Source organism: Mycobacteriales bacterium (assembly GCA_035533475.1).
GTDB lineage: Bacteria > Actinomycetota > Actinomycetes > DATLTS01 > DATLTS01 > DATLTS01.
Genome location: DATLTS010000045.1, coordinates 1 through 57,040, shown reverse-complemented (window position 1 = coordinate 57,040; position 57,040 = coordinate 1). Strand labels below are relative to the sequence as shown.

Below are 57,040 nucleotides of genomic sequence, written 5' to 3'. Positions count from 1 at the left end.
GATGCCGAGCCGCTGATCCTCGTCGTCACCGACGGCGAACCGACCGCCCATCTGCTCCCGGACGGCTCGGTGTTCTTCGACTGGCCGCCCGATCCGCGGACCATCGAGGCGACGATGGCGGAGGTGGACAAGGCGACCCGGCGCCGGGCGATGATCAACGTGTTCATGCTCGACGACGAGCCCGGGCTGGTCCGCTTCGTCGACGCCGTCGCCCGGCGCAACGGTGGCCGGGTGTTCGCCCCCGACCCGACTCGGCTCGGCGAGTACGTGGTTTCGGACTACCTGCGGGCCCGGCGCGGCCGCCGGGCCCGCGCGGGTTGATCGAATTCCCGGTCGGGCCGGCAGGATTTCGCCCTCGGCCGGCGAACTCGACGACTAGCGAGGAAACCCGGGGACCTAAATCGGAGGGCTGCATGGCCGCCAGCGCGTACGACTCGACCGGGGCCGAGGCCATCGACGCGGCGCCGGCCGGCGACCGGAGCCGGAGGGTCTCACTCGGCCCGTTCGGCGGTGCGCTCGCGCTCGGGGTCATCGGCCTCGGCCTGGTGGCCATCGGCCTCGGCTGGAACGGGGCGGCCGGCTCCGGCGGCGAGATCAACCACCTGCCGAACCTGAACGCCCAGCTGCCCTGGCTCCTCTCCGGTGGCTTTCTCGGTCTCGCGCTGGTGCTGCTCGGCGTCGGGCTGATGATCACCCAGTCGCACCGCACCGACCGGGCCCAGCTCGAAGCCCGGCTGGTCGAGCTCATCGACGCGACCCGCGCCGGCGGCGAGACCGGCCGGCCGGCGGCCCCGGCCGATCTGCGCGAGCTGGTCGTCGCCGGCTCGGCCTCCTACCACGCGCCACAGTGCCGCCTGGTCGACGGCCGGCAGGGCGCCGACTACCTCACCCCGGCCGAGGCCCAGTCCCGCGGGCTGAGCCCGTGCCGGATCTGCCGCCCGGCCGGATCGAACGTCAGCGTCCGCCGCTAACCCCGACCGGCTCCGCGGCCCGGCCTGATGCCCGGATCGCTCGCGCCCCAGATCGCCGCCTTCGCCGGCGGTGGCGTGGTGAGTCTTGGAGCCAGCGTCGTGCTGGTCACCCGGCTGGAGCGGGTCGCCGAGCGGCTGGGGATGTCGGAGGCGCTGCTCGGGCTGCTCGCCGCCCTGGCGGCGGACGCCCCCGAGATCACGACCGCCGCCGCGGCCCTCGGCCAGCACCGGCCCAGCGTCGGGATCGGGGTGGCGCTCGGTTCGAACGTGTTGAACCTGGCGGCCCTGGTGGGCCTCGGTGCGCTGGTGGCGGGCCGGATCCGGCTGCACCGGCGGGTCGCGCTGCTCGACGGGGCGGTGGCGCTCTGGATGGTCGTCGTCACCCTCCTCGCGGTCGGCCGGGTGGTCGCGGCGGGGGTCGCCCTGGGGCTCGCCCTCGCCGTCTTCGTGCCGTATGTCGTCGGCTGCGGCCTGGGGTCCAGGGTGCCCGCCCGGCGGCCGCTGCGCTGGCTGAGCCGGGCGTTCCGGGAAGAGACGGAGGACTTCGCGACCGCGCTGCGGCCGCGACCGGGGAGCTGGCCGGACGCCGGTCTCGCGGTGGTCGCGGTCCTCGTCGTCGTGGCGGCCAGCCTCACGATGGAGCACGCGGCGGTGCGGCTCGGGGACCGCTGGCAGATCGCCGGCATCGTCGTCGGGGGGATCGTTCTGGCTGCCGTTACCAGCCTGCCGAATATCGTCGCGGGGGTGTACCTGGCCACCCGGGGCAGGGGGGCCGCCTCGCTCAGCACGGCGCTGAACAGCAACGCGATCAACGTGGTCGCCGGCCTGCTGCTCCCGGCGACGATCACCGGACTCGGTGCCGGATCGCGCGGCGGGTGGATCGTCGCCGGGGGGTATGCCGGCCTCACCGTCGTGGTGGTCGGGGTGAGCCTGGCCGCGGGCGGCATCGGTCGTCGCGCCGGTGGCGCGATCATCGCCGGATATCTCGGGCTGGTCGCCCTCCTCGCCGGCTGAGCCCGCGGGATCAGCCCAGGTACGCCTTGCGCAGATTCCCGGTCCGCTCGAGCTCGGCGCCGGGACCGTCGAAGGTCAAGGTCCCCTTCTCCATGACCAGGGCCTGGTCGGCGTAGGGCAGCACCCCGACGTTCTGCTCGACGAGCACGACCGTCGTCCCGTCGGTGTTGATCGCCTTGACGATCCCGAACACGGTCTGCGCCAGCTTCGGGGACAGGCCGAGCGACGCCTCGTCGACGAGCAGCAGCCGCGGCTCGGCCATGAGGGCCCGGCCGATCGCCAGCATCTGCTGCTCCCCGCCGGACAGCGTCCCGGCGAGCTGGTCGGCGCGTTCCTCCAGCCGGGGGAAGTAGCCGAAGACCCGCGCCATCCGGGCCTTCATCCCGGCCCGGCGGGTCCACGCGCCGAGTTCGAGATTGGTGCGGACCGAGAGCCCGGCGAAGACCCGGCGGCCCTCCGGGGACAGCGCCACCCCGCGGGCGACCACCTCCGGCGCCGAAAGTCCGCTGATCTTCGTGCCGCCGAAGCGGATCTGGCCGGACCAGGTGGGCAGCAGGCCGGCGATGGTGTTGACGGTGGTGGTCTTCCCGGCGCCGTTGAGGCCGAAGACCACGGCCGTCTGGCCCTCCTCGACGGCGAACGAGATCCCCTGGAGCACCGGCAGCGCGCCGTAGCCGGTGCGCAGGTCCTCGACCTCGAGCAGGCTCACGAGGCCTTCTTCCGGGTCCGCTTCGGCTTGGCCGGTGCCACAGCCACCGTGCTCTCCCCGCCGAGTGCCGCCTGCTCGGCCGGCTCCTCGGTCTGCGCCAGCGCGTCCGGCGCCTCCCCGCCGAGGTAGGCCGCGACCACCTCGGGGTGTGTGCGGATCGTCTCCGGTGGCCCTTCGGCGAGCAGCCGGCCGAAGTTCAGCACGTAGACGTAGTCGCAGACGCTGGTCACCAGCGGAACGTGATGCTCGATGAGCAGCATGGTCAGGCCGAATTCCTTGCGCAGCGCCACCAGCCGCTCGCCGAGCTGATGCGCCTCCTCCGGGCCCATCCCGGAGGATGGCTCGTCGAGCATCAGCAGGTCGGGATCGGTGGCCAGGGCGCACCCGAGCTCGAGCAGCTTGAGCCGCCCGTAGGGCAGTCCGGCGATGACCGTGTCCCGGACGTCGGCGAGTCCGAGGATCTCGAGGATCACGTCGGCTCGCTCGGTGAGCTCGCGCTCCTCGGACAGCGACTGCGCGCTGCCGACGATGCCGCCGAGGGCGGAGTAACCGGCCTTCAGATGCTGGGCGGTTTTGAGGTTGGCCAGCGCGGTCTCGGTCTTCACCATCCCGACGTTCTGGAAGGTCCGGCCGAAGCCGAGCGCGGCCTTGCGGTGCGGCGGCATCCGGGTGACGTCCTGTCCCCGGTAGATCACCTGGCCCTTGTCAGGCTTGTAGAACCCGGTGATCGCGTTGAAGGCGGTGGTCTTCCCGGCCCCGTTCGGCCCGATCAGGCCGACGATCTCCCACTCGCCGATGTCCATGGTCAGGTCGGCGAGCGCCTGGAGGCCGCCGAACCTGATCGAGATCTCCCGGACCTCAAGCACCGGCATGTGACGCCCCCTGGTCGGGCTCCGCGACCTCCGAGCGGAACCGGCCGCCGCTCATCCAGCGCACGATCGGGGCCAGCTGCTGGGCGAGGCCGCCGGGATTGAACGCCAGCGTGAGCAGCAGCAGCAGGGCGCCGATCAATGCGGGCCCGAACTGCAGGACGTTGGACGCGAGCTGGCCCGGGAAAAGGTTGGCGAACGACTTGAACGGGCCGAGGTTCGAGATCACCGTGTTGATCACCGCGAACAGCACCGAGCCGACGACGACCCCGACCCGGGACCCGGCGCCACCGACGACCGTCATCACCACGAAGACCAGCGCCAGCGCGAAGTTGAAGTTGGATCCCACGAATTCCTGGGTGCCGAACGAGTAGAGCGCCCCGGCGATGCCGGCGATCGCCCCGGACAGGACGAACGCGAGCAGCTTGTACCCGACCACGTTGATGCCCATCGCGGCCGCCACCCGCTCGTCCTCCTTGATCGCCCGGAAGGCCCGGCCGGCCTTTGACCGGGTGACCCGGACATCGAGGTACAGGGCGACCGCGACGAAGGCCAGGCAGAACAGGTAGAAGTGGCCGTTGCCGAGCAGCCAGCCCGGCCGGTTGGCCTGCTCGCCGGCGCCACCGCCGGTCAGCGCCGGCAGCTCGAACAGCGAGTTGGCCAGGGTGATCCCGAAGACGAGGGTGATCAACGCGAGGTACAGGCCGCTGATCCGCAGCGCGACGAAGCCGATGACCAGCGCGAACAGCGCACCGGCCACCCCGCCGATCGCGATCGCGGCCGGGAACGGCAGGCCGTGCGAGGTGTAGGTGTAGGCGGTGAACAGCGCCCCCGCGCCGACCAGCCCCTGGTGGCCGAGGGAGAGCTGCCCGGTGTAGCCGAGGATGACGTTGAGCGAGAGCCCGACCAGGGTGTAGATCGCCGCGGTCGTCGCGTAGAAGCCCAGGTTCGCCCCGGTGGAACCCGGGATCAAGCCCAACACCACCAGGCCGCCGAGCAGCAGCGCCGCGACGGCGCCGCGGGCGACGACTCCGCCGACTCCGGCCCGGTGGGTAGGCCGCTCGACGGCGACCTCGTAGGTCGGCGCGCCGACCGCCATCAGGTCTCCTTGCCGAGCAGGCCGGTCGGGCGGAACAGCAGCACGAGCAGCAGCAGCGCGAACACGACGAGGAGCGACCCGCCGGGCACCGACGCGGGCATCAGGTTGTCGGCGAACTGCTGGACCACGCCGAGCAGCAGGCCGCCGAGGAAGGCACCCGGCAGGCTGGTCATCCCACCGACCACCGCGGCGATGAAGCTGAAGACGAGCGGCGCGGCGCCGTTGAAGAAGCCGCTGAGCTTGCCCGGGATGAACGCCCCGCCGGCCTGGTAGACGATCGCGGCGACCGCGCCGAGGAAGCCGGCGAGGGCCCAGGTCAGGGCCGAGATCCGACCCACCTTGATCCCCACCCCGCTGGCGGCGGTCGGCTCCTGGGAGACCGCGAGGATCGCCGCCCCGTAGCGCGTCCGGAAGAAGACCACGGCGGCGATCGCCACCACCACCAGCGCGAGCACGGTGACGATCTGCGTCCAGCCGTAGATGTAGGCGGTGTTCGACGAAAGCGAGCCGAACAGCGAGAACTGAGACGGGCCGCCGATCGAAGGCAGGATGTTCTTCACGTCGGTGCCGGTCATCACGGCCTGGAGGCTGACCAGGGCGAGCGCGACCCCGGCGGTGGCCACCAGCAGGGTCGCCCGGGGGGCATGGAACAGCGGACGGATCACCAGCCGCTCGACGATCAGGCCGGTCAGGACGCCGGCGGCCAGCCCGATGAGGATGGCCAGCCAGAGCGGCAGCTTGGGAAACGGCCCGAGCCCGTTGACCGCGGCGACGGTGACGAAGGCCCCCATCCCGCCGAGCTCGGTCTGGGCGAAGTTGAAGATCCGGTTGGACTTGTAGATGAGCACGATGCCGATCGCGAGCAGCCCGTAGACGCAGCCGTCGACGATCCCGGTGACGAACGGGGAGCCGACGCTGCCGGCGAAGGTGAAGGCGAGCTGATGCATCTAGGTGATCGGCCCGTTGCCCACCGTGACGTACTCGGCCTTCTGGCAGCTCAGCTGCTCGATCCAGGCTCCGGTCCCGCCGAAGTGTCCGCCGCCGAAGCTGATCGTCGGGAACACGTCGAACTGCCGGCCGTAGGTCCCGGTGAAGTGCGGCATCGCCGCGATGAAGTTGTCCCGGGTGAGGTTCTGGATGCTGCCCACGGACGAGAGCATGTAGTACAGGGCCTCGTTGGTCGCGTAGATGTCCATCTCCAGGTCCCGCTCCTGCGGGGCGGCGTCCGGTGCCGGGTTGTTCTCGTTGGAGAACCCCGGCGGCTGGCGGTCCAGGCCGAAGAACGGGGACAGGAAGGCCGCCTTGACGGTGGCCTGCTCGCCGCAGACCGGTCCGGCGACCAGGTTCTCACCGTTGGTGATCCCGGGGCCGACCCAGGCCGGGGTGTAGAGGTCCTTGGTCGCCGACTGGATCATGTCGATCCAGAAGTTCGGGTCGACGTCGAGGAACACCGTGCCGGAGTTGCCGGTGAATTTCTTGGCCGTAGCCACCGTGTTGTCGGCGTCGCTCTGCGAGAACGCCTTCGGCGGACGGATGATCGTGTAGGTGATCCCGTGCTGGCTGAGCACGCTGGCCATGGCGTCGGTGACGTCCTGGAAGTTCGGCGTGTTCTCGGTGACGATCGCCCACTTGTTGTGCGCGTTGGACGCGTAGAGCTGGTTCGCCATCGCCCAGACCTCGGGCGTCTGCTGTACGTAGGTCTGGCTGATCGAGAAGTAGTTGAACAGCCCGGTCAGCCCGTTGGTGGTCACCCCGGCCGACAGGTACGGGGTGTGCGTGGAGGCGAGCACCGGATCGGTGGCGCAGGCCTGGATCTGGTCGGTCCCGGCCCCGCCGACGACCAGGAAGTCCTGCTGGGACAGCTGCTCGCACACGTGCCGGGCGACTGTCGCGTTGTACTGATCGTCGAGGAAGTCGACGACGACCTTGCGGCCGAACAGGGTGTGGTTCTCCCAGAACAGCTTCGCACCGTTCGCGAAGGCCGCCACCGGCACCGGTGCGGCGCCGGTCTGCGGCGCGTGCAGCCCGAGGCGAATGGTGGTGGAGCTGATCCCGATCCGCTCGTAGGCGGGGGTGTTGCCGCCGCTCGACCCGGTCCCGGTCCCGGTCCCGGTGCCAGTGCCAGTGCCAGTCCCCGTGCCGGTGCCCGTACCGGTCCCGGTGCCCGTGCTGGTCCCGGTGCCCGTGCCACTGCCGGTGCCCGACCCGGTCCCCGTGACGGAGCCGCTGCCCGGGACCCCGCCGGACCCGGTCCCGGTAGAGGTCCCTGTCCCCGTCCCGGTGCCGGCGCCGGTGCCGTTCCCGGACCCGGTCCCGGTTGCCGCGGCCACCCCGGTGCCGTTCTGGCCCAACGAGGCCGTCCGGAGGGCCTGCGCCGCCCCGTTGCTCAGACCGCACGCGGTGGTCGCGGCGAGCATGACCGCGCACGTGGCGATCCAGCGTCGGGTGCGCAACGGGCTGGTCATGTTGGTCTCCCGGGTGGGCGGTTAGGAGGCGGAATGGGGCAGGCCGATCAGCGGGCGGCGGCCGCGCGCCGCGGAGTGCCGGCCACGAAGGGCCCGGCTGACCCCGCGGTCACGGTTGGTCCGGACCGGAACCCGGGCGTCGCCCAGGACGAGTGACACGGCGAGCAGCAGCAGGAACAGCAGCCCGGCGACCACCCAGAAGCCGGCCCCCGGCAGCGCGCTCGTCGCGGCGAGGGTGAGCGCCCGGGGTGCGGTCGTGGGCGCGACGACGGGCGCGGGCCCCGCTGCGGTGGTCGTCGCTGTGGTCGTCGACGCCGGCACGGTCGGTACCGGGCCGGGCAGTACGCCACCGCCGCTGCTCACCGTTCCGCCGCCCGCGGCGGACGGGATCGCCGGCGGGGCATTGGCCGGCGGGGCGGGGGCGGCCGCGGACGCGGTGGCCACGACGACCGGTGCCGGGGGCAGGTAGGTCACGCTCGCGGTGAGCTTCTCCAGCGCGGACTTCGGCCCGAACACCACCTGGTACGGCGCAGTGGTATTCGTCGGGCTGTCGGTGATGCCCACCCCGAGGTTGAGGGCGCCGGGCGCCACCCAGGCCTGGGCGATCGAGGCGATGTCGACCGCGAACGTCTTGCCCTTGTCGGGGGTGGTGACCTTCGGCGACGTCGCCGTGCACGAGTCGCTCGGCTTGCCGGAGAACGAGTCGGCGCCGGCGCCGCCGGACCAACCCGAGGTGCTGGCGCAGGCGAGGATGTCGGTCGAGGTCGGGTTCACCTGCTGGGCGCCGCTCGAGGGGTCCACCGGCAGGCTGATCCGGAACGCGGTGATGGTGGATCCCCGCGGGATCGAGGTCACGTCGAAGCCGAGGAAGGTCGCCTTGTCCGGGCCCGTCTCGCTGCCGTTTCCGGTGGGTCCCTCGGGTCCGGCCACCGCGAGGTCGCCGGCGGGCACGGTCTGGTCGGGAAGCGCCTGCGGCGGCGAGATGCCCTGGCCGGCCAGGTCGGTCTTCTGCTCCCGCCAATACCAGTCCGACTGGGCGAGCGCGACGTGCACGGTGACGGCAGAGCCGGCGCTCGCCGGCGGGATGCCGGCGGCGGCGGCCGGCAGCGCGGCCGCCGCGAGCAGTGCGACGGCGCCCGCCGAGCAGGTCACCAAGCGGGCAACGGTGCGCACACAGCCTCCCCAGTCCCGGCCGGGCATTCCGCCCGGTGACACAGCGGTTCGACATTGCCGCCGGATTTCCTGCCGGTTGCGCGGAGCGTACTGACACGATCACCCGGTGCCTCGAGGACCCTTCCGCGACCTGCCCCGCGAGGTCGGGGTGCTCGCGGCGGTGGGTTTCGCCGTCGCTGTCGGGTTCGGCATCGTCGCACCCGCGCTGCCGGTCTACGCCCGGCAGTTCGGGGTGGACCGCACCGCGGCGGGCGTGGTCATCAGCGTGTTCGCGGTCATGCGGATCGTGTCCGCCCCGTTCGTCGGCCGGCTCGTCGACCGGTTCGGGGAACGCCGGGTGCTCGCGACCGGGATCGGCATCGTCGCGGTGAGCAGCGCGCTGGCCGGGTTGGCCGGCTCCTACCCGGAGCTGGTCGTCCTGCGCGGATTCGGCGGCCTCGGCTCGGCGATGTTCTCCGTGAGCGGCATGACGCTGCTCCTGCGCAGCGTGTCGGCCGGTCAGCGCGGGCGGGCGACCGGCATGTACTCCGGAGCTTTCCTCGTCGGCGGCATCACCGGCCCCGCCCTCGGCGGCGTCGTCACCGGCGTGTCGATCCGGTTGCCGTTCTTCCTCTACGCCGGCACCCTCGTCGTCGCCGGCGGCATCGGGCTGCGCCAACTGCGCCCCCGAGTGGGGAGCGCAACCGGGGGCGGCGCGGCCCCCGGTCCGCGGACATCGTTCCGGAGCGCCCTGCGCCATCCCGCGTACCGGGCGGCCCTGGCGGCCAACCTCGCGGACAACTGGGCCTCGATCGGCGTGCGGAGCGCCCTCATCCCGCTGTTCGTCGTCGACGTGCTGCACCGCTCGTCGCTGGTCACCGGGGCGGCCTTCGTCACGGTCGCGGTCGTCAACGCGGCGGTGCTGTTGCCGGCGGGGCGGCTCGCGGACACGATCGGGCGCCGCCCGATCCTCGTCGTCGGGCTCTCGTTCTCGGCGATCGCGCTGGGGCTGCTCGCCGTCGTCCCGGGCGTGACCGGCCTGTTCGTCGCAATGGCCGTCCTCGGTTTCGGCTCCGGCCTGCTCGACGTCGCCCCGGCCGCGATCGTCGGGGACGTCGCCGGGAACCGCGGCGGCACGCTGGTCGCCGGCTACCAGATGAGCGGGGACCTCGGCACCGTCGCCGGACCGGTGGTGGCCGGGCATCTCGCCGACGTCGCCGGCTACGGGGTGGCCTTCGGCGCCTCCGCCGGGCTGGTCGGGCTGGTCGCGGTGCTCGCCGCGACCGCCCCGGAGACCCGGACCGCAACCGGCCCGGCGGCGCCACCGGTGGTCGCCGAGGTGGGCGGGTCCGCCCATCCGGTCAGCCCAACGCCGCCACCAGATCCTCGATGAGGTCGTCCGGGTGCTCGATCCCCACCGAGAGCCGGACCAGATCGCCCGGCACCTCCAGCGGGGACCCGGCGGCCGATGCGTGGGTCATCCGGGCCGGGTGCTCGATCAGCGACTCCACCCCGCCGAGCGACTCGCCGAGGGTCCAGAGCCGGGCGCGCTCGCAGACCGCCACCGCGGCCGCCTCGCCACCGCCCAACCGGAACGAGACGATCCCGCCGAAGTCGCTCATCTGCCGGGCCGCCAGGTCGTGGCCCGGATGCGTCGAAAGTCCCGGGTAGAGCACGGCGGAGACCGCCGGGTGGTCGGTGAGAACCGCGGCCAGCCGGGCGGCGTTGGCGCAGTGCGCCCGCATCCGCACCCCGAGGGTCCGCACGCCACGCAGGACGAGCCACGCATCGAACGGACCGGCGATCGAGCCCAACGCGTTCTGATGGAACGCCAGCTCCTCCCCCAGCTCCGCGCGAAGGCTCACCAGCGCCCCGCCCACGACATCCGAATGCCCGCCCAGGTATTTCGTCGTGGAATGGACGACGACGTCGGCCCCAGCGGCCAACGGTTGCTGGAGGCACGGCGAGGCGAAGGTGTTGTCGACCGCCAGCAGCGCCCCGGCGTCGCGCGACACGGTGGCCAGCCCGGCGATGTCGGCGATGCCGAGCAGCGGGTTGCTCGGCGTCTCGCACCACACGATCCGGGTCCTCGGGCGGATCGCCGCCGCCACCGCGGCCAGGTCGGAGAGGTCGACCGGGGTGTACTCGAGCCCCCATCGCTCCAGCACCCGGGCGAAGAGTCGGTAGGTACCGCCGTAGGCGTCGCCCGGGATGACCGCGTGGTCGCCGGGTCGGCAGACCGTGCGGAGCAGGCAGTCCTCGGCTGCGAGCCCGGACGCGAAAGCGAGCCCGCGCGCCCCTCCTTCGAGCGCGGCGAGGCAGGCTTCGAGTGCCGCCCGCGTCGGGTTGCCGGAGCGCGAGTACTCCCAGCCGCCTCGGGGCCGGGCGACGCCGTCCTGTCGGTAGGTCGAGACCTGGTAGATCGGTGGCACGACGGCGCCGGTCAGCGGGTCGGGCTCCTGACCTGCGTGGATCGCGAGGGTGTCGAATCGCATGTCGGCGAGCCTCGCACGGCGGGAACATTCCGGCCCGGGCGATCCGTTGCGCAGGTGTGCTGTTCTCCCGTCACAAGTCCGCACTCCCCTCCGCCGACGAGGCGCTACCCGGCCGGGACACCCCGATCCCGGTACCCGCGCGCCATGAGGTGCTCGGCACCCCGATGGTCCCGCCGTTCCCCGGCGGCCTCGAGGTGGTGTCCTTCGGCCTCGGCTGCTTCTGGGGCGCCGAGCGGCTGTTCTGGCAGCTCGACGGCGTGTACACGACGGCCGCCGGCTACCAGGGCGGCCTGACCCCCAACCCGACGTACGAGGAGGTCTGCTCCGGGCGGACCGGTCACGCCGAGGTCGTCCGGGTGGTTTTCGACCCGGCCCGGATCGGCTTCCGCGACCTGCTCAAGGTCTTCTGGGAGTCCCACGACCCGACCCAGGGCATGCGGCAGGGCAATGATCACGGCACCCAGTACCGAAGCGCGATCTTCATCTCCAACGAGACCGCCCTCGCCACCGCGGCCACGACAGCCGAAGCGTTCCAGCCGCTGCTGGCCGCCCGGGGCTACCCGCGGATCACCACCGAGATCGCCGATGGCGGGCCCTTCTACTACGCCGAGGACTACCACCAGCAGTACCTGGCGAACGTGCCGAACGGCTACTGCGGGCTGGCCGGGACCGGGGTCTCCTGCCCGGTCGGGGTCGCCACTACCTGACCCCGCGGTCAGTGCGCGAGGAAACCGAGCAGGTCCTGGCGGGTGATGATCCCGGCGGGCTTGCCGTCGACGAGCACCAGCGCGGCATCCGCTTTCTCCAGCGCGCTGAGCGCCGCGCTCACCGGCTCGCCGGAGCCGATCATCGGCAGCGGCGCGGACATGTGCCGCTCGATCGGCTCGTCGAGCGCGGTGCGGTCGGTGAACACGGCGGCCAGCAGTTCCCGCTCGACTATCGAGCCGACGATCTCGGCGGCCATCACCGGGGGTTCGGCCCGGACCACCGGCATCTGGGACACCCCGTATTCGCGCAGGATCCCGATCGCCGAGCCGACCGTCTCCTGCGGATGGACGTGCACCAGCTCCGGCAGCTGGGCGCCCTTGCGGGCCAGCACGTCGCCGACCCGGGACTCGGTGGAGTCGGCGCTGAGGAAGCCGTAGTCGGCCATCCACTCGTCGTTGAACACCTTCGACAGGTAGCCACGCCCGGAGTCCGGGAGCAGGACGACGACCAGGTCCTGCGGCCCGAGCCGGGCGCCGACCCGCAGCCCGGCGGCGACCGCCATGCCGCAGGACCCGCCGACGAGCAGCCCCTCCTCGCGGGCCAGCCGGCGGGTGAGGTTGAACGAGTCCTTGTCGCTCACCGCCACGACCTCGTCGCAGACCGACCGGTCGAACGTCTCCGGCCAGAAGTCCTCGCCGACCCCTTCGACGAGGTACGGACGGCCGCTGCCGCCGGAGTACACCGAGCCCTCCGGGTCGGCGCCGATCACCCGCACCCGGCCGGCGGAGACCTCCTTGAGGTACCGGCCGGCGCCGCTGATCGTGCCGCCGGTCCCGATCCCCGCGACGAAGTGGGTCACCCGCCCGTCGGTCTGCGCCCAGACCTCCGGCCCGGTGGAGCGGTAGTGCGACTCGGGGTTCGCCGGGTTGGAGTACTGGTCGGGCTTCCAGCCCCCGGGGGTCTCGCGGGCCAGCCGGTCGGAGACGTTGTAGTAGGAGTCGGGATGCTCGGGTGCGACCGCGGTCGGGCAGACGACGACCTCGGCGCCGTAGGCCCGGAGCACGGCGATCTTGTCGCCGGCGACCTTGTCCGGGCAGACGAACACGCACCGGTAGCCGCGCATCTGAGCGACGATCGCCAGCCCGACCCCGGTGTTCCCGCTGGTCGGCTCGACGATCGTCCCGCCTGGGCGCAGCTCCCCGGAGGCCTCGGCCGCGTCGATCATGGCCACGGCGATCCGATCCTTGACCGACCCGCCGGGGTTGAAGTACTCGACCTTCGCGAGCACGTCCACGGTCAGCCCGGCGGTCACCCGGTGCAGCCGCACGAGCGGCGTGTTGCCGACCAGGTCGATCAGCGAGTCGTGGACCTGCACGGGGCCACCTCCGTGCGGCCAGCGTAGGCGGCCCGGCGGCCAGGTAGCATTGTTACCGGTTGGTAACCAGGGAGGCCCTCCGTGCGTGAGCTCGCGATCGAACTGGCCCCCGGCGTCTACCGCATCCCCACCGCGCCGGCCGACCTGATCAACAGCTACGCCTTCGTCGAGGCCGACGGCGCGGTCACCCTCGTCGACACCGGGCTCAAGCGGGCGTCGAGGCGGATCGCGGCCGGCCTCGCGGCGATCGGCCGCTCGCTCGCCGACGTCCGGCAGGTCGTCCTCACCCACAGCCACTTCGACCACGCCGGTGGCCTCGCCGGGGTGCTGCGGGGCGGCGCCGGGGCCGTCGTGGTGCACGAGCGGGACGCGACCTACCTGCGGACCGGGCGGCCGCCGGCCCTCGACGCGTCGACCCGTCGCGGGCGGATCCTCAACCGGCTGCCCCGTGGCGGCTTCGAGGCCACCGAGGTGACCCGCGAGATCGCGGACGGCGAGCTGCTCGACGTGGCCGGTGGGCTGCGGGTGGTGCACACCCCGGGGCACACCCCGGGCCACGTCAGCCTGCTCCACGAACCGACCGGGATCCTGATCACCGGCGACGCGGTCTTCAACGTCCGCGGGCTGCGCTACTCCCCGGCCGCGTTCTGCACGGACGTCGCGCTGTCCCGGGACAGCGCCGACCGCCTCGCCGACCTCGCGTTCGACCTCGTCGCGTTCACCCACGGCGCCGAGATCCGCCACGGGGCGCGGACGGCGCTTCAGGCGTTCCTCGGCGGGCGTCCCCGGTGAGTCGGCGCCGGACGGTCGCCGGGGCCGCGGGCGGCGGGGCCGGCCTGGTCGGCCTCGGCTCGATCGGGCTGCTGCGGTTCGAGGCCCGGCTCGCCCGGCGCAAGATCCCGGTGCTCGCCGGGCCGCCGGCCGCCGACGGCGACTACGGCGCCGCCGGGCGCGGGGCCCCACTCCGGCTGGCGCTGATCGGCGACTCGTCGGCGGCCGGGATCGGGGTGGACTCGCCGCGGGAGACGCCGGGGGCGCTGCTCGCCGCGGCCCTCGCCGAGCAGACCGGGCGGCCGGTCATCCTCCAGGTCGCCGCCGTGACCGGAGCCCGGTCGCGGGACCTCGCCGGCCAAGTCGACCGAACGCTGCTGACCCCGCCGCACATCGCGGTGGTCTCGATCGGCGCGAACGACGTCACCCACCGGGTCCGCCGGGCGCACGCGCTGACCGACCAGCGCCGGGAGGTGCGGAGGCTCGTTGAAGCTGATGTGGCTGTTGTCCTCGGAACCTGTCCCGACCTGTCCGCGGTCCGCCCGATCCCGCATCCGCTGCGCGCGCTCGCCGGTCGGTGGTCCAGACGGATGGGGCGCGCCCAGGAGCAGCTGGCGGGGGACGGCGTGATCGTCGTGCCGCTCGGCCGCTGGCTCGGGCCCCGATTCACCGCCGATCCCGGGTTGTTCTGCCCCGACGGCTTCCATCCCTCCGCGGCCGGCTACCGGGTGATCGTCGAGACCGTGCTCCCGGCGGTCCTGGCGGTCGCCGGCCCGGCTCCGGGTAGCCTTCCTGCACACGTCGAAGGAGCAAGCTCATGACCGAGGCCGTCATCGTCGCCACCGCCCGCTCGCCGATCGGCCGGGCCTTCAAGGGATCGCTCAAGGACCTGCGCCCGGACGACCTGACCGCCACGATCGTCCAGGCGGCGCTGGACAAGGTGCCGGCACTCGACCCGGCCGACATCGCCGATCTGATGCTCGGCTGCGGGCTGCCCGGCGGCGAGCAGGGTTACAACATGGGGAGGGTCGTCGCCGTCCTGCTCGGCTACGACACGCTGCCCGGCACCACCATCACCCGCTACTGCTCGTCGAGCCTGCAGACCACCCGGATGGCCTTCCACGCGATCAAGGCCGGTGAGGGCGACGCGTTCATCTCGGCCGGTGTCGAGATGGTCAGCCGCTATGTCGCCGGCACCAGCGACTCCCTTCCGAACACGACGAACCCACGGTTCGCCGACGCCCAGGCCCGGGCAGCGAAGCTCGCCGACGGCGGCGCCCCGGTCTGGCACGACCCGCGGGCGGACGGCCAGTTGCCCGACGTCTACATCGCGATGGGGCAGACCGCGGAGAACGTCGCCGGGCAGCGGGGCATCACCCGGGAGCTGCAGGACGAGTTCGGCGTCCGGTCGCAGAACCTCGCGGAGAAGGCGATCGCCAACGGATTCTTCGAGCGGGAGATCACCCCGGTGACGACGCCCGACGGCACAGTCGTCGCCAAGGACGACGGCCCACGCGCGGGGGTGACGATGGAGGCGGTGTCCGCGCTGGCGCCGGTGTTCCGGCCGGACGGCACCGTGACCGCCGCCAACTGCTGCCCGCTGAACGACGGCGCGGCGGCGGTCGTCATCACCAGCGACGCGAAGGCCGCCGAGCTGGGCCTGACGCCGCTGGCCCGGATCGTCTCGACCGGCGTGTCCGGGTTGAACCCGGAGATCATGGGCCTCGGACCGGTCGAGGCCAGCAAGCAGGCCTTGGCGCGGGCCGGTCTGACGATCGACGACATCGACCTTGTCGAGATCAACGAGGCGTTCGCCGCGCAGGTCATCCCGTCCTATACCGAGCTCGGGATCGACCTCGACAAGCTCAACGTGAACGGGGGCGCGATCGCGCTCGGCCACCCGTTCGGGATGACCGGGGCCCGGATCACGACGACACTGCTCAACTCGCTGGCGTTCCACGACAAGACCTTCGGACTAGAGACGATGTGCGTCGGCGGCGGGCAGGGCATGGCCATGATCATCGAACGGCTGAGCTGATTCGGTCCGGCTGGGGGCTTGTGCCGGGCGCCTCGGCTGGGGCACCCTCTCGATAGCCCGTTCACCCGCCACAGGAGGCGCCATGTCGCTCCATCACTCCGAGGAAACCCACCAGTCGCTGCTGGCGCGGATCCCCGAGGTGACCGGGCGCGACCTGCCGACCTGGTTCCAGGCGCTGGAGGCCGGGCCCGGGCTGGTGCGTTTCGACGAACGGGTGAACTGGCTGCGAGACGAGCACGCCCTCCCGCACGGCTACGCCCGGGCGATCGTGCACGAGCACGACCTGCGCCGGGCCGCCAGCCGCGGCTGAGCGCCGGCGTGGACGTCGACGCCGCGCTCGAGTTCATCCGGCACAACCACCACGGCGTGCTCGCCACCCTGCGCCGGGACGGCACCCCCCAGCTCAGCCCGATCGACGCCGGCGTGGATGCGGCCGGTCGGATCGTGATCTCGACCCGGGAGCCGGCGATGAAGGCCCGCAACCTGCGCCGGGACCCGCGGGCCTGGTTGTGCGTTTTCCCGGACTCCTTCTACCCGCGGGACGGGCGCAGCCACGTCCAGGTCGACGCCGACGCCGAGGTGGTCTCGCTGCCGGAGGCGATGGAAGGCCTGGTCGACTACTACCGCGGGATCTCCGGCGAGCACCCGGACTGGGACGACTACCGGGCGGCGATGGCGCGCGACCGGCGCTGCCTGATCCGACTCGTCGTGACGAGGGCCGGGCCGGACGCCGCCGGCTGAACGTGCGACACTGCCGTCATGGCGATGGTGCGCTTTTACCCGGACCGGCCCCCGGTCCTCGACGCCGCCTGAGCTTCGACCGACCGCCCCGGGCCATCCCGGGGCTCGTCCCGGGGTTGCCCCAGACCCCAAGGAATCTCATGATCACCGCGTCATCGCCGGCGCCGATCGACGTGCCCAGCGTCGAAGCCGGCCGGGCCCTCATCGACGAGGTCGACCGCGACATCCAACGGCTGCTCGCCCACCGGGCGCAGATCTCCCGGGCCATCCAGGCCCTGCGGGTGGCCGCCGGCGAACCGCGGGTACAGCACCAGCGGGAGAACGAGGTCATCGCCGGCTACCGCCGGGCGCTCGGCCGCCCCGGGGTAGCGGTCGCCCTCGCCGCCCTTGGCTACTGCCGCGGCGACGCCGGCTGAGCCGGCGGCTCGCCGGTCGAGCGGGGCGTGGGTCTCGCATTCGGTTCACCAGCGGTCCCCGAACCCCTGCGGTCGGCGTGGCCACGGCTACCGCAGGGGGCTGCGCTGGACCCCGAATCGCCGAGTGTGCAATTTCCGACAGGGGGTCACGCTCGCGACGGGCCGGAACCCGTCGGAAATTGCACACTCGCTGCGACTGGGCGGCGCGCGATGCCAGGCAGAGCCGGCGCGGCGGTGCCCGGGGCGGTGCCCGGGGCGGGATTCGAACCCGCACGGTCTCGCGACCAAGAACTTTTAAGGATCCTGCGTCTGCCTGTTCCGCCACCCGGGCGCCGAGGTCAGGGTAGCCGCCCGGTGGCTCAGCCGGCCCCCGGCGGGCGGGCCGGCTCGTCCGGCGCCGCGGCCCGTTCGAACTCCCCGCGCGGATTAGTGAACGACCCCAGCGACACGATCTCCCGGTGGAACAGCAGGGCGAGAGTCCAGTCCGCGGCGACCCGGACCTTGCGGTTGAACGTCGGCATCCGGCTCAGGTGGTACGTCCGGTGCATCAGCCAGGCCGGCCAGCCGGTGAGCTTGATCCGGTAGATCTCCGCGACGCCCTTGTGCAGTCCCAGGCTCGCCACCGAGCCGGCGTAGGCGTGGCGGTACTCCTCCGGCGGTTCCCCGCGCAGGGTCGCGAGCACGTTGTCCGCCAGCCGGCGGGCCTGACGGACCGCGTGCTGCGCCGACGGGCCGCAGAACCGACCGGGGGCGGTGAGGTCCGGAACCGCCGCGCAGTCCCCCGCGCACCAGGCGTCGGCCACGCCCTCGACCGTGAGCATCGCGGTGCAGCGAACCCGGTTCTTCTCGTCCAGCGGCAGGTCGGTGCTGCCGACCAGCGGGTTGGGCCGCACCCCGGCGGTCCAGACCACCGTGTCCGCCTCGAACGACTCGCCGTCGTCGAGCTCCACCGCGCCGCCCACGAGCGACTTCACCCGGGTGCGCAGGCGGACCTCGATGCCGCAGCCGCGGAGCCGGTCGGTCGTGTAGGCGGACAGGTCCGGGCTCACCTCCGGGAGGATGCGCTCCGCCGCCTCCACGAGAACCCAACGCATGTCCCGGTCGCTCAGGCGCGGGTAGAGGGGCAGGGCGGAGCGGGCCATGTCCTCCAGCTCGGCGAGCGCCTCCACCCCGGCGTACCCGCCGCCGACGAAGAGAAAGGTGAGCAGCCGTCGGCGCAGTTCGGGGTCCAGCACGGCGGCCGCGGTGTCCAACCGGGCGAGCACGTGGTTGCGCAGGTAAATCGCCTCGGCCACCGTCGTGAAGCCGATCCCGACCTCGGCGAGGCCGGGAATCGGCATCGTCCGGGGCACCGATCCCACCCCGAGGATGAGCACGTCGTAGCCGATGTCGCGCCCCGGGCCGCGGTCCGGGGCGAACCGCGCGGTGCGCCCGGCATGGTCGATCCCGGTGATCCGCCCGGTCAGCACCGTGGCACCGCGTAGCTCCTTGCGGAGCGGAACGACCACGTGGCGCGGCTCGAGGTTGCCGGCCCCGGCCTCCGGCAGGAACGGCTGATAGGTCATGTAGGCCTGCGGGTCGACGACCGTGAGGGTCGCCTCCCCGGGTCGGAGCCGGCGCTGGAGCCGGAGCGCCGAATACATGCCGACGTAGCCGCCGCCGACGACGAGGATGCGCGTTCCCGAGCGAGTGGGCACCATGCCGGGAAGTTACCCGGGTGGCCCGGGGGGTATCCATTTCCGGGTCGTACCTCCCCGAATCGCCGGTTTGCTGCCAGACTCTGCTCGTCAGGCCGGTCGATAGGGCCGAGAGGACGGGGCAGATGCGCGGAGGCCGACACCGGCGTCGCCCTGAAACCGCCCCGCGCCCGGAGCCGCGGGTGACCTACACCGCGCTGCTTCGGATCCCCGAATTCCGCTCGCTGTACGCCGCCCAGGCGCTCTCGCTCGGCGGCGATCAGGTCGCCCGGATCGCGGTGGCTCTGCTCGTCTTCCAGCGCACCCATTCGCCGCTGCTCACGGCGGTGAGCTACGCCACCACCTACGCCACCTGGCTGCTCGCCGGCCCGCTGCTGGCCACGCTCGCCGACTCGCTGCCCCGCCGACGGCTGATGATCGCCTGCGACCTGCTGCGGGCCGGGCTGGTGCTCGGGATGGTTGCCGCCGCCGGCACGTTATGGATCATGTTCGTGCTGCTGGCGTGCGTGACCATCCTCGACGCTCCCTTCCAGTCGGCCCGCGCCGCTCTCCTGCCCAGCGTGGTCGCCGGCGAGCAGTACACGATGGCGCTCTCGCTCGCCTCGATCACCAACCAGGTGGCCCAGGTCGCCGGGTTCGGCGCCGGCGGGATCATCGTGGGGGCGGTCACCGTGCGGGGCGCGTTGGGTATCGACGCGGTGACTTTCCTGGCCTCGGCCCTGCTCGTCCGGGCCGGGGTGCACTGGCAGGCGGCCGCGCTCAGCGGGCCGCGGCGGATGCTCGGCAGCGCCGGGGAGGTGCTCAGGCTGCTCTGGCGCAGCCCGCTGCTGCGCAGCCTGCTCGCGCTCACCTGGTTCTCGGCGGCGCTCGCGGTCGTGCCGGAGGGGCTGGCGGTGGTCTACGCGCACCGGCACGGGGCCGGACCGGTCGGCGCCGGGCTGCTCACCGCAGCCCTGCCGGCCGGGCAGGTTGTCGGCGCTGTGCTGTTTGTCCGGTTCGGGACGGATCGGCTGCGCAAGCTGCTGCTCCTCCCGCTGGCCGTGCTCTGCTTCGCGCCACTCGTGGCGACCCTTGCCGACCCCGGGCTGGTCGTGACCTACCTGCTCTGGGCCGCCTGCGGCGCGGGGGCCTCCCTGAGCGTGATCACCTATCAGCTGTTCACGACCGCGGTGCCGGACGAGGTCCGCGGCCGGGCCTACGGGATCGCGAGCACCGGCCTGCTGGCCGGCCAGGGGATCGCGCTGGTCGTCAGCGGAGCCCTGGCCGAGCGGTCGAGCGTCCACGCGGTCGTCGGCTGGGCCGGCCTGATCGGCCTGGCCTGCACCGCGATGCTGGCCATCGTCTGGCCGCGCCGCGCCATCGCGGAGATCGGCTGGGACAGCTCAAGTCCCGGCACAGCGGCGACGAAGACGACGGAGATCACACAGGAAGTAGCCAGATGACGGTGTTGGCTGCGTTCGGCCGTGGGCTCCAGCGCCCCCGGCTGAGCTCGACCGCCCGGGTCTGGCCGATCAACGGCGCCCTCGCCATCCTCACCGTGGCGCTCCTGGCGGGACTCCCGCACGGCGTCCCGCCCGGCATCCGCTTGCACGTCGCCTGGTGGGTGCTCATCCCGGCGTTCTGGTTCACGACCACGTTCGGGCTGGACTTCGAATTCCGCCAGCAGGCCCGCACGATGTATCTGGACCAGCTCTGCCTCCTGATCGGCCTCTATTTCTGCTCGCCGGTCGGGCTGATCGCGGCAGGGACGCTGGGGCGTGCCCTGGCGCTCGTCCCGAGGCGACAAGACCCCGCCAAGTTCGTGGTCAACCTGCTGAGCGTCGCTACGCCTACCGCGCTTGCCGAACTGATCTTCCGCGCCTTGTGGCCAACCGGGCACTGGACCGGGGCGATCACGTGGCCGGCCGCCTTCGCATCGGTCCTCACATTTCAGCTAGCAGCCTACTGCTCGATCCGCGTCGCCATCGCAGCCGTTGAGCGTCGGTGGCGCTGGCAAGAGTTTCTCGAGCCAATTCCGCTGGACATCTTCACCGTTCTTGTCGTCACCTGCCTCGCTCTCGTTGGCGTGGCCAGCCTTGCCTACGACCCGGAGACCGGGATTGTCCTTGCGCTCTGCGTCGGGCTCTGCCTGGTGGCCTTCCGGGCCTACAACCAGGTGGCCGCCCGCCACCGCGCCCTGGAGCGGCTCTACGCGTTCGCCCGAGTGCTCGGCCCGGTCGTCGCCGACCCGGCCGATCTCGGGCCCACCCTGTCCGAGCTCCGCCTGCTGCTGCACGCCGACCGGCTCGAGCTGGCCCTGCTCGCCGGCGACGATCCGGCCACCGTGTTCGCGGTAGGCAACGGCGGGGACACCCTCGAGGTCAGCGCCTGGGACGCCGCGCACCTGCGGGCCTCGACCCGCGCGATCCTGGAGTCGAGCCGGACCTCGTTGCTCGACCGGCCGCACAGCCGGCCGTGGGACAGCCGCCCGGCCGGCTCCGAGGACCGGATGGTCGCCCGGCTCGGCGCCTCCGATCCGCCGGTCGGCCTACTGCTCGCCGAACACCGCAGCGGCCCGGTCCGCGGCTTCGACCACAACGACCTGCGCCTGCTCGAGGCGATCGCCAGCCAGCTCGGCACCGCGCTCGAGAAGGGCCGGCTGCTCGAGACGCTGCGCCGCGCGGCGACCAGCGACCGGCTGACCGGGCTGCCGAATCTGGAGAGCCTGCGCACGCACCTCGGCGAACAGCTCGCGGTGCAGGACGGCGAGCGCGGCGTCGTGGTCCTGTTCATGGACCTGGACCGGTTCCAGGACGTCAACAACACGCTCGGCCACGACGCCGGCGACGCGCTGCTCATCGAGACGGCCCGCCGGCTCCGGGAAGCCACCCCGACCGGTGGGCTGTGCGCCCGGGTCGGCGGCGACAAGTTCGCCATAGCGCTGCCCGGCTCGGCCGGCAGCGAGGTCGCCCGGCTGGCCGCGCTGGCGATCAAGTCCCGGATCGAGGGCCCGGTCCGCTTCGGTGAGCTGTCCGCCGACATCCGGCTCACGATCGGGATGTCCCGGGCCCCCCAGCACGGCAGCGACGCGATCGCCCTGCTCCGCCGGGCCGAGATGGCGATGTCGGCCGCCAAGGGCACGACCGGCGGGATCGCCGAGTGGGAGGCCGACCAGGAGCGCGACGGCGCCCGCCGGCTGCACGTCCTCGGCGGCCTGCGGTCGGCCCTGGCCAACAGCGAGCTGGAGGTCTCCTACCAGCCGAAGCTCCGGCTCGGCAGCGGCGAGGTCGTCGGGGTCGAGGCGCTGGCCCGCTGGCGGCACAGCGAACTGGGCTGGATCTCCCCGCTGGAGTTCGTCCCGCTGGCCGAGGCCTCCGGGCTGATCGGCGCGCTGACCACCAACGTGCTGCGCGCCGCTCTCACCACGTGCCGGTCCTGGCACGACCGCGGCCTGCGGATCGGCGTCGCCGTCAACCTCTCGGCGCGCAGCCTCACCGATCCGGTGATCGTCGGCCAGGTCGCCGCGCTGCTCACCGCCACCAGCCTGGACCCGCGCTGGCTCACCCTGGAGATAACCGAGAGCAGCGTCATGGAGAACCCGGCGCAGAGCATCGACGTTCTCCACCAGCTGCGCTCCCTCGGGGTCCGGCTGGCGATCGACGACTTCGGCACCGGCTACTCCTCGCTCACCTACGTGCGCGGGCTCCCGGTGCACGAGGTGAAGGTGGACAAGGCCTTCATCGACAACGTCGCCAACGACCGGGCCGACCGGGCGGTGGTCCGGGCGATCGTCGAGCTGGCGCACAGCCTCGGGCTGACCACGGTGGCCGAGGGCGTCGAGAGCGCCGACCAGGCGCTCGCGCTGGAGACCCTTCAGATCGACGAGGTGCAGGGCTTCTTCTACGCCAAGCCGATGCCGGCCGAGACCGCCACCGACTGGCTGATGCTCCGCCGGCCATCGGCGCGGCGCTGATCGGCCCGGAACGGGGCAAAAAAAGATCCAGGGGTTGGGACCCGGTGTAGCGCCGCCGAGTCCCAGCCCCTGGAGCTGGTAGAACTGTTCTAGACCCCGATTTAGGGCCAGCCCCAGCCTCCGTTCATCCGAGCTCACATCCCCTCAATGCCTCGCAGTCACCACATGATTACTCCATCTGGCGTAGCCGGCTAGGCAGGTTGGCCTAATCCATCCAAAGTTTTTTCGCCCAGTCGGCCTACTAGTGGGGTAATCCGGGCATAACAGCCTGTTGGAAACAGCCGTCTCGGCCGGCCCCAGGGCCCACAGGGGTCCCGCGCGGGGGCTTCAGACCGGGATCACCGCGGCCGGCCGCCCGCCAGCCGCCTCGGTGGCGCGCGCGAAGACGGCGTCGATCATGCCCGCGGTCAGCCGGCCGGTGAACGTGTTCTGCTGGCTCGGGTGATAGCAGCCGAGCAGCAACGGACCGTCGTCCCCGAGACGTTGCTCGACCCCGTGCCCGAACGCCGATCGGCGGGCCGGTAGCGGGTATCCGACGGCAGCCAGGGCCGGCCGCAGGCTCTGCCAGGCGAAGCCGCCGAGGGCCACGACGACCCGCAGCGTCGGGGCCAGGAAGCCCAGCTCCCGTTCCAGCCACGGTTGACAGGTGTCCCGCTCGATCGGGGTCGGCTTGTTGGCCGGCGGCGCGCAGCGCACCACCGCGAGGATCCGCGTGTCGATCAACCGCTGACCATCGTCGGGCGCCGTGCTGGTTGCCCGCTCGGCCAACCCGGCCCGGTGCAGGGCGGCGAACAGCCAGTCCCCGCTGCGGTCGCCGGTGAACACCCGCCCGGTCCGGTTCCCGCCGTGCGCGGCGGGTGCCAAACCGACGATCGCGATCCGCGCCCGCTGCGGGCCGAAGCCGGTCACCGGCCGGCCCCAGTACTCAACGTCGGCGAAGGCGGCCCGCTTGTCCGTGGCGACCTGCTCCCGCCACTCGACGAGCCGGGGACAGGCCCGGCAGACCGAGACCCGCGCGTCGAGATGCTCGAGCGACGGCGCGCTGTCGGCGAGACGCCGGACGTCGCCGGCCTCCCGGGCCACCGGGGTGGCCCGGGTCGCGGGGTCGTGCGGGCGGCCGGAGCCCGGTTCGATCATGTGCCCCACCGGGGACCTGGACGGGCGGAGCCCACCACCGCGAGCCGGTTTTCACCGCCCGATGCGCACCCGCCGGACCCGCACCCCATCCGTGGCCTCCGTTCGCGCGACCCGAACCGCCAGCGCACCTTACTGACCGACCGGGCCGGTCAGCGATCCGCGAGGGACCAGGCGATGCCGTCGAGGATGTCGTGCTCGCTCACCAGGACGGTGTCCGCGTCGAACCGCCGGCACAGCGTCGCGAGGACCAGGGCGCCGGCGCCGATGACGTCGACCCGACCCGGGTGCATGACCGGCAGCGCCGCCCGCTCCGCCCTGGTCGCGCCCAGCAGTCGCCCGGCCACGCCGGTCACCTGAGCGGCACCGATCCGGGCATGGTGGATCCGGGCCGGATCGTAGTGGGGCAGCTCGAGGGCGAGGGCCGCAACGGTGGTCACCGAACCGGCCAGCCCGACCAGGGTGCGGGCGTCTTGGACGGGGACGGCGGCGGCGACCCGGTCGAGGGCCGCCTCGATGTCGGCGACGGCCGCGGCGATCTGCCCGGCCGTCGGGGGGTCGTCCCGCAGATGCCGCTCGGTGAGCCGGACACAGCCGACGTCGACCGAGCAGGCCGCGGTGACGGTGCCCGTGCCGAGCACGAACTCGGTCGAGCCGCCGCCGATGTCGACGACGAGGTACGGCGCGGCCACCGCCGGGCCGAGCTCGCGAGTGGCCCCGGCGAAGCTGAGCCCCGCCTCCTCGGCTCCGGTGACCACCTCCGGCACCACCCCGAGGATCGCGCGGACACCGGCAACGAACTCGCCCCGGTTCTCCGCATCCCGGGTCGCCGAAGTCGCCACCATCCGGAGCCGGTCGACCCCGGCACCGGCAATCTCGGCGGCGTAGTCCCGCAGCACCCGGAACGTCCGGTCGAGGGCGGCGGCGGACAGCCGCCCGGTGGCATCCACGCCCTCACCCAGCCGGACGATGTTCATCCGCCGCGAGATGTCGCGGAGCGCGCCGGACCCCGGGTCGAGGTCCGCGACGAGCAACCGCAGCGAGTTCGTCCCGCAGTCCAGTGCCGCGACCCGCGTCATCCGGGCCCGACGCAGCGCCCACCCCGACCCCAGTCGTCGAGCCGGGCCAGGGCCTCGTCGCCGAGCGGGTTGACCCCGGGTCCGACGGCGAGCGCGTGCGCGACGAGGACGTGCAGGCACTTCACCCGATCCGGCATCCCGCCGGCGCTCACCCGTTTGGCGAGCGGGACCAGGGCGTCGCGCCGGCGCAGGTAGTCCTCGTGCGCAGCTCGGTACCGGGCCGCCAGCTGCGGGTCACGGGCTAGCCGGCCGGTCATCTCCCGCATGAGACCCGACGACTCGAGCCGGCCGACCGCCGAGCTCGCGCGCGGGCAGGTCAGGTAGTACAGGGTGGGGAACGGCGTTCCGTCCTCGAGCGTCGGGCTGGTCTCGACCACGTCCGGCAGCCCGCATCCGCACCGATGGGCCACCGCCCGCATGGCTCGCGGCTGCCGGCCGAGCTGGACGGCAACGACCGCGATGTCCGCCGGCTCAGCGGCCATGCCCGGTCCGGACCGCCCGTGGCGGGGAACCCGCCGCGACGACGGTCTGCCACAGCTGTCCGTACCAGGGCCGGGTCGACGCCGGCGGCTGCCGCGGCGTGACGCCGCTCGCGCCGGAGCCGCCGACGGGCCCACCGAGCACGAGGTAGGTGGTCTCTCCGGGAAGCACGAAATGCAGCCGGTTCCGGGCCTGCTGCTCCACGTAGCCTGGCGTGGTCCACGCGTGGGCCTGTGCCCGCAGGGCCGCGACCTTCGCCGCGGCGGCCCGGTTCTGCGCGGCCAGCCCGGCGATCTGCGCCCCTTGGGCGAGGTAGATCTTCAACGGCAACGCCAGGGCGAGCGCGACGGTCCCCAAAGTCAAGGCGAGGATGGCCGCCCTGGCGGTCAGCGTGCCGCCGCGGATTCGGACCACGGATCAGACCTGCCCGGCGACTGGGGTGAAGCGGGGGAACGCGGACCCGCCCGGATACCGCGCGGCATCGTCGAGCTCCTCCTCGATGCGCAACAGCTGGTTGTACTTGGCCAGCCGCTCGCTACGCGCCGGGGCTCCGGACTTCATTTGCCCGCAGTCGGTCGCGACCGCAAGGTCGGCGATCGTCGTGTCCTCGGTCTCGCCGGAGCGGTGGCTGATCATCGTGCGATAGCCGGCCCGATGCGCGAGGCTCACGGCGTCGAGGGTCTCGGTCAGCGTCCCGATCTGGTTGACCTTGACCAGCATCGCGTTCCCCACCCCCTCGGCGATCCCGCGGGCGAGCCGAATCGGGTTGGTGACGAAAAGGTCGTCGCCGACGAGTTGGACCCGAGCGCCGAGGACGGCGGTGAGTGCGGCCCAGCCGGCCCAGTCCTGCTCGTCCAGCGGATCCTCGAGCGAAACGATCGGATAGCTGCCGACCAACTCGTCGTAGTAGGCGCTCATCTGGTCGGAGGTCCGTGCGGTGCCTTCGAAGGTGTAGGTCGTGCCCTCGCAGAACTCACTGGCCGCCACGTCGAGCGCGAGCGCGATGTCGCGACCGGGGGTCAATCCGGCTTTAACGACAGCCTCCAGGATCAGGTCGAGCGCATCCCGATTGCTCGGAAGGTCGGGGGCGAAACCACCCTCGTCGCCGATTCCGGTCGACAGGCCGCGGCCTTTGAGTACCGACCGCAGCGCGTGGTAGGTCTCCACGCCCATCCGCAACGCCTCCGAGAAAGTCGTGGCGCCGATCGGCGCGACCATGAACTCCTGGATGTCGACGTTGGTGTCGGCATGCGCGCCACCGTTGAGAATGTTGAGCATCGGCACGGGAAGCACGTGCGCGTTGGGGCCGCCGAGGTAGCGGAACAGCGGCAGCCCGCAGGATTCCGCAGCGGCCCGCGCGACCGCGAGGGAGACGCCGAGGATCGCGTTCGCGCCGAACCGGGACTTGTCCGGCGTCCCGTCCAGGTCGAGCAGCGTCTGGTCGATCAGCCGCTGCTCGGTCGCCTCGAAACCGACCAGCTCCGGTCCGATCTGGTCGAGGACCGCAGCGACCGCGCGGCGGACCCCGCGACCGCCGTAACGGTCCTCCCCGTCGCGCAACTCGACCGCTTCGTACTCGCCGGTGGAAGCGCCACTGGGCACCGCCGCCCGGCCGATCGTCGCATCGTCGAGAGAGACTTCGACCTCGACCGTCGGGTTGCCCCGCGAGTCGAGGATCTCGCGGGCGCCGACGGCTTCGATCGCGGACACGGAAGCCTCCACAGGCGACGGGCGGGAGCGGTGCCCCGCGGTGGGACCTCGCGAGCGTACCGTCGCCAACCGCACCGGCCGGGCTGCCCCGCCGCGGGCTTCCCCCCCGCCTGGCCGATCCAGCCGTAGATCGTTATCCTGCTCGGGAGCATTGGAGGGGGGAAAGGTGCACGGTTCCCAGCCGAGCGCACACCGTGGCGGGCGGCGGCCCGAGCGGTGAGCTCGTCGAACCCAGGTGACTCGGATCCGAGTCCCCAAGACGACGCCGACCTGGTGGTCGCGGCCCGGGCCGGCGACGAGGCCGCCCTCGGCGAGTTGCTCGAGCGCTACAAGCCGCTGGTCCGGGCCCGCTGCCGGCCCTATTTCCTGATCGGCGGCGATCACGAGGACGTCGTGCAGGAGGGGATGATCGGGCTCTACAAGGCCATCCGTGACTTCCAGGTCCAGCTCGGCGCACCGTTTCGGGCATTCGCCGACCTGTGCGTGACCCGCCAGATCGTCACCGCGATCAAAGCCACCAATCGGCACAAGCATGGTCCGCTCAACAGCTACGTGTCGCTGCACCGGCCGGTCTGGCCGGACGGCGGCGACGACCGCTCGCTGGCCGACATCCTGCCCGCGTCCGATATCGACCCGGCCGAGCTTCTGGTCCCGGCGGAGCGCCTGCACGCGCTGCGGGCACACCTCGACACCTCCTTGTCGGAGATGGAGGTCGCCGTGCTCGAGCTGTTCATCGAAGGGAAGAGCTACCGAGAGATCGCCGTCGAATTGCGGCGGCACGTCAAGTCCATCGACAACGCCCTGCAACGGATCAAGCGCAAGCTCGACGCCCACCTGCGGGCCCAGGCGCTCGCCGAGGTCGGCTGAACCAGCCGCTCACCACCAACGGGCCTGCCAGTCAGCCGGCTCGAGCGTGGCCGGCTCGACGCCGGCGGCTCGGGCGGCCCCCTCCGCCTCCGCCAGCCGGTCCCGGAACCGGCGGGCCGCCCCGCGCAACGCAGCCTCCGGGTCCACCTCCCGGTCCCGGCAGAAGGCGACGATCGTGAAAAGCAGCTCCCCAGCCGCGTCGACGTCACCGTCGCCCACGAGGCCCGCTGCCGCGCCGACCGCAGCCGCCGGCTCCGGGCTCGCGACGAGCCGCGGCGCCACCAGCTCGGCGGGCACGCCGAGCTGGAGCGCCTTGCGTTGCAACGTGCCGGCGAGGGTGAGCGCGGGCAGCGCGAGCGGCACGCCGTCGGTCACCGAGGTTCGGCCCTTCTCGGCGGCCTTGATCAGATCCCAGTTCGCTGCCACCTCGCGCGCATCGCGAGCCTGCCCGGAGCCGAACACGTGCGGATGGCGGCGGACCAGCTTGGCCACCAGCCCGGCGGCCACGTCATCGATGCCCCACCGCTGCCCGACCGGCGCCTCGGCGGCGATCCGCGAGTGGAACGCGACCTGGAGAAGCACGTCGCCGAGTTCTTCGCGCAGGGCCGCCGGATCGCCATCCTCGATCGCCTGGAACGCCTCGTAGGCCTCTTCGAGCAGATAGGGCCCGAGGCTCTCGTGCGTCTGCTCCGCGTCCCACGGGCACCCGCCGGGGGAACGGAGCCGGTCCATCGTCGCGACCACCTCGAGCAGTCCGGCCCCCGGCGTGAGGGCCGCGACGTCGAGCTCCTCGGTGACCAGTCCCGAGACCTCGAGCGGATCGTCGCGGCCGCCGAGCCAGGCGACCGTGCCGCCGACGTCCAGCCGGGCGGAGATCGTCGACGGATCGTCGACCACCTCGACGGCGATACCCGCCGCCTCGAGCGGCGCCCGTTGCGGGTGGTCGGCGGAGGCGACCAGCGCCGGCGCGTTGCGCAGCAGCGCCCACGCCTGCCAGGGCAGCAGACCCGCCGGCAGTCGGTCGCTTCCGACGAGGCGGACGACCCGGGTCAGGACGGCGTCGCCGACGGGGTCGAGGTCGTCGGCACCGGCGGGTCGACGTTGAGCCGCGCGTTGTTCCAGGTGCCGTAACGCGGGTTGACGCTGATCCGCAGGCTCGCCCCTTCGGCTACCAGCGCGGTCTGGAACAGCTGGGTCCGGTTGTTCGCCAGCAGCTGACCCTTCAACGCGGGCGTCGCCTGGGCCAGCGTCTGGGACACGGTGCGGGCGATGACGTGGATGACGTGCCAGCCGAACTGCGAGTGGACCTCCACGAAGCTGCCGACCGGCGCCGTCTCGACGGCGGCGGCGAACGGCGCCACGTACGACGAGGGGGACGCGGTGCCGAGGTCGCCGCCCTTTTTCGCGTCCGCCGCGTCCGTGGAGTACTGCGCGGCCAGCGCCGCGAACTTCGCCGGATCGGCCTTGACCTCGGCGAGGATCCGGTCGGCGAGCGCGCGACTAGCGACCAGGATGTGCGCGACGTGCGCCTGCACGTACTGGCCGATGTTCTGCTGGTACAGGGCGGCGATCTTCGACGGATCGACGGGGACTGCGGCCACCAACTTGTTGCCGATCGCACCCTCGAGCGTGATCGAGCGCAGGACCGAGGCGAGTTGCCCAGCCGGGATTCCGCCGGCCGCGTAGAAGGTCCGCAGGTCGGTTTGCGCCTGCTGGTGCACCTGAGCGCTGAGCTGAACGGTCTGCTGCTCGATGTCGCCAGCCGACACGTTGACCCCGTACTTCGCGGCCAGCTCATCGATGATCTTCTGGGTGATGATCCGGCTGAGCTCGACCCGGTTGGCGGCCGGGCGGCCGCCGACCTGGGAGCTGAACTGGCTGTTCGCGAGTGCCGCCGTCACCGTCGTGGACAGCGAATCGTCGCTGATCGCGGAACCGCCGACGACCGCCGCCGCACCCGGGTTGGTCTGGCACCCGGAGAGCAGGGCAGCGCCGGCCAGCACGCCGGCGGCTAGCAGGCCGCCGGTGCCGAGGCGGGATGACATCACAGGGGTCCTTCCGTTCCGGTGCTCGCGCTGATCGGGGCAGGCGGCCCACTCACGGCGCCGAGCAGATCCCGGCACCATTGGAGCAACTCAGTGTCGCGGAGTGGCGTTCCGCCGATCCGCGCGGTCGCCGGCTTCGGCACGAGGATGGTCCGGGCCGGTGCCTTGACGACGGATCGAGGGTACAGCCGGGCCAGACGCAGGCTCTGCGAGTCGGCCAGTTCGAGAGGTCCGAAGCGGATGTAGCCGCCCTGGACCGCTACCTCGGTCAGCCGGTAGCGACGGGCGTGCACCCGGAAGCCGGCGACCGCGAGCAGGTTCTCCACCGGCGCCGGCAACGGCCCGTACCGGTCGGCAAGCTCGGCGCGGACCTCGTCGAGCCCGGCTTCGTCGGTCACCGAGGCAATCCGGCGGTAAGCCTCGAGGCGCAACCGCTCCCCCGGGATGTACTCGTGCGGCAGGTGCGCGTCGACCGGGAGCTCGACCTTGACGTCGGTCGGCTCGATCGCCGGATCCCCCCGGAACTCGGCGACCGCCTCGCCCACCAGCCGCACGTAGAGGTCGAAGCCGACCGCCGCGATTTGCCCGGACTGCTCGCCGCCGAGCAGGTTGCCCGCCCCGCGGATCTCCAGGTCCTTCATGGCCACAGCCATCCCGGAGCCCAGATCGCTGTTCTGGGCGATGGTGACCAGCCGATCGTGTGCGGTCTCGGTCAGCGGGCGTTCCGGCGGGTAGAGGAAGTACGCGTACGCGCGTTCCCGACCGCGCCCGACCCGGCCGCGCAACTGGTGCAGTTGGGAGAGGCCCAGCACGTCGGCCCGTTCCACGACCAGGGTGTTGGCGTTCGCGATGTCGAGCCCGCTCTCGACGATGGTCGTGCAGACCAGGACGTCGTAGGCCTTCTCCCAGAAGTCGACCATGACCCGCTCGAGCGCGTCCTCGTTCATCTGCCCGTGCGCCGCTGCGATCCGCGCCTCCGGTACCAGTGCGGCCAGCCGGGCGGTCGCCTTGTCGATGGACTCGACCCGGTTGTGCACGTAGAAGACCTGGCCATCGCGGAGCAGCTCGCGGCGAATCGCCGCGGTGATCTGACGTTCGTCGTACGGCCCGACGAAGGTGAGGACCGGGTGCCGCTCCTCCGGCGGCGTCTGGATGGTGGACATCTCACGGATCCCGGTGATCGCCATCTCGAGGGTCCGCGGGATCGGGGTCGCGGACATGGCGAGCACGTCCACGCTGGTCCTGAGCTGTTTGAGGTACTCCTTGTGTTCGACCCCGAAGCGCTGTTCCTCGTCGACGACGACGAGCCCGAGATCCTTGAACCGGGTCTGCGCCGAAAGCAACCGGTGCGTGCCGATCACGAGGTCAACGGTTCCGTCGGCGAGTCCGTCCAGCGCGGCCTGCTGCTCGCGCGGGCTGTTGAACCGGCTGACGACGCGCACTTCGACCGGGAAGTTGGCGAACCGTTCGGAGAATGTCGAGTAGTGCTGCTGGGCCAGCAGCGTGGTCGGGACCAGCACCGCCACCTGCTTGCCGTCCATCACGGCCTTGAACGCAGCCCGCACGGCAATCTCCGTCTTGCCGTACCCGACGTCGCCGCAGATCACCCGGTCCATCGGGTGTGCGGCCTCCATGTCGGCCTTCACCTCCTCGATCGTGCGCAGTTGGTCCGGGGTCTCGACGTAGGGGAAGGCATCCTCGACCTCGCGCTGCCACGGGGTGTCCGGTGCGAAGGCGTGACCGGGCGCCGCCATCCGCGCCGAGTACAGCCGGATCAACTCGGCCGCGATCTCCCGGACCGCCTTGCGGGCCCGCCCCTTGGCCTTCGCCCAGTCGCTGCCGCCGAGCCGGTGCAGGCTCGGCTGCTCGCCACCGACGTAACGGGTGATCTGTTCGAGCGCATCGGTCGGGACGAAGAGGCGATCGCCCTTGGCGTATTCGAGGATCAGGTACTCGCGGGTCGCCCCCGTCACCGTGCGCTGAACCATCTCGACGTAGCGGCCGACCCCGTGCTGCTCGTGGACGACATAGTCCCCAGGACGCAGGCTCAGCGGATCGACGAGACCGCGGCGGCGGCTCGGCAGCTTGCGCATGTCTTTCGTGCTGGCGCGCTGGCCAGCGAGGTCGGTTTCGGTGAGGACGGCAACCCGGGCCGCTTCGAGCAGGAAACCGGAGCCGAGGCAGCCGGTCGTTACGTGCGCCACCGACGCTTCCGGCAGCGCGCCGAGGTCGGGGGTCAGCCGGGCGCCGATCCCTTCGGCACGCAGCAGCTCGGTGAGCCGCTCGGCCGGCCCGTGACCTTCGGTGACGAGCACGACCGACCAGCGGTCGGCCAGCCAGCCCTTGATGTCGGCGACCGCGCGGGCCGTGTCGCCACGGTAGGCCTCCGCCGCGCGCGCGCGGATCGGCCGCGAATCGCCGTCGAGCTCCGCGTCAACGGTGAACGGGCTGATCGTCCACCAGGGCAGGCCCAGTTCCAGGGCATCGGCCCGAACCTCGGCGAGATCCCGGTAGGCCGCGGAACCGAGATCGATCGGCGCCGCCCCCCCGGAGCCGGCGACCGCCCATGACGCGTCGAGGAACTCCTCGCTGGTCCGGACCAGCTCAGCGGCCCGGGTCCGGATCCGCTCCGGATCACACAGCACCAGCTGGGCGCCGGCGGGCAGCTCGTCGACGAGCAGGGCCATCCGTCCGGCCAGCACCGGGGCGAGCGCCTCCATACCCTCGACGGCAATCCCCTCGCCGATCTGCCCGAGCACGTCGGACAGACCCGGATGCTCGGCGACGAGCGCCCGCGCCCGGCTGCGGACCGCCTCGGTGAGTAGCAGCTCGCGGCACGGTGGTGCCCACAGACCCCCGTCCGCGATCTCGAGACTGCGCTGGTCGGTGACCTTGAAGAACCGGACCTCCTCCACCCGGTCCCCCCAGAACTCGACGCGCAGGGGGTGTTCCTCGGTCGGCGGAAAGACGTCGATCAGCCCGCCGCGGACGGCGAACTCCCCCCGCCGCTCGACCATGTCCACCCGCAGGTAGGCGGCGGCGCTGAGCCGGCCGACGATCTCGGCCAGGTCGGCCTCGTCGCCGGTCCGCAGCGCCACCGGCTCGAGATCGCCGAGACCGGCCACCTGGGGCTGGAGCAGGCTGCGCACCGGCGCTACCACGACAGCGACCCGCCCCCGGGCGGGGTCGTCCGGGCTCGGATGGGCAAGCCGGCGAAGCACCGCGAGGCGGCGCCCGACGGTGTCCGCCCGCGGGGACAGTCGTTCGTGCGGGAGGGTCTCCCAGGCCGGGAACTCGACGACACTCTCGGGCGGGAGCAGCGACTGTAGGGCGAGCGCGAGATCGGCCGCCTCGCGGTCGGTGGCGGTGACGGCCAGCACGGTCCGCCCGGTGCGGGCGGCGAGCGCGGCCACGACCAGGGGACGCAGCGCCGGCGGGGCGGCGAGGTCGAGGAGTTGCGTGGTGCCTACCGCCGCCAACGCCGAGGCGAGCGCCTCGTCGGCCGCGACGACGTCGACAAGTCCGGCGAGGCCCATAGGGGGTCCAGGGTACGGCGCGAGCTCGCCCGCCCGGACCGCGGGAGGGCGGGGGTCAGACTTCGGGCGTTGCGGCGTTGAAGATGTTCTGCGCCGGTTCGAGACCAAGCGTGACGATGGCCTCGACCGCGTCCGCCGCGCGGTCCACCTGCACCGGCAGGTCACGGCGCTCGGCGACGCTGAAATCCTTCAGCACGTAGTCGGCTGGGTCCATCTGACCGGGCGGTCGACCGATCCCGAGCCGGACCCGGCAGTACTCCCGGCTGCCCAGCGCCCGGGACAGCGATCGCAACCCGTTGTGGCCGTTCTCGCCGCCGCCCAGCTTGAGCCGCAGCCGGCCGAATTCCAGGTCCAGCTCGTCGTGGATGGCGACTATCCGCTCCAGCGGTGCCTTGTAGAAATCGCGCAACGCCGCGACCGGGCCGCCGGACTCATTCATGTAGGACTTGGGCTTTGCGAGCACCACCCGCTGGCCGCCGATCCGGGTCTCCACGACGTCGGCGCGCCCACGGTGCGCTTTGAACCGGTCGCCCACCCGCGTCGCGAGCAGGTCGGCCACCATGAATCCGACGTTGTGCCGGTTCGCGACGTACCGGGGCCCCGGATTGCCCAGGCCGACGAGCAGCCACAGATCCGCGCCGGGCGCGGCCACTGGTCGGACTCAGCCGGCGGCCGGTTGGGACGCGCCGTCCCCCGGCTCGGCAGCCTCGCCGCCTTCGCCCTCGGCGGCCGGGCTGACGGCCTCCGCGATCGGGCCGGCAGCTTCGGCTTCGGCGCCGGCAAGTTCGGCTTCGAAGGCGGCTGCGGACTGCGCGGCGAGAATGTGGACCACGATGGCGTCCGCGTCGGTCTGCAACTCCACGCCGGACGGCAGCGCGACGTCGCCCGCGCGGATCGCGCCGCCGATCTGAAGTCCGGAAATGTCCACGTCGAGGTGCTGCGGGATGCTCGTCGCCTCGGCGAGCACGGTGAGGGTGGTCTGCTGCTGGTCGATCAGTCCGTCGGGCACGACGTCGCCGAGGACACTGACCGCGACGTCGACGGATACCTTCTCCCCGCTGCGGACGAGGATCAGATCCACGTGCTCGACGTCCCCGCGCAGCGGATCCCGCTGGATGGCCTTGGCCAGCGCGAGCTCCGTGCCGCCATCGAGGTCGAGCCGGAGCAGCACGTTCGCGCCGGCGTCCGTCTTCAGCGCGTGTGCGAAATCGCGGGCCGGCAGGGACAGGTGGCGAGGGGCGGTGCCGTGACCGTAGAGGACGGCCGGCACCCGGCCGGACCGGCGGGTACGCCTCGCGCCGCCCTTGCCGAATTCGGTGCGCGCTTCGGCGGCGATACGGACCTCGGACACGGCGCTGCTCTCCTCGTTGGATGGGGGACGGTCAGTCTAGACGCAGGGCGCTACCGGGCGGCTCAGGCGTTGCCGTCGAAGAGGCTGGTCACCGAGCCATCGCCGAAGACCTCGCCGATCGCCCGCCCGATCAGGGGGGCGATCGATAGGACGGTGAGCTTGTCGAAACGCTGCTCGTCGCCGATCGGGAGGGTGTTGGTCACGACCACCTCGCCGATCTGGGAGTTCTTCAGCCGATCGACGGCCGGCCCGGACAGGACCCCGTGGGTGGCGGCGGCGACCACGTCCTCGGCGCCGTTGGCGATCAGCGCCTCAGCGGATTTGGTGATCGTCCCAGCGGTGTCGATCATGTCGTCGACGACGATGCAGATCCGGTTCTGGACCTCGCCGACCACCTCGAACATCTTGACCTCGTTCGGCACGTTCGGGTCGCGCCGCTTGTGGATGATCGCCAACGGACAGCCCAGCCGGTCGGTCCAGCGCTCGGCGACCCGGACCCGACCGGCATCGGGGGCGACGATGGTGACCCGCGACGTGTCGAGCTTGTTCTCGAGGTACTCGGCCAGCAGCGGCAGCGCGAACAGGTGGTCGACCGGTCCGTCGAAGAAGCCCTGGGATTGCGACGTGTGCAGATCGACGACCATCAGCCGGTCGGCGCCGGCGGTCTTGAACAGGTCGGCCACGAGCCGCGCCGAGATCGGTTCCCGGCCGCGATGCTTCTTGTCCTGCCGGGCGTAGGGGTAGAACGGGGCGACCACGGTGATGCGCTTGGCGGAGGCGCGTTTGAGCGCGTCGACCATGATCAGCTGCTCCATCAGCCACTTGTTGATCGGCGCGGTGTGGCTTTGCACGACGAAGGCGTCGCAGCCGCGCACGGACTCGTCGAATCGAACGTAGATCTCGCCGTTTGCGAAGTCGTAGAGCTGGGTCGGTGTCGGGTCCACCCCGAGATGCGTCGCGACCTCGACGGCCAGTTCCGGGTAACCCCGCCCGGAGAAGAGCATCAGGGTCTTCACCCCGGTCGTCTTGTAGCCGCTCACGCGTCCGCCCCCTCGTCACTTGGCGGCGCCACGTCGCCGTCCCCGTCATCATCCGCCACAGCGGGCGCGTCCACAGCCGCCCCGCCCCGTGCGCGCCCGACCCATCCCTCGATATTCCGCTGCCGTGCCCGGGCCACCGCCAGCGCGCCCGGCGGCACATCCCCGGTGATGACCGAGCCGGCGGCCGTGTAGGCCCCGTCGCCGATCCGCACCGGCGCCACGAGCATGCTGTCCGACCCGACCCGGACGTCGTCACCGACCTCGGTGCGATGCTTGCGCTGCCCGTCGTAGTTGACGAAGACCGTCGCCGCGCCGATGTTGGTCCGGTCGCCGATCGTCGCGTCCCCGACATAGGACAGGTGCGGGACCTTCGAGTTCTCGCCGATCGTCGAAGCCTTGACCTCGACGAATCCGCCGGCCTTGGCGGCTCGGCCGAGCCGGGTGCCCGGGCGGAGATACGTGTAGGGGCCGACGCTCGCATCCGGGCCGATCTCGGCCCCGTTGCACGTCGCGTTCGCCACGGTCGCGCCGGCGCCGACCACCGTGTCGGTCAACGTGCAATTCGGCCCGACCACCGCGCCGGACTCGATCCGGGTCGTGCCGTGCAACTGGGTGTTCTGGTGGATCGTCACGTCCGGGGCGAGGGACACGCCGACACCCAGCCACGTGGTCTGCGGATCCGTGACCGTGACCCCTTCGAGCATCCACCGCTCGAGCAGGCGGTCACGCATCGTCCGGCGGGCGACGGCGAGCTGGAGCTGGTCGTTGATGCCGAGGATCTCGCGATGGTCACCGACGTCGACGGTCTCGACTGGCCGACCGGCGTCCACGAGCATCCCGACGGCGTCGGTGAGGTATTCCTCCCCCTGCGCGTTGTCCCGGCCGAGTTCGCCGAGCAGGGCCCGGAGTGACTCGGCGTCGAACGCGTAGATCGAGGTGGCAACCTCGTCCAGCCGGCGGGTGGCGTCGTTCGCGTCGCGCTCCTCGACGATGCGCTCGAGGTCGCCTCCCGGCCCGCGGACGATGCGGCCGTAACCGGTCGGGTCCGGCAGCCGGGCGGTGAGCACGGTCGCCGCCGCCGCCCGCTCCGCATGGTGGGTGGCCAGCCGGCGCAGGCTGGCTCCGGTCAGCAGCGGGGTGTCCGCCGGTACGACGATCACCGGACCGACGAGATCCGGGACCGCCGCCAGGGCCATCCGCGCGGCCTGACCCGTGCCCTGCTGCGGCTCCTGGGACACCGGCACCGCCTGCGGGGCGACCTCACCGAGGTGGGCCACGACCGCATCCCGGTCGCGTCCCACCACGACAAGCGTCCGCGCGGCCCCGGTTTCGGCGACGGCGGCGAGGACGTGGCCGAGCAGGGTCCGCCCACACATCCGGTGCAGAACCTTCGCGGTCCGCGACTTCATCCGGGTGCCCTGACCGGCCGCGAGCACGATCACGGCGGCCGGTCGGGGGTCGGTCACTGTGAGGCTCCTCGCGACATCGCGGGGGACGGCGGTTTCCCGAGCCTAACGGGGAGACAGCCGCTCGGCGGCGCTGCACCGATCCGGTTGCTCCCGGGCCAGGATTCGAACCTGGATCTGAAGCCTCCAAAGGGCCCCGTCATGCCGTTAGACCACCCGGGATCGCCGAAGGATCTTCGCACCGTCCGGCAAACCTCGTCACCCGGCCGCCGTTGGCGCTCAGCGACGAGCCCCCCGCCATCAGGGACCTACGGTGGCGTAGGTTACGGTGGCGTAGCCAACCGGCCCACGATGTGAGGAAACCGATGACTCCACCCCCGGGCGGTCTGGGCACGGCCCTGGCCGCCCCACCCGCAGCCCGACCCGCCGAACAGTTGCCGACGGCGTCCCCGATCCAGTTCCGGCCGGGGACCATGCGCCGGGCCCGGATCGAGCAGGTGATCCTCGGCCTGTTCATCGCGATCCCGCTCGCCGCCGTCGTCGCGGCCATCCCCCTCGCCTGGGGCTGGGGGGTCGACTGGCACGCGCTGGTCATCGGGCTCGTCATGTACGCCATCAGCGGGCACGGCGTGACCGTCGGATTCCACCGCTACTTCACGCATGGCTCGTTCAAGGCGAAGAGAGCCTTGCGGGTCGGCCTGGCGATCGCCGGCAGCCTCGCGATCGAGGGACCGGTGATCCGTTGGGTTGCCGACCACCGGCGCCACCACGCGTTCAGTGACCGCGACGGTGACCCGCACTCGCCTTGGCGTTACGGGACGAGTGTCCCCGCGCTGACCAAGGGGCTCCTGCACGCCCACATCGGCTGGCTGTTCGACGTCGAGCAGACCAACCAGGACCGGTTCGCTCCCGACCTGATCGCCGACCGGGACATCCGGCGGGTGTCCCGGGCCTTCCCCCAGCTGGCCGGGGTCAGCCTGCTCGTGCCGCCGCTGATCGGTGGCCTGTGGTCGCTGTCCTGGCAGGGTGCGCTCACCGCGTTCTTCTGGGGCAGCCTAGTCCGGGTCGCCCTGCTGCACCACACGACCTGGTCGATCAACTCCATCTGCCACTGGATCGGGGAACGGCCGTTCAAGAGCCGCGACAAGGCCGGCAACGTGTGGTGGCTCGCCGTCATCTCCATGGGCGAGTCGTGGCACAACTTGCACCATGCCGACCCGACCTGCGCCCGGCACGGCGTTCTGCGCGGGCAGGTCGACAGCAGCGCCAACGTCATCAAGCGCTTCGAGCAGCTCGGGTGGGCCTACGACGTGCGATGGCCGGACCCGGCGCGGCTGGCCGCCCGCCGGGCGACCTGATGAGCCTGGAGGCCGTCCCGGCCGCGAGCCGGCCCGTGCGCCTCGCGCCGCAGGTGGCCCGGGTGCGGATGACCGGCAGCGAGCGCCGCGCGCAATTGCTAGACGTCGGCCGCTCGCTGTTCGCCGAGAAAGGCTTCGACGCCACCTCGATCGAGGAGATCGCGGCTCGCGCGCAGGTCTCGAAACCCGTCGTCTACGAACACTTCGGCGGCAAGGAAGGGCTGTACGAGCTGGTCGTCGAGCGGGAGATGCAGCGACTGCTCGACCGGGTCACCGGCGCGCTGTCCGGCGGACACCCACGGGAGCTGCTCGAGCAGGCCGCGCTGGCGTTGCTTTCCTACGTGGAGTCCGACACCGACGGTTTCCGGATCCTGGTGCGCGACTCTCCGGTGGCCAGTTCCGGCGGCACCTTCGCCAGCCTGATCAGCGACATCGCCACCCAGGTCGAGCACATCCTCGCCCGCGAGTTCAAGGCGCGCGGCTACGACGGCCGGCTGGCTCCGCTCTATGCGCAGGCACTCGTCGGGATGGTCGCGCTCACCGGCCAGTGGTGGCTCGACGCGCGCAAGCCCAAGCGCGACGTGGTCGCCGCGCACCTGGTCAACCTGGCGTGGAACGGACTCGCCCGTCTGGAAGAGCGACCGGCCCTCACGGCGGTCGACGGATAACGCCGCCGCCCGGTGGTCAGGGGCCGGGCTCGGTGGCATGCACCCGAGCGCCAACGACCGGGCCGGCGGCCCGGCGCACCGCTCGGCACACGTCCATTCCGGCGAGCACCGCGGCCAGGTTGATCGCGTCACCGGGGCCTCGGGCCAAGAGGGCGACCGTCGGCCCCGATCCGCAGACGATCGACCCGACCGCCCCCAGTTCCCGCCCGGCGTCGAGCACCCGACGCAGTTGCGGGCGCAGGGCCAGCGCCGCTGGTTGCAGGTCGTTGGCCAGCGCCCGACCGAGGGCCACCGGGTCACCCGCACGCAGCGCCGCCATCACCCCGTCGGGTCGGGCCGGCTCGGGCGCCCGCTCACCCGCCCGCTGCCGGTCGAGCTCCTGATAGACGCCCGGGGTCGACAGGCCGCCGTCAGCCAGCGCGAAGACCCAGTGGTAGTTCCCGCGCCCGAGCACCGGAGACAGCCGTTCGCCACGACCGGTACCGAGCGCGTTGCCGCCGCGCAGCGCGAACGGCACGTCGCTGCCGAGGCCGGCGGCCAGCCGGGCGAGGCTTGCCCGGTCGAGGCCAGCACCCCACAGGGCGTCGCAGGCGACCAGCGCAGCCGCCGCATCCGCCGAGCCGCCGGCCATCCCCCCCGCGACCGGGATGCCCTTGCGGATCGTGATCCGCACGCCGGGTGCCCGACCGGCCAGCGCGGCCACCGCCCGGGCGGCCTGCACCGCCAGGTTCTCGTCACCGCGCGGCACTCCCTCGGCGCCGTCACCGATGACCTCGACGGTCAGCCGGCGGGCCGGCTCCACGAGGATCTCGTCGTAGAGCGAGACCGCCTGGAAGACCGTAGTCAGCTCGTGGAAGCCGTCCGGCCGCAGTTCTCCGACCCCGAGATGCAGATTGACCTTCGCCGGCACGCGGACGGTGACCGGCGCGGACTCGCCGGCCCCCGAGCGCTGGTCGGCGACGTCGTCGGACACGTCATCGATGCTACGGCGGGTCATCGCTGACGGCAGCGAGCCGGACGAACGCCTCGATGCCGAGCGACTCCCCGCGCCGCCCGGGGTCGATCCCGGCGGCGCGGAGGATCCGCTCGGCCCGCACCGGCGAACCGGCCCATCCGGCCAGCGCCGCGCGCAACGTCTTGCGGCGCTGCCCGAACGCCGCGTCGACGAGGGCGAAGACCGCCGTGCGGTCCGGTCCGGGCGGGTCGTGCCGTCGGAAAGCGACCAGCCCCGAGTCGACCCGCGGCGCCGGCCAGAAGACCGTGCGGGCGACCGCACCGGCCCGCCGGGCGTCGGCATACCAGGCGAGCTTGGCCGAGGGGGCACCGTAGACCCGCGAGCCCGGCGGGGCCACTAGCCGGTCCGCCACCTCGGCCTGGACCATCACGAGTCCTCGGCAGAGCGATGGCAGCCGCTCGAGCAGGTGCAGCAGGACCGGCACCGCGACGTTGTAGGGCAGATTGGCGACGAGGGCGGTCGGCGCGGATCCGGCCAATCCGGTCAAGCTCAGCGCATCAGCGGTGATGACCGTGAGCCGGTCCGCCCGGTCCGGGCGGCGTTCGGACACCGTGGCGGCAAGCCCGCCGGCCAGCCGGTCGTCGACCTCTATGGCGATCACCGCCGCAGCCCGGTCGAGCAGTCCGAGGGTCAGCGAGCCAAGGCCCGGCCCGACCTCGACGACGACGTCGTCCGCCCCGATCCCCGAGGTCCGGACGATCCGCCGGACCGTGTTCGGATCGATGACGAAGTTCTGCCCCAGCGCCTTGCTCGGCCGCAGGTCGAGGTCCGCCGCGAGACGGCGGACCTCGACTGGCCGCAACAGCCCCTCAGTCACCGAGGCAGTGTGCGCCTACGAGTACAGGTAGTGCCCGCACACCGGCCAGGGCGACGTACCGTCGGCGTCGAACAGCAACTCCGCCCGGTAGGTCTGCTCAGCCGAGGATGCCTGATTCGGGTAGCCGCTGCCGCCGACCGAGTACCAGGTGGGCAGCGAGAACTGGTACAAGCCGTAGTACTGGCCATCGGCCGACACCGACCCCGGGTTCCCGCCGGATTCGCAGCTGGCGAGCGCCGACCAGTTCAGGCTCGACGCCGGCGCCGGCTTGGTCCCGATGTCGATGATCTCCGTTTGCGGCTGGGCGCCGACCTGGTTGGAGACCAGCCGGCGGGACACGATCCGGTGGTCGCGGGAGACGAGCGCGTAGACCAGCACCCGAACGCCGGGCTGGCCGTATTGGGCCACCTGGGTGTCGCCGGACCACAGCGACGAGTCGTCGCGTTGGATCGTCGCGTACGGAATGGCCTCGTCGACCCGCTCCCGTCCGTACCGGATCCGGGTCACCCGGATCACCAGACCGGTCGTCGGGTAGAGCGTGCCCGGCACGCTGAGCTGGTCCGTCCGTGCCAACCGGATGTGCACCTGGGTGAGCAGCGCCGACACGGTAGGGGCGATCGTCGTGGCGCTGACCACCCGGTTGTCCACGAGGATGTTCACCCGCTGCGGCAGCCGGACGGTGAGCGAGAAGCCGGACAACGGGATGGACTGGTCCCGGCTGGCCGACAGGTACATGGTGCCGGCCCGCAGGTCGAGCTGACCGAGAACCTCGTCGACACTCATCGCCGTCACCCAGACCGGACGGCTCCGCCCGTCCAGGGTGAGGTTCACCAGCCGACCACGTCGGATGACGACGAGCCCGTGGTCGCGGATCGGTGCGGAAAGGTCGGGCGCTACCAGGTCGTGGGCGCCGACATCGATGCCGGCCCGGTCGAGCGCCCCGCCGACGCTGCCGGCGAAGGTTTGCACGTGCCGCAGCTGGCCGTCGATGCTGACGGTGATCGTCTTGTCCATCCGCACGAAGGCGGTGGTCGTGCCGATCAGGGCGAGGAGGACGATGCTGTACAGGGCGATTGCGAGTGGCGAACGACGCACGTCGCTCCGATGCTCGGTCGGTCCGGGCGCGGGAGAGCGGCGGGCGAATTGCTGGGATTGCCCGAACAGTCCCGATCCGGCGGTCACGAGACCATAACGGCGCAGCCCGGACGACCGCAAGTGAGGTGGGGAGTGCCGGTGGGGATCGGATGTCGGAATCGGCCGGTTCCGCTGGGGTCAGTGGGGCGGATGTCCGTTTCTCAGGCGGGGAAGTCGAAGATCCGCATCGCTGTGGCGGCGACCGCAGCCCCGACCTCGGCTACGTCCCGACCCTGCGCGGCGGCGAGCGCCCGCAGCGTGTACGGGACGAGGTAGGAGGCGTTCGGACGCCCCCGGTAGGGGACCGGGGTGAGGAACGGGGCGTCGGTCTCGACGAGGACCATGTCCAGCGGGGTGACGGCGGCCGCTTCCCGCAACGCCGGCGCGTTCGCGAAGGTCAGGGTCCCGGCGAAGGACAGGACGTAGCCCAGGTCGGCGCACCGCCGGGCCATCGCTGCGTCCCCGGAAAAGCAATGGAAGACAGTCCGGTCCGGCGCTCCCTCCTCGGCGAGGATGCGCAACACATCCTCGTGGGCGTCCCGGTCATGGATCACCAGAGCCCGCCCGGTGGCCTTCGCGATTGCGATGTGCCGGCGAAAGGACTCCTGCTGCGCGGCCGGCGGGGCGCTGTCGCGGAAGTAGTCGAGCCCGGTCTCCCCCACCGCGCGGACCCCCGGTTGACCGGCCAGAGCTTCGATCCGGTTCCAGGCCGAATCGTCGGCCCGGTGGGCGTCGTTGGGATGAATGGCAACGGCTGCGAAGACATCGCGATGCTGCGCGGCCGCGTCGGCGGCCCATTCCGAGGACTCGACGTCGACGCCGATCGTGACGATCCGGCGGACGCCCACCGCCTGCGCGGCGGCGACTGCCGACTCGATCGACCCGTCGGTCAGGTCGAGATGGCAGTGACTGTCGTCGACCGGGACCGGCAACGGTTGCGGCGCGGGCGGCAGCTCGCCGGACGGTGTCATTCCGGCGGGTCCTCGAGCCGCGGGAACAGCGGCGCGAGCCGGGTAACCGGCGCGCCGGCGGGCAATTGCCCGTAACGGCCCGCGTCCTGGATCCGGGCGTCGGCGAGCGGACCGAGCGTTGCGGCGGCACCGAGCGCGTCCCAGAGCGCCGTACACGCGCGCGGCATTACCGCGGCCAGCAAGGTCGCGACCGCGCGCAGCGCGTCTGCCGTCGCGTAGAGAACTCGGTCAAGGTCCGCGGCACGGTCGTCGTCCTTGGCCAGATGCCAGGGTTCCTGTTCGGAGACGTAGCCGTTGACCAGTCGGACCAGCTCCATGACGGCGACGATGCCGGCCTGGAAGTCCAGGGCCCGGATCCGCTCGTCGGCGCGCGCGGCGGTCTCGCCCAGCGCATCCGCGATCACCGGCTCAGCCTGCGGTGCCGGCAGCTTCCCGTCCCGATAACGCTCGACCATCGAGGTCAGGCGGGAGGCGAGATTGCCGAGCTGGTCGGCGAGCTCGGACTGGTAGCGGGCGGCCATCGACTCCCAGGAGAACGAGCCGTCCGAGCCGTACGCGAGCTCCCGGAGGAAGTAGTAGCGGTAGGCGTCCGAACCGAAGTGTTCGGTGATCCGCTGCGGCGGGATGCCGGTCAACTTGGTCTTGCTCATCTTCTCCCCCCCCACGAGCAGCCAGCCGTTGGCGAACACCACCCGCGGCAACGGGAGGCCCGCCGCCATCAACATCGCCGGCCAGATGACCGCGTGGAAGCGCAAGATGTCCTTGCCCACCAGGTGCACGTCCGCCGGCCAGGTCGCGGCAAACCGCTCCTCGTCGACCCCGTAGCCCACCGCGGTCGCGTAGTTGAGCAGTGCATCGATCCAGACATAGAGCACATGCGTCGGATCCCACGGAACGGGGATGCCCCAGTCGAAGCTGGACCGGGTGATCGACAGATCCTGCAAGCCTCCCTCGACGAAACGCAGCACCTCGTTGCGGGCACTTTCCGGTTGGACGAACTCCGGATGCGCGGCGTAGTGCGCGAGCAGCCGCTCGGCGTAGCCGGAGAGCCGGAAGAAGTAGTTCTGCTCAGCTAGCTGCTCCACCGGGCGGTCGTGGATGGGACAGCGGTCGCCGGGCTGGAGCAGATCGGCCGGCAGCTTGTACTCCTCGCAGGAGACGCAGTACGGCCCGGTGTAGGTGCCCTGGTAGACCTCGCCCGCGTCATGCACCCGCTGCCAGAACTCCTGCACCCGACTGGTGTGCCGCCGCTCGGTGGTGCGAATGAAGTCGTCGTTGGAGATATCCACGGCTGCCAGCATCGGCAGCCACGCGGTTTCGACCATGCGGTCGGTCCACTCCTGCGGTCCGACATCGTGGGCACGAGCCGCCTCGAGGATCTTCTCCCCATGCTCGTCCGTGCCGGTGAGGAACCAGACCCGTTCCCCACGCTGGCGATGCCAGCGGGTGAGCACGTCTCCGGCCACCGTCGTGTAGGCATGCCCGATGTGCGGGGCGTCGTTCACGTAATAGATCGGCGTCGTGACGTAGAACGCCTTGCCCTCGCTCACGCCGCTGATCCTATGAAGGGCCGGCGATCCGTTTTTCCCGAGCGGCGACGACCGCCGCGTACACGACCCGGCGGGGAAGCCGCCGACCGGCGGCCACTTCGGTGATCGCCTCCCGACGCGTGACGCCGGATGCCTCGATCCCGGCCACATCGCCGGCGAGGGTCTCCGGGTCCGTGGCGGTGTCGGCGGCTTCCGGGGCTCCCGCGATGACCAGGGTGATCTCCCCGCGCGGGGCTGCGGCGCCGGCCCAGGCGGCCAGCTCGCCGAGCGGACCTCGGCGGATCTCCTCGTGGGTCTTCGTCAGCTCCCGGCAGACCGCCGCCGGCCGCGCGTCCCCGAACCCGGCCGCGAGATCGGTGAGGGTGCGGGCCACCCGGTGCGGCGCTTCGAACACCACCAGGGTCCGCGGCTCCCCGGCCAGCTCGGCGATGCGGCGGCGCCGCTCGCCGGGCCGGCGCGGCAGGAAACCTTCGAAGCACCAACGGTCGACCGCGAGACCGGACACGGCGAGAGCCGCCGTGGCCGCGGATGGCCCGGGCACCGGACGGACAGGGATCCCGGCGTCGACCGCAGCTCGCACCAGCCGGTAGCCCGGGTCGGAAACCCCGGGCGTGCCCGCGTCGCTGACGAGCAGCACCGTTTCGCCGGCCTCCAGCGCCGCAATCAGCTCCGGCACCCGGGCGGCCTCGGTGGCGTCGTAGTACGACACGACACGCCCTGCGTGAACGACACCGAGGTCACGGGCCAGCCGGCGGAGCCGGCGGGTGTCTTCGGCCGCGACGACGTCCGCCGTCTGGAGCAGCTCCACGAGCCGCGCCGAGGCGTCCGACGGGTTACCCAGCGGGGTGGCGGCAATCAGCAGCTGTCCGAGAGGTGTCACGAGGCCATCCTGTCGCGCCCACCTACGATGACCCATGGCCACGACCCTCGCCGTCCCGGTGGCGTCCGGCCGGGGGCGCGGTGTCCGTGACCGCCTGGTCACCCCGATGCCGACCGATCGGCTCGCGGGCTGGCTGGTTGCCCTGGCCGTGACGGCATTCGGAGCGGCGATCCGTTTCGTCAGTCTCGGCAGTCCGGGGGGGCCTAAGGGGCTGGTCTTCGACGAGGTCTACTACGTCCACGACAGCTTCAACCTGCTCCACCACGGCGTAGAGCTCAACAGCCTCAACACCGGACCGGGTTTCATCGTCCATCCCCCGATGGGCAAGTGGGTGATCGCGATCGGCGAGGCGCTGTTCAGCCATGGCACATTCGTCACCGCCGGAACCAGCCCGGCCGTCTACCCTGGCGACAGCTTCGGCTGGCGGTTCTCCGCGGCGGTCGTGGGCTCGCTCGCGATCCTCATCCTGGCCCGGACCGCCCGCCGCATGTTCCGCTCCACGGTGCTCGGTGCGGTCGCCGGCCTCCTACTGGCCCTCGACGGCCTCGAGTTCGTCCAGAGCCGGGTGTCAATGCTCGACATCTTCCTGACGTTCTGGGTGGTCGCCTCCTTCGGCTGCCTGGTCGCGGATCGCGACGACGGGCGGAGCAGGCTTGCCGCCCGGCTCTCCGACGGCGAGGTCGGCCGAGGGCCGTGGCTCGGTATCCGGTGGTGGCGGCTCGGGGCCGGGATGTGCCTCGGCCTGGCCTGCGCGACCAAGTGGAACGGGGTGTTCTTCGTTCCGGCCTTCCTCGGTCTCGGCTACATGTGGGACGTCGCCGCCCGGCGGGTCGCCGGCCTGCGCCACCCGTGGCGGGGCGCCCTGCTGCTCGACGGGTTACCGGCGCTGGCCGTGTTCGTCGTTCTGCCGATCCTGGTCTACGTGGTGTCGTGGACCGGCTGGTTCCTCGGAAATGCGAACACCGCCTACGACCACGACCTCGACGTTCGCGCCGGCCAGTCGACCATCGCCCACGCGTGGGCGGTGTTCCGCGGCTGGTGGCACTACCAGGACGAGATCTGGCGCTTCCACAACCATCTCAGCGATGGCCACCCGTACCGGTCGTACCCGCTCGGCTGGCTGCTGCTCGCCCGGCCGGTGGCCTACTTCTACGCCACGCCGAAGAACTGCGGCACGAGCCTGTGCTCCCAGGAGATTCTCGGGATCGGGACTCCGGCGATCTGGTGGCTCTCCATCCCGGCCATGATCGCCGCGATCTGGCGATGGATCAGCCGGCACGACTGGCGGGCCGCCGCCATCGTGGTGTGTTTCCTGTTCGCCTGGTTGCCTTGGTTCGTTCCGGCCTATGCCGATCAACGAACGATGTTCCTCTTCTACGCGCTGCCGATGCTGCCATTCATGGTGCTCGGCCTCACGCTGTGCGCGGGGTTGGTCCTCGGTTCGCGCGAGGCCAGCGTCCGGCGACGCCGGTGGGGCGCCTACGCGGTCGGTCTCTACCTGCTGGCCGTGCTGGCTAACTTCGGGTACCTGTACCCGGTCCTCGCCGGAAGGTCGATCCCGTACTCGTCATGGCACCAGCGAATGTGGTTCTCCCAGTGCGCGAACAAGGACCCGAAGCACGAAACGGCGCCCTGCTGGATCTGACCACTGGAACCAGGCCCCGGTACCCGCCGTTAGGGTGGATGTTCCATCTATGCCGATTGGGATGACATGGCGAAAGCGACGGCACGGGGCCCGAAACGCGGCTCCGAGCGCACCCGCGCAAAGGTTGCCGCCCAGCGGGCGGCGCAGCAACGGCAGGAACGCCGCCGCCGGATGCTGACCTCGGTCGCCGGCATCGTCGTGATCGTCCTGGCGATCGGGGGCCTGGTCGGCTACTACCTGGCCCAGCACAAGAAGAGCGCCGGAGTCTCCACCGCGGCCGCGAGCCTCGTCGCCCAGGTGACCGGCATCCCGGCCAGCGTCCTCACCTCGGTAGGCGACGGCGGCGGCTTGGTCACCAACCATCCCAAGCACATCGTGAACGGCGCCAGCCTGACCGCCAACGGCAAGCCGGAGGTCGTCTACATCGGTGCCGAATACTGCCCCTACTGCGCCGCGGAACGGTGGGCGATGGTGAATGCGCTCTCCCGGTTCGGGACTTTCACCAACCTGCACACCACGCGCTCCGCGGTGAATGACGGGAACATCGCGACGTTCACGTTCTACCAGTCCACCTACAGCAGCCCCTACGTCGCGTTCACTCCCACCGAGACCCGTACCAACCAGCTCTCGGGCGGCACCTATGCCACCCTGCAGACTCCCTCGAAGGCCCTCGCCCAGCTGCTGACGAGATATGACGGCCCGCCGTACGTCCCGGTGAACGAGGCGGGCGGAATCCCGTTCGTCGACATCGCGAACAGGTACGTCGTGGATGGGTCTAGCTACGTACCCACCACGTTGGGGCAGCTCAGCTGGACGCAGATCGCCGGCGACCTCGCCAACCCATCGAGCCCGGTCACCAAGGGCATCGTCGGTGCCGCGAACGAGCTGACCGCGGCGATCTGCACGGCCACCCAGGACCTGCCCACCGACGTCTGCGCGGCTCCCGGGGTCCTCGCGGCCACCCGCCACCTCGGGTGACACCGACTCGGGTGACACCGACGCAGCCGGCGGCCGGCGAGGGGGGGCCGCAGGTCGCCGTCCCGGGTTGGGTCGTGCCGAGCGCACTGCTCCTGTCGATCGCCGGACTGGGTGTGTCGATCTACCTCACCCTCACCCACTACGTCTCCTCCGTGCAGCTGGTCTGTGCCGAAAGCGGCATCGTCAACTGCCAGAAGGTGACGACCAGCCCGCAGTCGCTGGTCTTCGGGGTCATCCCGGTTGCGGTGCTGGGCCTGGCCTTCTTCGTCGGGATGCTCGTCTTGCAGAGCCCGGCCGCCTGGCGGTCCGGGCTGCCATTCGTGCGCCGCACCCGGCTCTTCTCGGTCATCGTCGGAGTTGGGTTCGTCTGCTACCTCGTCTACACCGAGCTGTTCACGATCGACGCGATTTGCTTGTGGTGCACGAGCGTGCACGTCCTCACCGTCCTGCTTTTCGCCGTGACCCTGCTGGGAACCGCGGCGACCCTGCCGCTCGAGCAGACGGCCGAGGAATCTTCAGCCACATCGGAGTAGCGCGCCGCGCGGTCGCCCGCTGCCGCCCTGGAGTCGGTAGGTCGCGCCTCACCTGACTGGGATAAACCCGTTACCACAGGTGAGGATCGCGCCGGAGCGGGGAACACCTGCCGGCGACTACTTAGGAGGTAGCCATGGGTGTCATCTTGCTGGTGCTGCTCCTCGCAGTGCTGCTGGGTGCCGGCGGGTTCGCAGTCCACGTGTTGTGGTGGCTCGCACTTGCGGTCATCGCGATCTGGCTGGTCGGCTTCGCTGTGCGCGGCGCGGAGGGCGCGCGCTGGTACCGCTGGTAGTGCCGCTGGTAGTGCCGCTCCACCTCGCCTCGGCCGGACGCCACGATGTCCGGCCGAGGTGCGTTGGGCTTCAAACGGGCTCGCAAGCGCCTCCGTGCGACGCCCGGTTCGCAACCAGGTGACCGACTATCGCGTCGCTGATCGCCCGCAGCTGATCGACTTGCTCGGGGGTGAGCTGGTCGAACAGATGCGTCCGGACCCCCTCCACGTGGCCCGGGGCCGCGGCCGCCAAGGCGGCGAAACCAGTGGGGGTGAGCACCGCCACCTGGCCGCGTCGGTCGGTTGGGCACTCTTCGCGGCTGATCCAGCCGGCCTCCTCCAACCGGCTCACGGCGTGGGAGACGCGGCTCCTCGAGGAATATGCCGCGGTCGCGAGATCGCTCATCCGCAACGCCTGGTTCGGGGATTCGGATAGCCGGACCAGTATTTCGTAATAGCCGTGCGGCATGCCAGCATCGTGCTGCAGTTCCCGATCGAGTTCCTCGACAAGCAACTGGGTGGCGGACAGGAAGGCTCGCCAGGTGCGCTGTTCGGGTTCGCTCAGCCAGCGGGTCATCGGGACCTCCTTCCGGCTGGTGTCGGGCATCTTACCAGGAATACTTGAACTCTCAACGAGATTCAGGTATGTTGAGATCTCAACTACAGAAGGGGACCCGCTATGACTGCCACGCGCACCCAACTTCCGGGCTACGTCGTCGGGAGCTGGAGCATCGACCCGGTCCACAGTGACCTGTCCTTCTCGATCCGGCACATGATGGTGAGCAAGGTCCGCGGTCGCTTCGCGACCGTCGACGGCACCATCGTCACCGCCGAAGACCCGCTGGCGTCCAGCGCCACGGCCACCGTCGACGTCGACTCTTTCGACACCGGAAATGAGCAGCGGGACAACCACGTGCGTTCGGCCGACTTTCTCGAAGCCGAGAAGTTCCCGACCATGACCTTCCGCTCGACCGGCGTCCGGCAGAACGGCGATGGCTTCCAGCTCGAGGGTGAGCTCAGCCTGCATGGCGTCACCCGGCCGCTGACGCTCGACGTCGAGGTAAACGGCTTCACCAAGGACCCGTTCGGCGGTACCCGGGCCGGATTCTCGGCGACCGGGGAGATCAACCGCAAGGACTTCGGGGTCACCATCGACATGCCGATGGACGGTGGCGGCGTCGTCGTCGGCGACAAGGTCTCGCTCCACCTGGAGATCGAAGCGGTTCTCGACTCCCCCGAGAGCTGAGTCCCCGACACGCCGTCCAGCTCGACCGGCCCGAAGCTAGGAGCACCGCGATGGCGATCACCCGCCTGAACCACGCCGTTCTCTACGTGCGTGACCTGACGCGCAGCGTCGCGTTCTATCGCGACGCCCTGGGCTTCCGGCCGGTCGGGATGACACCCGACGGATTCACCGGTGCCGCGTTCCTTCAGGCACCGGGGTCGACGAACGACCACGACCTCGGATTGTTCGAGATCGGCGGCGCTGCCGGGCCGTCGCCGGCCGGCCGGACCAGTGTGGGTCTGTACCACCTGGCCTGGGAGGTGGACACGCTCGACGAGCTGGGCAGGTTGGCGGGCGTGCTCACCGAACACGGAGCTCTGACCGGGTCCTCCGACCACGGCACCACGAAGAGCCTGTACGGCCATGACCCGGACAGGCTCGAGTTCGAGGTTGCCTGGATCGTCCCGGCCGAGCTGCTCGACGATGCTGCACTCGGTGCCCGCAAGCGGATCGGCCGGCTCGATCTGGACCGGGAGAAGCAGCGCTACGGCGGCCAAACGCCCGGTGGGGTCGGCATCTCGCACTTGGCGGCAACCGCCCGCTCGGCGAGCGGAGGCTGACCCTCAGCCGCCGCTCTGGCCGAGCCGGTCGGCATCGCTGAGGTTGGCCAACCGGACTTCCCCGCGGGCAATCGCACGGCCGGACTCGTCGGTGACGTCGACCTGCCAAAGTTGCTGGGTCCGGCCGCGGTGCACCGGGGTGGCCTCCACCGTCAGCATCCCGGACCGCACTGCCCGGATGAAGTTGGTGTGGTTGGCGACGCCGACCGTCTGTCCCCGGTCCCCGAACCAGAGGCTGGCTCCGACACTGGCTGCGCTCTCTACGGCCGCGCAATACACGCCGCCGTGCACGATCCCATAAGGCTGGTGCAGCTCGGGGCGCACCTCGAAGCGCAAGACCACCCGGTCCGCGGTGGTTTCGATGAACTCGAAGCCGAGCAGACCTATAAGTCCGCCGGCAAACCCGTCGGGAACCACCACCGTGACTGCACCTCCGTCCCACGCCGGAGCGGTCAGCTTAACCAACCGGTAACGGCAAGCCGGGTTCAGCTCGGCTCTGCGGGGTAGCGAACTGGAAAGCATCCGCCGACCACGAGGACCCGCATGCTCTCCGCTCTGCTCCTGGCGGGACTGGTTGCCGCGCCACTCGCTACGATCGCGCTTTTCGTACCGACCCGCGACATCGGCAACTCGAATGGCGCCGCGGCCTGGACCCGCCGGCTGGTCTTCGCGCTTGTCGGTACGGCGATCCTCGCCATTGCGGTCGGCGCCGCGCTGCGCGCGATAGGGGTCACTACGACCAACATCGAGGGCGCCCTGGCCGGCCTCCTGGTCATGAGCCTCGTCTGGTTGCCGGTGACCCGGCGCTGGAATGCGCGTGCACACCTTGCGTGGGCCATGACGCTCTTCTTGTTCGTGGGTTACCTCGCATTCATGCTCGATTGGACCTTCATCAGCCACCTCGGTGCCGCCGGCACCACCGGCGGCCTAGGGCTCTGGCTGCTCGAGCTGTTCGCCGCAATCCTGGGGTGCGCCTACCTGTGGGAGTTGTGCGACGCCCTCGGTCGCGAACAGTGGCGGCGACGGATCGGTGGGGCCGAGATCGAGGCGGCCGCGGCAAGCGGCGCGGCGCCGTTCGTCAGCCTGCACGTGCCGGCACACTTCGAACCGGCCGAGATGGTCATCGAGACGTTGCGGTCGCTCAAGGCCCTCGACTACGAAAACTACGAGATCATCGCGATCGACGACAATACCGAGGACGAGGCGATCTGGCGCCCGCTCGAGGCGTGGTGCCGGGACAACGACGTGAAATTCGTCCACCTCGAAGACTGGCCCGGGTACAAGTCCGGGGCGCTGAACTACGCGCTGGAGCACATGATCGATCCGCGGACGGAACTGATCGGCGTGATCGACGCGGACTACCAGCTGGAGCCGACGTTCCTCCGGCAGTGCGCCGGACTGTTCGAAGACCCCAAGATCGGATTTATCCAGGCCCCGCAGGACTACCGTGACTGGGAAGGCGCCCCTTTCTTCCGCCGCCTCTACTACTCCTATCTCTACTTCTTCAAGGTCTCGCAACCGTCCCGAAACGAGCGGGACGGAGCCATCTTCGCCGGGACCATGGGGCTTATCCGCCGGCAGGCCCTGGTCGATGTCGGCCGCTGGGACGAGTGGTGCATCACCGAGGACGCCGAGCTGTCCTTGCGCCTGCTGCGCAAGGGATGGTCCGGGCTCCACGTCGACACCTCCTTCGGGCACGGCGTGATGCCGCTGACCTTCGAGGCGCTCAAGGGTCAGCGCTTCCGTTGGTGTTTCGGTGGCATCCAGATCCTGCGTCGGCACTGGCGCTGGATGCTCCCGGGGCGGCGGGACGAGGAGAACCGGCTGAACATCGGACAACGCTGGGCCTACCTGTCCGGGGCCGTCCAGTGGTACGGCGACCTGCTCGGGCTGGTGTTCTTCGTGTTCCTGCTCGCCGGGGCGGCGAACATCGCGCTCGGCGGTGGGCTGCTGTTTCGGAAACTCTCCGGTTTCCTCGTCGCCGCGATCCCGCTGCTCGTGGGACTAGGGCTGGTCCGGGCAGTGGCGCTGTTACGTCGCGGGACTGGAGCCTCCTGGCGGGACGCTTTCGGGGCGTTCATGATCTGGCAGTCCACCTCGCTCGTCGTCGCCCGCGCCTCGGTGCAGGCCCTCTATGCCAAGGAAGCGGAGTTCCTCCGCACCCCCAAGACCAGCGAGGAAGCGCACTTCTGGGACGCGATCAAAGGAAACCGGGGCGAGACGATCCTCGCCGCACTGGGCCTCGCCGGGATCGTCGCGGCCCTCACCAGATCGTCAGGCTACGGCGGTCCACTCACGGCGGCGCTGCTCGCGTGGCCCACGTTCGCCTTCGCAACCGCGCCGTTGAACAGCCTTGCAGCCCAACGCGCGGCCCTGCCGGCGGAGCTCAGAGAGCGTCGCCGCACCGAGTTTCTCCGGGACCGCAGGGCCCGGCAGGTCACCCTCGCCGTGGGCGGCTTCGCGATCGCGGCGGGCAGCGCGGCCGCGATCGTCGCGCTGCTCGCCCCGGGGGCCGCGCGGATCGTCACCCCGCAGCTGCTCCGGCCCGCCCGTGGTCAGGCCGTGAGCTACGCACGGGTGCCGGGGCCGGCGCCCAGCAACTCCCCCACCGGCTCGCCGGGCCCATCGGCGTCGCCCGGCGCCCCAGGGTCGGTGAACCCGACCGGCTCGGCTACGCCCAGCGGCTCGACCGCACCGTCGAGCAGCCCGCCTTCCGCTGGCCCGTCCGCCAGCCCCTCAGCCAGCTCGTCCGCCAGTCCGTCCGCGGCTGCGACCGCCACCGCGTCGGGCACGCCGAGCCCGTGATGAGCCCGATCCGGAAGGTGCTGAGCATGGCCGCCCTACTCGGTGCCGCCGCCTGTGCCGGTGGTTCCAGCGGCCCGGGCGTGGGTGCCGTGCTGCCCGGAGCCCGCTCCCCGGCGCTCAACGTCGCCGTCACCCCGTCCAACTCGCTGGCGATCCAGGCCCAGGCTGCCGCCGTGCACTTCCTCGACACGTTCGTCACCGCCGACGGCCGGGTGCTCAGGCCGGACCAGGGGAACGACATCGTGAGCGAGGGGCAGGCGTACGGGATGCTGCTCGCGGAGATCGCCGGACGGCCGCAGACTGTGCGGACGATCTGGGCGTGGACCCAACGACACCTTCAGCGATCGGATGCGCTGATCTCCTGGCACGCTACCGCCAGCGGCAGCGTGCTGGACCATCAGTCGGCCACCGATGCCGATGTGTTGACCGCCTTCGCGCTGCTCCGCTACGACGGACTCGACGACACCGCACTGCGTGCCGACGGCCGCCGCGTCGCCAGCGCCATCCTCGGCCACGAGGCCGTCGGCCTGCCCGGCGGCAACCTGGTTTTAGTCGCCGGTCCCTGGGCGACGTCGGCTCCCGCCACCGTCAATCCGTCCTACTGGATGCCTTCGGTGTTCCGGGCTCTTGCCCGGTTCACCGGGGACGGGCGTTGGTCGCGAGCGGCCACGGCCAGCGTCACGCTGCTTGCGCAACTCACCGCAAACGGGCGCCGGCTCCCACCGGACTGGGCCGCGCTACACGGATCCACGGCCACCGCCACGGCCGCACCCGGCGGCTCCCCCGCGGCGCAGTACGGGCTCGACGCGCAACGCATCCCGGTGTGGCTCGCGACCGGCTGCTCCACCGCGGAGCGGGCGCTCACCGCCCGCTGGTGGTCGATACTCGCGCCGACCGCGCGAGCCAGGGCGCTCGCGTTGTCGCTGACCGGGCAGGTCGTCAACTCCGCGACGAATCCGCTGCCGTTCATCGCCTCCGCCGCGGCGGCTCGAGCAGCCGGAGACACCGCGGCCTGGGCGCGGCTACTGGCCGACGCCGCCATCCAGGCCCGACAGACACCGACCTACTACGGCGATGCTTGGCTCGGACTTGGAACCGCGCTGTTCGCCGGCCGATTGGGCACCTGCTGATCCGCATGAAAACAACAGGAACGGAGTGCTGTGGACGAAGTCGCGATCACCTCCTTGCCGCCGGATAAGTTCGACCCGATCCTCGGGACGGAGCGGGCCCGTGAGTTCGCCGAGACCCTCGCGCACTCGCGCCGGGTCCTCGAAGGCCGCACGGTGTGGCACATCAACTCGACGAGCGCGGGGGGTGGCGTCGCCGAGATGCTTCAGTCCATCCTCTGCTATCTCGTCGGCGCTGGGATCACCACGCGTTGGCTTGTCATCGACGGTAACGACGACTTCTTCGAGGTAACGAAGCGACTCCACCACCTGCTCCACGGCGAACCGGGGGACGGCGGCCCGCTCGGCCCCGCTGAGCACGAGATCTACGAGACCGCGCTCGCGGCGGACGCCGAACGGATGGCCGAACTCATCCAGCCGGGCGATGCCGTGGTGCTGCACGACCCGCAGACCCTCGGGCTTGCCGAAGCGCTGAACGGCCGCGGTGCGAATCTGATCTGGACCTGCCACATCGGTGCCGACGCGGCCGACAAGCACACTCGCGCGGCCTGGGATTTCCTGCTCCCCTACGTCAGACATACCCGGGCGCAGGTGTTCTCCCGGCGGCAGTACGCCTGGAAGTGTCTGCCCCCTGCCGGGGTGTCCGTCATCCCGCCGTGTCTCGACGCATTCTCGCCGAAGAACCAGCACCTCGACAAAGCCGTCGTCGACGCGATCATCGACGCGGCCGGCATCATCGCCGACACGCCGCGGGCCCAGCCGGAGTTCCTCCGGCAGGACGGTGCGAGCGCCAAAGTGTCCAATCCGGCCGAGGTGATCGAGGACGAGCGCATCCCGCCCGGTGCGCGGCTCGTCACGCAGATCTCACGCTGGGATCCGCTCAAGGACCACATCGGGGTGATGACCGGTTTCGTAGAGCACGTGACCGCCGATCTCGACGCCCATCTGGTCCTCGCCGGACCGGCCCCGGAATCGATAACCGACGACCCAGAGGGGCAACAGAGTCTGGACGAGTTGCGGGCCGCCTGGCAGGCACTGCCCGCATCACAGCGCCGACGTGTACACCTGGCCTGCCTCCCGATGGATGACCTCGAGGAGAATGGGGCGATCGTCAACGCCCTGCAACGACGGTCCAACGTCGTCGTTCAGAAGAGCCTTGCCGAGGGTTTCGGGCTCACCGTCGCGGAGGCGATGTGGAAGTCGCGACCAACTATCGGCAGTCGAGTGGGCGGTATCCAGGATCAGATCGAGGAGGGGGTCTCCGGACGCCTGATCGATGATCCCGAGGACCTCCCGGCACTCGGCCGGGCGATCAGCGAGCTCCTCACCCACCCGGAGGTCGGCGAGCGGCTGGGTAGTAGCGGACACGACCGGGTTCTCGACGAATACCTCGCCCCCCGTCACCTGACCCGCTATCTGCGTCTCATCGACACGGTCCTGACCTAGGTCACTGAGTCACCCGGCGCCGCTCCGTAGGCGCCGCGGTGCGCGCGAGCGGCAGCTGCGAGGTTTGGCCGGCGGAGACGGGCGCCCGAGGGCGGGATCCTCAGCTCTGCGCGGTGGTGAAGTACCAGTACTCCGGCGTGAACCCGGATTGGGTCAGGTTGGAGAACGCCTCCGGTGGCCCCGACAGCGTCTTCTTCCAAGCGGCAATGTTGTCCGCGGACGGTAGGAACAGCCCCGGGAGGTTCTCCGCGAGATAGGACGCCTCCGCCTTCACCGCCGACGGGTCGCCCCCGAAGATCGAGTTGTGGATGAGGGTGTCGGCCATCGGGTCGCTGTAGTTGCCGAGGTTGTAGGTGCCACCAGTGTTGAACAGCGCGACCGTGGTCGGGTAGAGGGAGTTCGTGAAGCCGCCGAAGTTGAGCATGGCCCACTTGTTGATTGTGGCCGGGACCGAGATATCGCTGTAGTTCGAGACGATGTCGTTGAATGTGCCCGACTCGGTCGTCACGGTGATCCCAACCTTCTTGCACTCGGAAGCGAATGCTTCGGTCTGCTTTTTGTTGACCGGCGGCTGGTTGGCGTAGATCTGGTTGAAGGCGAGCGGGGTGCCCAAGGGGATGCCGGGTCCGCACTGGTTGGGCGCGCGGCCGGCGTTGTCACACACCGTCTGGCCTTCCGGGACGACCTTCCAACCATGGCTGGACAACAGGGTCGAGGCGGCCCCGACGTCGAATGGATGTAACTACTCAGCCGCCCGCTCAGGCGATGGCGGGGATCCAGGGCCCACTGTCGTGGAGCATGCGTAGGACGGCCAGAGCTGGTTGGCCTTGTTTGCGGGCGGTGTCGAGGTAGGAGCGCAGCCGGCAGAAGGCTTTC

55 protein-coding genes and 2 tRNA genes (1 of these 57 cut by a window edge) are annotated in these 57,040 nt (G+C 71.3%); 25 read left to right on the top strand and 32 right to left on the bottom strand.

From position 1 onward, the window contains the following. The 3 genes from VNG13_10825 to VNG13_10815 form a co-directional block, all read left to right on the top strand. Positions 1-321: the 3' portion of a VWA domain-containing protein gene (locus VNG13_10825; protein HVA61010.1), read on the top strand. Its footprint begins 1,635 nt before the window's first position; only the last 321 of its 1,956 coding nucleotides appear in the window; its start codon lies beyond the left edge, outside the window; it ends in the stop codon at positions 319-321. Positions 322-413: 92 nt separating this feature from the next. Then, positions 414-971, top strand: a complete 558-nt coding sequence (locus VNG13_10820; GenBank protein HVA61009.1) for a hypothetical protein — start codon at positions 414-416, stop codon at positions 969-971. A gap of 27 nt (positions 972-998) precedes the next feature. Then, on the top strand, positions 999-1,985 hold the full coding sequence (locus tag VNG13_10815; protein HVA61008.1) for a hypothetical protein: 987 nt from the start codon (positions 999-1,001) through the stop codon (positions 1,983-1,985). A 10-nt stretch (positions 1,986-1,995) separates the two neighbouring features. Here VNG13_10815 and VNG13_10810 read toward each other — a convergent pair whose 3' ends face one another. Genes VNG13_10810 through VNG13_10785 form a run of 6 tightly spaced genes read right to left on the bottom strand, consistent with a single transcriptional unit; the run spans position 1,996 to position 8,300 of the window. Continuing rightward, complete coding sequence (locus tag VNG13_10810) at positions 1,996-2,694, bottom strand: ABC transporter ATP-binding protein (GenBank protein HVA61007.1); 699 nt, start codon at positions 2,692-2,694, stop codon at positions 1,996-1,998. Further along, positions 2,691-3,566 carry an ABC transporter ATP-binding protein gene (locus VNG13_10805; GenBank protein ID HVA61006.1) on the bottom strand — a complete coding sequence of 292 codons (876 nt, stop codon included), beginning with the start codon at positions 3,564-3,566 and terminating at the stop codon, positions 2,691-2,693. The genes VNG13_10810 and VNG13_10805 overlap by 4 nt, the downstream gene beginning before the upstream one ends. Next, a complete protein-coding gene (locus VNG13_10800) occupies positions 3,553-4,662 on the bottom strand; it encodes a branched-chain amino acid ABC transporter permease (GenBank protein HVA61005.1) in 1,110 nt (369 codons plus the stop codon). The genes VNG13_10805 and VNG13_10800 overlap by 14 nt, the downstream gene beginning before the upstream one ends. Continuing rightward, positions 4,662-5,609 (bottom strand): branched-chain amino acid ABC transporter permease, encoded by a 948-nt coding sequence (locus VNG13_10795; protein ID HVA61004.1) that lies wholly within the window; start codon positions 5,607-5,609, stop codon positions 4,662-4,664. Before VNG13_10795 ends, VNG13_10800 begins: the two co-directional genes overlap by 1 nt. Then, positions 5,610-7,127 (bottom strand): ABC transporter substrate-binding protein, encoded by a 1,518-nt coding sequence (locus tag VNG13_10790; protein HVA61003.1) that lies wholly within the window; start codon positions 7,125-7,127, stop codon positions 5,610-5,612. It abuts the gene before it with no gap. A gap of 21 nt (positions 7,128-7,148) precedes the next feature. After that, positions 7,149-8,300 (bottom strand): hypothetical protein, encoded by a 1,152-nt coding sequence (locus VNG13_10785; protein HVA61002.1) that lies wholly within the window; start codon positions 8,298-8,300, stop codon positions 7,149-7,151. 106 nt (positions 8,301-8,406) lie between these two features. On the opposite strand from VNG13_10785, the gene VNG13_10780 reads away from it, so the two are divergent. After that, positions 8,407-9,672, top strand: coding sequence for an MFS transporter (locus VNG13_10780; protein HVA61001.1), 1,266 nt, complete (start codon positions 8,407-8,409; stop codon positions 9,670-9,672). Here the strand turns inward: VNG13_10780 and VNG13_10775 are convergent. After that, positions 9,641-10,774, bottom strand: coding sequence for a cystathionine gamma-synthase (locus VNG13_10775; protein ID HVA61000.1), 1,134 nt, complete (start codon positions 10,772-10,774; stop codon positions 9,641-9,643). The genes VNG13_10780 and VNG13_10775 overlap by 32 nt on opposite strands. Before the next feature lie 56 nt (positions 10,775-10,830). Between VNG13_10775 and msrA the strand changes: the two genes are divergently transcribed. After that, entirely contained in the window at positions 10,831-11,481 is a 651-nt protein-coding gene (gene msrA, locus VNG13_10770; protein HVA60999.1) for a peptide-methionine (S)-S-oxide reductase MsrA, read from the top strand. A gap of 8 nt (positions 11,482-11,489) precedes the next feature. Here the strand turns inward: msrA and VNG13_10765 are convergent, their stop codons facing one another. Continuing rightward, a complete protein-coding gene (locus VNG13_10765) occupies positions 11,490-12,857 on the bottom strand; it encodes a cystathionine beta-synthase (GenBank protein HVA60998.1) in 1,368 nt (455 codons plus the stop codon). A gap of 81 nt (positions 12,858-12,938) precedes the next feature. Here VNG13_10765 and VNG13_10760 point away from each other — a divergent pair, with 81 nt between their 5' ends. The 6 genes from VNG13_10760 (at position 12,939) to VNG13_10735 (ending at position 16,823) form a co-directional block, all read left to right on the top strand. Further along, positions 12,939-13,649: an MBL fold metallo-hydrolase gene (locus tag VNG13_10760; GenBank protein ID HVA60997.1), complete on the top strand. Its 711-nt coding sequence runs from the start codon at positions 12,939-12,941 to the stop codon at positions 13,647-13,649. Then, positions 13,646-14,449, top strand: coding sequence for an SGNH/GDSL hydrolase family protein (locus tag VNG13_10755; protein HVA60996.1), 804 nt, complete (start codon positions 13,646-13,648; stop codon positions 14,447-14,449). Before VNG13_10760 ends, VNG13_10755 begins: the two co-directional genes overlap by 4 nt. Beyond that, positions 14,446-15,666, top strand: a complete 1,221-nt coding sequence (locus VNG13_10750; protein HVA60995.1) for an acetyl-CoA C-acetyltransferase — start codon at positions 14,446-14,448, stop codon at positions 15,664-15,666. Before VNG13_10755 ends, VNG13_10750 begins: the two co-directional genes overlap by 4 nt. Before the next feature lie 82 nt (positions 15,667-15,748). Beyond that, entirely contained in the window at positions 15,749-15,976 is a 228-nt protein-coding gene (locus VNG13_10745) for a DUF4287 domain-containing protein (GenBank protein ID HVA60994.1), read from the top strand. 8 nt (positions 15,977-15,984) lie between these two features. Beyond that, positions 15,985-16,407: a PPOX class F420-dependent oxidoreductase gene (locus tag VNG13_10740; protein ID HVA60993.1), complete on the top strand. Its 423-nt coding sequence runs from the start codon at positions 15,985-15,987 to the stop codon at positions 16,405-16,407. Positions 16,408-16,547: 140 nt separating this feature from the next. After that, positions 16,548-16,823, top strand: coding sequence for a chorismate mutase (locus VNG13_10735; GenBank protein HVA60992.1), 276 nt, complete (start codon positions 16,548-16,550; stop codon positions 16,821-16,823). A 247-nt stretch (positions 16,824-17,070) separates the two neighbouring features. On the opposite strand, the gene VNG13_10730 is transcribed toward VNG13_10735, so the two are convergent. Together VNG13_10730 and VNG13_10725 are read right to left on the bottom strand one after the other, a co-directional pair. After that, positions 17,071-17,154 (bottom strand) — tRNA-Leu (locus tag VNG13_10730). A 28-nt stretch (positions 17,155-17,182) separates the two neighbouring features. Then, entirely contained in the window at positions 17,183-18,523 is a 1,341-nt protein-coding gene (locus VNG13_10725; protein ID HVA60991.1) for an NAD(P)/FAD-dependent oxidoreductase, read from the bottom strand. Positions 18,524-18,702: 179 nt separating this feature from the next. Here VNG13_10725 and VNG13_10720 point away from each other — a divergent pair, with 179 nt between their 5' ends. Together VNG13_10720 and VNG13_10715 are read left to right on the top strand one after the other, a co-directional pair. After that, complete coding sequence (locus VNG13_10720) at positions 18,703-19,962, top strand: MFS transporter (protein HVA60990.1); 1,260 nt, start codon at positions 18,703-18,705, stop codon at positions 19,960-19,962. Then, the gene (locus VNG13_10715) at positions 19,959-22,472 is read left to right on the top strand and encodes a bifunctional diguanylate cyclase/phosphodiesterase (GenBank protein HVA60989.1); all 2,514 of its coding nucleotides are present in this window, start codon (positions 19,959-19,961) and stop codon (positions 22,470-22,472) included. The genes VNG13_10720 and VNG13_10715 overlap by 4 nt, the downstream gene beginning before the upstream one ends. Positions 22,473-22,799: 327 nt before the next feature. Here the strand turns inward: VNG13_10715 and VNG13_10710 are convergent, their stop codons facing one another. The 5 genes from VNG13_10710 to eno form a co-directional block, all read right to left on the bottom strand. Next, the gene (locus VNG13_10710) at positions 22,800-23,609 is read right to left on the bottom strand and encodes a uracil-DNA glycosylase (GenBank protein HVA60988.1); all 810 of its coding nucleotides are present in this window, start codon (positions 23,607-23,609) and stop codon (positions 22,800-22,802) included. Between the two features lie 149 nt (positions 23,610-23,758). Then, positions 23,759-24,685 carry a Ppx/GppA phosphatase family protein gene (locus VNG13_10705; GenBank protein ID HVA60987.1) on the bottom strand — a complete coding sequence of 309 codons (927 nt, stop codon included), beginning with the start codon at positions 24,683-24,685 and terminating at the stop codon, positions 23,759-23,761. Then, entirely contained in the window at positions 24,682-25,167 is a 486-nt protein-coding gene (locus tag VNG13_10700) for a DUF501 domain-containing protein (protein HVA60986.1), read from the bottom strand. Before VNG13_10700 ends, VNG13_10705 begins: the two co-directional genes overlap by 4 nt. Further along, complete coding sequence (locus VNG13_10695; protein HVA60985.1) at positions 25,157-25,579, bottom strand: septum formation initiator family protein; 423 nt, start codon at positions 25,577-25,579, stop codon at positions 25,157-25,159. The genes VNG13_10700 and VNG13_10695 overlap by 11 nt, the downstream gene beginning before the upstream one ends. 3 nt (positions 25,580-25,582) lie before the next feature. Continuing rightward, positions 25,583-26,875: a phosphopyruvate hydratase gene (eno, locus tag VNG13_10690; GenBank protein ID HVA60984.1), complete on the bottom strand. Its 1,293-nt coding sequence runs from the start codon at positions 26,873-26,875 to the stop codon at positions 25,583-25,585. A 216-nt stretch (positions 26,876-27,091) separates the two neighbouring features. On the opposite strand from eno, the gene sigH reads away from it, so the two are divergent. Further along, positions 27,092-27,742 (top strand): RNA polymerase sporulation sigma factor SigH, encoded by a 651-nt coding sequence (gene sigH, locus VNG13_10685; GenBank protein ID HVA60983.1) that lies wholly within the window; start codon positions 27,092-27,094, stop codon positions 27,740-27,742. 9 nt (positions 27,743-27,751) lie between these two features. Here sigH and VNG13_10680 read toward each other — a convergent pair whose 3' ends face one another. From VNG13_10680 to VNG13_10645, 8 genes are all read right to left on the bottom strand, one after another. Continuing rightward, positions 27,752-28,639 (bottom strand): MazG family protein, encoded by an 888-nt coding sequence (locus VNG13_10680; protein ID HVA60982.1) that lies wholly within the window; start codon positions 28,637-28,639, stop codon positions 27,752-27,754. A 152-nt stretch (positions 28,640-28,791) separates the two neighbouring features. Continuing rightward, the gene (locus VNG13_10675; GenBank protein HVA60981.1) at positions 28,792-29,787 is read right to left on the bottom strand and encodes a peptidylprolyl isomerase; all 996 of its coding nucleotides are present in this window, start codon (positions 29,785-29,787) and stop codon (positions 28,792-28,794) included. Then, positions 29,787-33,323: a transcription-repair coupling factor gene (gene mfd / locus VNG13_10670; GenBank protein ID HVA60980.1), complete on the bottom strand. Its 3,537-nt coding sequence runs from the start codon at positions 33,321-33,323 to the stop codon at positions 29,787-29,789. The genes VNG13_10675 and mfd overlap by 1 nt, the downstream gene beginning before the upstream one ends. 55 nt (positions 33,324-33,378) lie before the next feature. Further along, complete coding sequence (gene pth / locus VNG13_10665; GenBank protein ID HVA60979.1) at positions 33,379-33,975, bottom strand: aminoacyl-tRNA hydrolase; 597 nt, start codon at positions 33,973-33,975, stop codon at positions 33,379-33,381. 9 nt (positions 33,976-33,984) lie between these two features. Next, on the bottom strand, positions 33,985-34,674 hold the full coding sequence (locus tag VNG13_10660) for a 50S ribosomal protein L25/general stress protein Ctc (protein HVA60978.1): 690 nt from the start codon (positions 34,672-34,674) through the stop codon (positions 33,985-33,987). A gap of 62 nt (positions 34,675-34,736) precedes the next feature. Beyond that, on the bottom strand, positions 34,737-35,714 hold the full coding sequence (locus VNG13_10655; GenBank protein ID HVA60977.1) for a ribose-phosphate diphosphokinase: 978 nt from the start codon (positions 35,712-35,714) through the stop codon (positions 34,737-34,739). Next, on the bottom strand, positions 35,711-37,180 hold the full coding sequence (gene glmU / locus VNG13_10650) for a bifunctional UDP-N-acetylglucosamine diphosphorylase/glucosamine-1-phosphate N-acetyltransferase GlmU (protein HVA60976.1): 1,470 nt from the start codon (positions 37,178-37,180) through the stop codon (positions 35,711-35,713). The genes VNG13_10655 and glmU overlap by 4 nt, the downstream gene beginning before the upstream one ends. Positions 37,181-37,270: 90 nt before the next feature. Beyond that, positions 37,271-37,342: transfer RNA gene (locus tag VNG13_10645), tRNA-Gln, on the bottom strand. A gap of 143 nt (positions 37,343-37,485) precedes the next feature. Between VNG13_10645 and VNG13_10640 the strand changes: the two genes are divergently transcribed. Together VNG13_10640 and VNG13_10635 are read left to right on the top strand one after the other, a co-directional pair. Then, complete coding sequence (locus tag VNG13_10640) at positions 37,486-38,478, top strand: fatty acid desaturase (protein ID HVA60975.1); 993 nt, start codon at positions 37,486-37,488, stop codon at positions 38,476-38,478. Further along, positions 38,478-39,146, top strand: a complete 669-nt coding sequence (locus VNG13_10635) for a TetR/AcrR family transcriptional regulator (GenBank protein HVA60974.1) — start codon at positions 38,478-38,480, stop codon at positions 39,144-39,146. Before VNG13_10640 ends, VNG13_10635 begins: the two co-directional genes overlap by 1 nt. A gap of 16 nt (positions 39,147-39,162) precedes the next feature. Here the strand turns inward: VNG13_10635 and VNG13_10630 are convergent, their stop codons facing one another. The 6 genes from VNG13_10630 to rsmI form a co-directional block, all read right to left on the bottom strand. Next, the gene (locus VNG13_10630; GenBank protein ID HVA60973.1) at positions 39,163-40,143 is read right to left on the bottom strand and encodes a 4-(cytidine 5'-diphospho)-2-C-methyl-D-erythritol kinase; all 981 of its coding nucleotides are present in this window, start codon (positions 40,141-40,143) and stop codon (positions 39,163-39,165) included. Further along, positions 40,130-40,978: a 16S rRNA (adenine(1518)-N(6)/adenine(1519)-N(6))-dimethyltransferase RsmA gene (rsmA, locus tag VNG13_10625; GenBank protein ID HVA60972.1), complete on the bottom strand. Its 849-nt coding sequence runs from the start codon at positions 40,976-40,978 to the stop codon at positions 40,130-40,132. Before rsmA ends, VNG13_10630 begins: the two co-directional genes overlap by 14 nt. Positions 40,979-40,993: 15 nt before the next feature. Then, entirely contained in the window at positions 40,994-42,073 is a 1,080-nt protein-coding gene (locus VNG13_10620) for a ubiquitin-like domain-containing protein (GenBank protein HVA60971.1), read from the bottom strand. Between the two features lie 200 nt (positions 42,074-42,273). After that, a complete protein-coding gene (locus tag VNG13_10615) occupies positions 42,274-43,083 on the bottom strand; it encodes a TatD family hydrolase (GenBank protein ID HVA60970.1) in 810 nt (269 codons plus the stop codon). Then, positions 43,080-44,633 carry a methionine--tRNA ligase gene (gene metG, locus VNG13_10610; GenBank protein ID HVA60969.1) on the bottom strand — a complete coding sequence of 518 codons (1,554 nt, stop codon included), beginning with the start codon at positions 44,631-44,633 and terminating at the stop codon, positions 43,080-43,082. The genes VNG13_10615 and metG overlap by 4 nt, the downstream gene beginning before the upstream one ends. Before the next feature lie 10 nt (positions 44,634-44,643). Further along, entirely contained in the window at positions 44,644-45,549 is a 906-nt protein-coding gene (gene rsmI, locus VNG13_10605) for a 16S rRNA (cytidine(1402)-2'-O)-methyltransferase (GenBank protein ID HVA60968.1), read from the bottom strand. Here rsmI and VNG13_10600 point away from each other — a divergent pair. The 4 genes from VNG13_10600 (at position 45,548) to VNG13_10585 (ending at position 48,962) form a co-directional block, all read left to right on the top strand. Continuing rightward, positions 45,548-47,158 (top strand): phospholipid carrier-dependent glycosyltransferase, encoded by a 1,611-nt coding sequence (locus VNG13_10600; GenBank protein HVA60967.1) that lies wholly within the window; start codon positions 45,548-45,550, stop codon positions 47,156-47,158. The two genes, rsmI and VNG13_10600, sit on opposite strands and share 2 nt — an antisense overlap. Positions 47,159-47,224: 66 nt before the next feature. Next, positions 47,225-48,136 (top strand): DUF929 family protein, encoded by a 912-nt coding sequence (locus tag VNG13_10595; protein ID HVA60966.1) that lies wholly within the window; start codon positions 47,225-47,227, stop codon positions 48,134-48,136. Between the two features lie 11 nt (positions 48,137-48,147). After that, positions 48,148-48,669 carry a vitamin K epoxide reductase family protein gene (locus tag VNG13_10590; protein ID HVA60965.1) on the top strand — a complete coding sequence of 174 codons (522 nt, stop codon included), beginning with the start codon at positions 48,148-48,150 and terminating at the stop codon, positions 48,667-48,669. 134 nt (positions 48,670-48,803) lie between these two features. Further along, on the top strand, positions 48,804-48,962 hold the full coding sequence (locus VNG13_10585; protein HVA60964.1) for a hypothetical protein: 159 nt from the start codon (positions 48,804-48,806) through the stop codon (positions 48,960-48,962). Between the two features lie 70 nt (positions 48,963-49,032). Here the strand turns inward: VNG13_10585 and VNG13_10580 are convergent, their stop codons facing one another. Further along, on the bottom strand, positions 49,033-49,518 hold the full coding sequence (locus VNG13_10580; protein ID HVA60963.1) for a MarR family transcriptional regulator: 486 nt from the start codon (positions 49,516-49,518) through the stop codon (positions 49,033-49,035). 102 nt (positions 49,519-49,620) lie between these two features. On the opposite strand from VNG13_10580, the gene VNG13_10575 reads away from it, so the two are divergent. Both VNG13_10575 and VNG13_10570 read left to right on the top strand, forming a co-directional pair. Continuing rightward, positions 49,621-50,187: a YceI family protein gene (locus VNG13_10575; protein HVA60962.1), complete on the top strand. Its 567-nt coding sequence runs from the start codon at positions 49,621-49,623 to the stop codon at positions 50,185-50,187. Between the two features lie 50 nt (positions 50,188-50,237). Next, a complete protein-coding gene (locus tag VNG13_10570) occupies positions 50,238-50,786 on the top strand; it encodes a VOC family protein (GenBank protein ID HVA60961.1) in 549 nt (182 codons plus the stop codon). A 3-nt stretch (positions 50,787-50,789) separates the two neighbouring features. On the opposite strand, the gene VNG13_10565 is transcribed toward VNG13_10570, so the two are convergent. Further along, positions 50,790-51,206, bottom strand: coding sequence for a PaaI family thioesterase (locus VNG13_10565; protein ID HVA60960.1), 417 nt, complete (start codon positions 51,204-51,206; stop codon positions 50,790-50,792). A 123-nt stretch (positions 51,207-51,329) separates the two neighbouring features. On the opposite strand from VNG13_10565, the gene VNG13_10560 reads away from it, so the two are divergent. Genes VNG13_10560 through VNG13_10550 form a run of 3 tightly spaced genes read left to right on the top strand, consistent with a single transcriptional unit; the run spans position 51,330 to position 56,164 of the window. Further along, a complete protein-coding gene (locus tag VNG13_10560) occupies positions 51,330-53,591 on the top strand; it encodes a glycosyltransferase (protein HVA60959.1) in 2,262 nt (753 codons plus the stop codon). After that, positions 53,591-54,721, top strand: coding sequence for a glycosyl hydrolase family 8 (locus VNG13_10555; GenBank protein ID HVA60958.1), 1,131 nt, complete (start codon positions 53,591-53,593; stop codon positions 54,719-54,721). The genes VNG13_10560 and VNG13_10555 overlap by 1 nt, the downstream gene beginning before the upstream one ends. Before the next feature lie 30 nt (positions 54,722-54,751). Next, the gene (locus VNG13_10550; GenBank protein HVA60957.1) at positions 54,752-56,164 is read left to right on the top strand and encodes a glycosyltransferase; all 1,413 of its coding nucleotides are present in this window, start codon (positions 54,752-54,754) and stop codon (positions 56,162-56,164) included. Positions 56,165-56,264: 100 nt separating this feature from the next. Here VNG13_10550 and VNG13_10545 read toward each other — a convergent pair whose 3' ends face one another. Beyond that, positions 56,265-56,870: a hypothetical protein gene (locus VNG13_10545; protein ID HVA60956.1), complete on the bottom strand. Its 606-nt coding sequence runs from the start codon at positions 56,868-56,870 to the stop codon at positions 56,265-56,267. Positions 56,871-57,040: the final 170 nt, after the last annotated feature.

Coding starts and splice junctions, on each gene's coding strand:
- VNG13_10820 (HVA61009.1), top strand. CDS start 414: ATGGCCGCCAGCGCGTACGACTCGACCGGGGCCGAGGCCATCGACGCG.
- VNG13_10815 (HVA61008.1), top strand. CDS start 999: ATGCCCGGATCGCTCGCGCCCCAGATCGCCGCCTTCGCCGGCGGTGGC.
- VNG13_10805 (HVA61006.1), bottom strand. CDS start 3,566: ATGCCGGTGCTTGAGGTCCGGGAGATCTCGATCAGGTTCGGCGGCCTC.
- VNG13_10800 (HVA61005.1), bottom strand. CDS start 4,662: ATGGCGGTCGGCGCGCCGACCTACGAGGTCGCCGTCGAGCGGCCTACC.
- VNG13_10795 (HVA61004.1), bottom strand. CDS start 5,609: ATGCATCAGCTCGCCTTCACCTTCGCCGGCAGCGTCGGCTCCCCGTTC.
- VNG13_10790 (HVA61003.1), bottom strand. CDS start 7,127: ATGACCAGCCCGTTGCGCACCCGACGCTGGATCGCCACGTGCGCGGTC.
- VNG13_10775 (HVA61000.1), bottom strand. CDS start 10,774: ATGCGATTCGACACCCTCGCGATCCACGCAGGTCAGGAGCCCGACCCG.
- VNG13_10750 (HVA60995.1), top strand. CDS start 14,446: ATGACCGAGGCCGTCATCGTCGCCACCGCCCGCTCGCCGATCGGCCGG.
- VNG13_10745 (HVA60994.1), top strand. CDS start 15,749: ATGTCGCTCCATCACTCCGAGGAAACCCACCAGTCGCTGCTGGCGCGG.
- VNG13_10735 (HVA60992.1), top strand. CDS start 16,548: ATGATCACCGCGTCATCGCCGGCGCCGATCGACGTGCCCAGCGTCGAA.
- VNG13_10725 (HVA60991.1), bottom strand. CDS start 18,523: ATGGTGCCCACTCGCTCGGGAACGCGCATCCTCGTCGTCGGCGGCGGC.
- VNG13_10715 (HVA60989.1), top strand. CDS start 19,959: ATGACGGTGTTGGCTGCGTTCGGCCGTGGGCTCCAGCGCCCCCGGCTG.
- VNG13_10710 (HVA60988.1), bottom strand. CDS start 23,609: ATGATCGAACCGGGCTCCGGCCGCCCGCACGACCCCGCGACCCGGGCC.
- VNG13_10705 (HVA60987.1), bottom strand. CDS start 24,685: ATGACGCGGGTCGCGGCACTGGACTGCGGGACGAACTCGCTGCGGTTG.
- VNG13_10700 (HVA60986.1), bottom strand. CDS start 25,167: ATGGCCGCTGAGCCGGCGGACATCGCGGTCGTTGCCGTCCAGCTCGGC.
- VNG13_10675 (HVA60981.1), bottom strand. CDS start 29,787: ATGTCATCCCGCCTCGGCACCGGCGGCCTGCTAGCCGCCGGCGTGCTG.
- mfd (HVA60980.1), bottom strand. CDS start 33,323: ATGGGCCTCGCCGGACTTGTCGACGTCGTCGCGGCCGACGAGGCGCTC.
- VNG13_10640 (HVA60975.1), top strand. CDS start 37,486: ATGACTCCACCCCCGGGCGGTCTGGGCACGGCCCTGGCCGCCCCACCC.
- VNG13_10635 (HVA60974.1), top strand. CDS start 38,478: ATGAGCCTGGAGGCCGTCCCGGCCGCGAGCCGGCCCGTGCGCCTCGCG.
- VNG13_10630 (HVA60973.1), bottom strand. CDS start 40,143: ATGACCCGCCGTAGCATCGATGACGTGTCCGACGACGTCGCCGACCAG.
- VNG13_10615 (HVA60970.1), bottom strand. CDS start 43,083: ATGACACCGTCCGGCGAGCTGCCGCCCGCGCCGCAACCGTTGCCGGTC.
- VNG13_10600 (HVA60967.1), top strand. CDS start 45,548: ATGGCCACGACCCTCGCCGTCCCGGTGGCGTCCGGCCGGGGGCGCGGT.
- rsmI (HVA60968.1), bottom strand. CDS start 45,549: ATGGGTCATCGTAGGTGGGCGCGACAGGATGGCCTCGTGACACCTCTC.
- VNG13_10595 (HVA60966.1), top strand. CDS start 47,225: ATGGCGAAAGCGACGGCACGGGGCCCGAAACGCGGCTCCGAGCGCACC.
- VNG13_10585 (HVA60964.1), top strand. CDS start 48,804: ATGGGTGTCATCTTGCTGGTGCTGCTCCTCGCAGTGCTGCTGGGTGCC.
- VNG13_10580 (HVA60963.1), bottom strand. CDS start 49,518: ATGACCCGCTGGCTGAGCGAACCCGAACAGCGCACCTGGCGAGCCTTC.
- VNG13_10575 (HVA60962.1), top strand. CDS start 49,621: ATGACTGCCACGCGCACCCAACTTCCGGGCTACGTCGTCGGGAGCTGG.
- VNG13_10570 (HVA60961.1), top strand. CDS start 50,238: ATGGCGATCACCCGCCTGAACCACGCCGTTCTCTACGTGCGTGACCTG.
- VNG13_10560 (HVA60959.1), top strand. CDS start 51,330: ATGCTCTCCGCTCTGCTCCTGGCGGGACTGGTTGCCGCGCCACTCGCT.
- VNG13_10555 (HVA60958.1), top strand. CDS start 53,591: ATGAGCCCGATCCGGAAGGTGCTGAGCATGGCCGCCCTACTCGGTGCC.